At 45.5% G+C, this 50,811-nt stretch carries 37 protein-coding genes; 17 read left to right on the top strand and 20 right to left on the bottom strand.

Annotation, left to right across the window (positions count from 1 at the left end; translation table 11 throughout):
• Positions 1-272 precede the first annotated feature (272 nt).
• Entirely contained in the window at positions 273-578 is a 306-nt protein-coding gene (locus QZW47_RS27340; protein WP_293134553.1) for a hypothetical protein, read from the bottom strand.
• A 282-nt stretch (positions 579-860) separates the two neighbouring features.
• Positions 861-5,354 carry a response regulator gene (locus QZW47_RS27335; RefSeq protein ID WP_293134551.1) on the bottom strand — a complete coding sequence of 1,498 codons (4,494 nt, stop codon included), beginning with the start codon at positions 5,352-5,354 and terminating at the stop codon, positions 861-863.
• A 201-nt stretch (positions 5,355-5,555) separates the two neighbouring features.
• On the opposite strand from QZW47_RS27335, the gene QZW47_RS27330 reads away from it, so the two are divergent.
• Positions 5,556-5,780: a hypothetical protein gene (locus QZW47_RS27330; RefSeq protein ID WP_293134549.1), complete on the top strand. Its 225-nt coding sequence runs from the start codon at positions 5,556-5,558 to the stop codon at positions 5,778-5,780.
• Between the two features lie 1,183 nt (positions 5,781-6,963).
• Here the strand turns inward: QZW47_RS27330 and QZW47_RS27325 are convergent.
• Both QZW47_RS27325 and QZW47_RS27320 read right to left on the bottom strand, forming a co-directional pair.
• The gene (locus tag QZW47_RS27325; protein ID WP_293134548.1) at positions 6,964-10,062 is read right to left on the bottom strand and encodes an MFS transporter; all 3,099 of its coding nucleotides are present in this window, start codon (positions 10,060-10,062) and stop codon (positions 6,964-6,966) included.
• A gap of 275 nt (positions 10,063-10,337) precedes the next feature.
• The gene (locus QZW47_RS27320) at positions 10,338-10,622 is read right to left on the bottom strand and encodes a hypothetical protein (RefSeq protein ID WP_293134547.1); all 285 of its coding nucleotides are present in this window, start codon (positions 10,620-10,622) and stop codon (positions 10,338-10,340) included.
• 33 nt (positions 10,623-10,655) lie between these two features.
• Between QZW47_RS27320 and QZW47_RS27315 the strand changes: the two genes are divergently transcribed.
• The gene (locus QZW47_RS27315) at positions 10,656-12,065 is read left to right on the top strand and encodes a 2-polyprenyl-6-methoxyphenol hydroxylase-like oxidoreductase (RefSeq protein WP_293134546.1); all 1,410 of its coding nucleotides are present in this window, start codon (positions 10,656-10,658) and stop codon (positions 12,063-12,065) included.
• Positions 12,066-12,426: 361 nt separating this feature from the next.
• Here QZW47_RS27315 and QZW47_RS27310 read toward each other — a convergent pair whose 3' ends face one another.
• Together QZW47_RS27310 and QZW47_RS27305 are read right to left on the bottom strand one after the other, a co-directional pair.
• Positions 12,427-13,281: a glycerol acyltransferase gene (locus QZW47_RS27310; RefSeq protein WP_293134545.1), complete on the bottom strand. Its 855-nt coding sequence runs from the start codon at positions 13,279-13,281 to the stop codon at positions 12,427-12,429.
• A gap of 273 nt (positions 13,282-13,554) precedes the next feature.
• Complete coding sequence (locus QZW47_RS27305; protein WP_293134544.1) at positions 13,555-14,907, bottom strand: NB-ARC domain-containing protein; 1,353 nt, start codon at positions 14,905-14,907, stop codon at positions 13,555-13,557.
• Between the two features lie 208 nt (positions 14,908-15,115).
• Here QZW47_RS27305 and QZW47_RS27300 point away from each other — a divergent pair, with 208 nt between their 5' ends.
• The 6 genes from QZW47_RS27300 to QZW47_RS27275 all read left to right on the top strand — a co-directional run bounded on the left by QZW47_RS27300 (position 15,116) and on the right by QZW47_RS27275 (position 19,624).
• A complete protein-coding gene (locus QZW47_RS27300; protein ID WP_293134543.1) occupies positions 15,116-15,343 on the top strand; it encodes a hypothetical protein in 228 nt (75 codons plus the stop codon).
• 109 nt (positions 15,344-15,452) lie between these two features.
• On the top strand, positions 15,453-16,148 hold the full coding sequence (locus tag QZW47_RS27295; RefSeq protein WP_293134542.1) for a hypothetical protein: 696 nt from the start codon (positions 15,453-15,455) through the stop codon (positions 16,146-16,148).
• The gene (locus QZW47_RS27290; RefSeq protein ID WP_293134541.1) at positions 16,132-17,007 is read left to right on the top strand and encodes a DUF692 family multinuclear iron-containing protein; all 876 of its coding nucleotides are present in this window, start codon (positions 16,132-16,134) and stop codon (positions 17,005-17,007) included. Before QZW47_RS27295 ends, QZW47_RS27290 begins: the two co-directional genes overlap by 17 nt.
• Before the next feature lie 25 nt (positions 17,008-17,032).
• The gene (locus QZW47_RS27285) at positions 17,033-18,010 is read left to right on the top strand and encodes a hypothetical protein (RefSeq protein ID WP_293134540.1); all 978 of its coding nucleotides are present in this window, start codon (positions 17,033-17,035) and stop codon (positions 18,008-18,010) included.
• Positions 18,011-18,025: 15 nt separating this feature from the next.
• A complete protein-coding gene (locus QZW47_RS27280; protein WP_293134539.1) occupies positions 18,026-18,796 on the top strand; it encodes a hypothetical protein in 771 nt (256 codons plus the stop codon).
• Positions 18,797-18,820: 24 nt separating this feature from the next.
• Positions 18,821-19,624: a DUF692 family multinuclear iron-containing protein gene (locus tag QZW47_RS27275; RefSeq protein WP_293134538.1), complete on the top strand. Its 804-nt coding sequence runs from the start codon at positions 18,821-18,823 to the stop codon at positions 19,622-19,624.
• 29 nt (positions 19,625-19,653) lie between these two features.
• On the opposite strand, the gene QZW47_RS27270 is transcribed toward QZW47_RS27275, so the two are convergent.
• Positions 19,654-20,700 carry a hypothetical protein gene (locus tag QZW47_RS27270; RefSeq protein WP_293134537.1) on the bottom strand — a complete coding sequence of 349 codons (1,047 nt, stop codon included), beginning with the start codon at positions 20,698-20,700 and terminating at the stop codon, positions 19,654-19,656.
• A 100-nt stretch (positions 20,701-20,800) separates the two neighbouring features.
• Between QZW47_RS27270 and QZW47_RS27265 the strand changes: the two genes are divergently transcribed.
• Positions 20,801-21,778, top strand: a complete 978-nt coding sequence (locus QZW47_RS27265) for a hypothetical protein (protein ID WP_293134536.1) — start codon at positions 20,801-20,803, stop codon at positions 21,776-21,778.
• 137 nt (positions 21,779-21,915) lie between these two features.
• Here QZW47_RS27265 and QZW47_RS27260 read toward each other — a convergent pair whose 3' ends face one another.
• Positions 21,916-22,065: a hypothetical protein gene (locus tag QZW47_RS27260; RefSeq protein WP_293134533.1), complete on the bottom strand. Its 150-nt coding sequence runs from the start codon at positions 22,063-22,065 to the stop codon at positions 21,916-21,918.
• Here QZW47_RS27260 and QZW47_RS27255 point away from each other — a divergent pair.
• From QZW47_RS27255 to QZW47_RS27240, 4 genes are all read left to right on the top strand, one after another.
• Positions 22,055-22,327, top strand: a complete 273-nt coding sequence (locus QZW47_RS27255) for a hypothetical protein (protein WP_293134530.1) — start codon at positions 22,055-22,057, stop codon at positions 22,325-22,327. The genes QZW47_RS27260 and QZW47_RS27255 overlap by 11 nt on opposite strands.
• Positions 22,324-22,683: a clan AA aspartic protease gene (locus QZW47_RS27250; RefSeq protein ID WP_293134527.1), complete on the top strand. Its 360-nt coding sequence runs from the start codon at positions 22,324-22,326 to the stop codon at positions 22,681-22,683. Before QZW47_RS27255 ends, QZW47_RS27250 begins: the two co-directional genes overlap by 4 nt.
• A 313-nt stretch (positions 22,684-22,996) precedes the next feature.
• Positions 22,997-23,221, top strand: coding sequence for a DUF433 domain-containing protein (locus tag QZW47_RS27245; protein WP_293134555.1), 225 nt, complete (start codon positions 22,997-22,999; stop codon positions 23,219-23,221).
• Positions 23,218-23,550: a DUF5615 family PIN-like protein gene (locus tag QZW47_RS27240; RefSeq protein ID WP_293134524.1), complete on the top strand. Its 333-nt coding sequence runs from the start codon at positions 23,218-23,220 to the stop codon at positions 23,548-23,550. The genes QZW47_RS27245 and QZW47_RS27240 overlap by 4 nt, the downstream gene beginning before the upstream one ends.
• A 218-nt stretch (positions 23,551-23,768) precedes the next feature.
• Here QZW47_RS27240 and QZW47_RS27235 read toward each other — a convergent pair whose 3' ends face one another.
• The 4 genes from QZW47_RS27235 to QZW47_RS27220 all read right to left on the bottom strand — a co-directional run bounded on the left by QZW47_RS27235 (position 23,769) and on the right by QZW47_RS27220 (position 29,691).
• A complete protein-coding gene (locus QZW47_RS27235) occupies positions 23,769-24,158 on the bottom strand; it encodes a PIN domain-containing protein (protein WP_293134521.1) in 390 nt (129 codons plus the stop codon).
• Positions 24,155-24,385, bottom strand: a complete 231-nt coding sequence (locus QZW47_RS27230; protein ID WP_293134518.1) for a type II toxin-antitoxin system Phd/YefM family antitoxin — start codon at positions 24,383-24,385, stop codon at positions 24,155-24,157. Before QZW47_RS27230 ends, QZW47_RS27235 begins: the two co-directional genes overlap by 4 nt.
• Positions 24,386-24,839: 454 nt before the next feature.
• Positions 24,840-28,355 (bottom strand): response regulator, encoded by a 3,516-nt coding sequence (locus QZW47_RS27225; RefSeq protein ID WP_293134515.1) that lies wholly within the window; start codon positions 28,353-28,355, stop codon positions 24,840-24,842.
• An 847-nt stretch (positions 28,356-29,202) separates the two neighbouring features.
• Positions 29,203-29,691, bottom strand: a complete 489-nt coding sequence (locus tag QZW47_RS27220) for a hypothetical protein (protein WP_293134512.1) — start codon at positions 29,689-29,691, stop codon at positions 29,203-29,205.
• 1,031 nt (positions 29,692-30,722) lie between these two features.
• On the opposite strand from QZW47_RS27220, the gene QZW47_RS27215 reads away from it, so the two are divergent.
• On the top strand, positions 30,723-31,346 hold the full coding sequence (locus QZW47_RS27215; RefSeq protein ID WP_293134509.1) for a GNAT family N-acetyltransferase: 624 nt from the start codon (positions 30,723-30,725) through the stop codon (positions 31,344-31,346).
• A gap of 537 nt (positions 31,347-31,883) precedes the next feature.
• Here QZW47_RS27215 and QZW47_RS27210 read toward each other — a convergent pair.
• From QZW47_RS27210 to QZW47_RS27175, 8 genes are all read right to left on the bottom strand, one after another.
• Positions 31,884-39,011 carry a DUF4347 domain-containing protein gene (locus QZW47_RS27210; protein WP_293134506.1) on the bottom strand — a complete coding sequence of 2,376 codons (7,128 nt, stop codon included), beginning with the start codon at positions 39,009-39,011 and terminating at the stop codon, positions 31,884-31,886.
• A gap of 842 nt (positions 39,012-39,853) precedes the next feature.
• A complete protein-coding gene (locus QZW47_RS27205; RefSeq protein WP_293134503.1) occupies positions 39,854-41,950 on the bottom strand; it encodes a prolyl oligopeptidase family serine peptidase in 2,097 nt (698 codons plus the stop codon).
• 347 nt (positions 41,951-42,297) lie between these two features.
• Positions 42,298-42,891 (bottom strand): recombination mediator RecR, encoded by a 594-nt coding sequence (gene recR / locus QZW47_RS27200; RefSeq protein ID WP_293134500.1) that lies wholly within the window; start codon positions 42,889-42,891, stop codon positions 42,298-42,300.
• A 435-nt stretch (positions 42,892-43,326) separates the two neighbouring features.
• A complete protein-coding gene (locus tag QZW47_RS27195) occupies positions 43,327-43,695 on the bottom strand; it encodes a translation initiation factor (RefSeq protein WP_293134497.1) in 369 nt (122 codons plus the stop codon).
• Positions 43,696-43,802: 107 nt separating this feature from the next.
• Positions 43,803-44,633 carry a M48 family metallopeptidase gene (locus tag QZW47_RS27190; protein ID WP_293134494.1) on the bottom strand — a complete coding sequence of 277 codons (831 nt, stop codon included), beginning with the start codon at positions 44,631-44,633 and terminating at the stop codon, positions 43,803-43,805.
• A 78-nt stretch (positions 44,634-44,711) separates the two neighbouring features.
• The gene (locus QZW47_RS27185) at positions 44,712-45,407 is read right to left on the bottom strand and encodes a TIGR00266 family protein (RefSeq protein ID WP_293134491.1); all 696 of its coding nucleotides are present in this window, start codon (positions 45,405-45,407) and stop codon (positions 44,712-44,714) included.
• A gap of 274 nt (positions 45,408-45,681) precedes the next feature.
• Entirely contained in the window at positions 45,682-46,362 is a 681-nt protein-coding gene (locus QZW47_RS27180) for a TIGR00266 family protein (protein WP_293134488.1), read from the bottom strand.
• Positions 46,363-46,398: 36 nt separating this feature from the next.
• Positions 46,399-47,058 carry a TIGR00266 family protein gene (locus QZW47_RS27175; protein ID WP_293134486.1) on the bottom strand — a complete coding sequence of 220 codons (660 nt, stop codon included), beginning with the start codon at positions 47,056-47,058 and terminating at the stop codon, positions 46,399-46,401.
• 541 nt (positions 47,059-47,599) lie between these two features.
• On the opposite strand from QZW47_RS27175, the gene trpB reads away from it, so the two are divergent.
• From trpB to QZW47_RS27160, 3 genes are all read left to right on the top strand, one after another.
• Positions 47,600-48,838 carry a tryptophan synthase subunit beta gene (trpB, locus tag QZW47_RS27170; protein WP_293134483.1) on the top strand — a complete coding sequence of 413 codons (1,239 nt, stop codon included), beginning with the start codon at positions 47,600-47,602 and terminating at the stop codon, positions 48,836-48,838.
• 270 nt (positions 48,839-49,108) lie between these two features.
• Positions 49,109-49,618, top strand: coding sequence for a CAP domain-containing protein (locus tag QZW47_RS27165; protein WP_293134480.1), 510 nt, complete (start codon positions 49,109-49,111; stop codon positions 49,616-49,618).
• Positions 49,619-49,788: 170 nt separating this feature from the next.
• Entirely contained in the window at positions 49,789-50,427 is a 639-nt protein-coding gene (locus QZW47_RS27160) for a ribonuclease D (RefSeq protein WP_293134477.1), read from the top strand.
• The last annotated feature ends 384 nt before the right edge of the window (positions 50,428-50,811 follow it).

The raw sequence follows: 50,811 nt of genomic DNA, 5'->3' as shown, positions 1-50,811 counted from the left end.
GCTGCACTTACGGACTGGGACTTGGGACGACCCGCACCCAGATATGTATTTAGTTGTTATGGCAAAAAAAGAGCCATACTAGCCATCCTTGAATATTGCTACTCATTTCGACTAAACGAATCGCACTAAGTAAACCGTATTGTGGTATAAATTAGATCGTTTCCACTCGTCGAACAACCAACATTAAATTGGTTTCTAGTGAGAATTTTAGTCCTCAGAATCATCAGAATAAAGTTATTGTATGATGCGTCACCAGCTATTTGATGATTCGCTCAACTCAACTCATCAATCAAATAGCTCGCTTTATCTCCCTTGATGAGTAATCCCACTTCGAGATAGGGGGAATTCTTGAGCTCAATAATAACCCCTTGATCGGTTTCCTCGATCGCTACACCTACAACTGTATCTGTCGTCGAAATATGTATATAAGCGATATCCCTTACCCAATATGTCGTATACGAGAAGGTAACATCTGGATAGGATAACCCAACAACTTTCCATTCTTCTGATAAAATCTCATTGGGAGGATTATCAATGGAAAATGCTTGCCCGATCGTTAGCCATTCAGTAATGTCCATAATCTTGTGTAGTCGTTGGGTTTGTTTACAAGAGTTCTTGAAAGGTGCTGGTGCGTCGCTATAAAATTGTTGATTTTGATGCAGAGATTTTTCGCAGAGCGACACACCCTACGGCTACTATTTCTTAAATATAGCCGAGTCTCAAAAAGGTGAGGTACTATCCGGCAAACGGGCAAACGGGCATAGGGCATAGGGCATAGGGCATAGAGCATACCTCACTTTTTTGAGAACCACTATAGTTTATTTTTAACTTTATTTGCTTGCTCAATAGGTTTTTTTTTATTAACAATCAACAGACTCCCTTTCTATTTTCAAGGCCGTTTCGACTCTTTGATACTCGGCCTCAACCTGTTTTAATAGCTCTCCGGCTGGATCAGGTAAAGCCTGGTTAGCCTCTGTTCCGATGCGGCCCATGATTTCGAGTTGCTCGCACAGCTTAAACAAGCGAAAAGCACCGAGGGTACCGCTAATCGATTTCAAAGAGTGAGCATCTCGCCGCAAAGCCAGCGGATCGGCGTTGCACAAAGCCACAGAGATGCCTCCTAGGAGTTCTGGTGCTGTTTCGAGGTAAATGTCGATCGCCTCCTCTAAAGCTTCTATATCCCGCAGTCCTTCTATAATCTTGGCACTGAGACAATCACGACTTTCTGACAAAGCCCGATCGAGATTATTTGATTCACTCGCATTGACGGCTGGGGGCCAATAGGGAATTGTCAGTTGTGCATTTCCCGCCACAGCCCCATTCGATCGCACTTCTAAGACACTCGTTCCTCGTATCTGTTCGCCCTGGGAACTCAAACAAAAAATTGGCTGGCTGCGATCGAACTCCCCGCGCGATCGAGATTGAGATGCGCTCAAAGCTCGCACCAACTCATTAATCTCGATCGGCTTGCTCAAATAGTCGTCCATCCCCGCAGCCATGCACTCTTCCCTATCGCCCCGCATCGCATTTGCCGTCATCGCCACAATCCAAGGCCTCGTCCATTTGAGATTTGGGATTTGAGATTTGGGATTGTTAGATTGCTCATCACTAAATTCTGGATTTTCGATTTTATATTTTCTATTATTAGATTGCTCGTCAGTTATTGAAACTTCTGATTCTCCCGTGGGATTTTCTAAGTTCAAATCTACTAAAAATGCCTCGCGGATGATCCGGGTAGCTTCCAAACCGTCCATGTACGGCATTTGCACGTCCATCAGCACGACATCGTAAGGCTGGCGGTGCAAAGCTTCTAGCACTTCTATACCGTTTCCTGCCACATCCGCGCGATACCCCATCCGCTGCAAAATTTGCAAAGCGACTTTTTGATTCACCAAATGATCGTCAGCCAACAGAATCCGCAGGGGCAAGTTCTCTGCCAGTACGGGTATGCTTTGCAGTAAAGGCGCGCTGGTGTGCTGCACTCTAATTTCAGTAGTCTGTTGCCCAAAAATATTGATTAAAACATTGTAAAGCTGAGATTGTTTGAGCGGCTTGTTTAAGAAAGCGGCAAAATCCACCTCAATCGCAGGAGCGTTAATTTCTTGTCTGCCGATCGAAGTTAGCATGACTAACGGCAACTTTTGGCACTCTGGAAACCGGCGAATTTCCGCTGCTAAAGCCAACCCGTCCATAGACGGCATTTGCATATCCAAAACTGCCAAGTCAAACACCTCTTTAGCAGCGAGCCACTCTAGGGCCAAACGAGCCGAAGCTGAAGCCCTAGGCACCATTCCCCAAGACTGAGCTTGGAGAGTCAAAATTTGGCGGTTGGTAGCATTGTCATCAACAATTAAGACTCGCTTACCAGCTAATTCAGGTTGAGAATTGCTCAAGTTAACTGGCAATAAACTGCTACAGCCAGAAACGATCGTGCTGAAATAAAAAGTAGATCCTGGGAATTTGGGCTTTTGGTCGATCGGCTTGCTGCTGAGTAGAGATTTGCCAGAGCCATATTTTTCGGTTATTTCGTAAGATTCTCCCCATCCCCAATCAAAAACGGCCGCTTTAAAATCTGCCGGAGGATTGCCCGCAAGACAACCCATACTTTCAACCCACATCCTGCCGCCCATCATTTCTGTCAAATGCTTGCTAATTGCCAAACCCAATCCGGTACCGCCGTAGTGACGGCTGGTTGAAGAATCAACCTGGCTGAAAGATTTAAACAGCCGATCCATGCGATCGCACGGAATCCCGATCCCAGTATCTTTCACCGCAAATTGTATTTCGTATGCTTGGTTAGTTCCTAATGGTTCGCCATTGATTGCTGGCGCTTCTTGAGCGTTGAGCATCGACACTGTAAGCTTTTTGGCAGTCACTGCCACAACCACTTCTCCAGCTTCAGTAAATTTCACAGCATTGCTGAGCAAGTTGATTAAAATTTGCCTCAAGCGGGCGCTGTCGCCGAGGGCAGTTGGTGGTACGGAGCGATCGATCAAGTAACCCAGTTCCAGTTTTTTTTGTGCGGCTTTGGCAGCTACCAAGTCGAGAGATTCCTCTATGCAAGTGCGGATGTCAAACGGATGTTCCTCCAAGTCCAATTTACCCGACTCTATTTTCGAGAAATCTAGAATATCGTTGATCAGCGTCAGCAAGGCATCGCCGCTGCTGCGGATAGTTTCTACAAAATCGCGCTGTTCGCGACTTAAACTGGTATCCAGCATCAAGCCTGTCATGCCGATCACTCCATTCATCGGAGTGCGAATTTCGTGGCTCATGGTGGCTAAAAATTCGCTTTTGGCTTTAGTAGCCGCCAGTGCTTCGTCGCGAGCTTTTGCCAAATCTACGCCTGTTTGCTGGTGATCGAGTTCGCTGCCCACCCATTGAGCCATCAGTTTCACCAACTCTCTATCTACAGCTCGAAACGGTTCTGTCAGAGGAGTCGGAGAAAAGAAGCACAGAGTGCCGTAAACTTCACCCGCGACAGTGACCGGAATGCCCATGTAAGCTTCGATTTTGAAGGCAGGATCTGGAGTGTTGAAGCACAAACCCGCAAACCTCGCCGACTCAAAGTACATCGGTTCTTTTGCCATTGCTGTAGCTACGCAGAAGGTTTTTTCTAAATCGTAGATTTGATTTTGGACGATCGACCCATCGGGACATTCAACAGCCATGATTTGATATTTGTCGCCTTGAATGCGCGACAAAACTCCCGCCGACAGCTTTAACTGGCGGCATCCCAGGATCAGCAGTTCCTGGAGGCGCAAATCAAAGGTAGAGAGGCGGCCCTGCGGATCTGTACGGGGAGTTGAAGTCACTTGGTACAAAGCTTTAATCGCCGCTTCACTTTCTCGCAGTTCTTGTTCTGTTTGCTTGCGCAGGCTGATGTCGCGGGAAACGCCGATAATTTCTTGCACCGAGCCGGTTTCGGGATCGCGGATCGTGCGGCTGGTGGTTTCAAACCAAGTATATTTGCCGTCTTTGCGGCGGATGCGGTAGGTGAGGGTGTAAGTAACTGGCAGCGCCAAGACTTTCGAGTGAGCTTTGGCTACGGTTTCTAAATCGTCGGGGTGAAAATAATCGTTGGGGACGCTGCCGATGAGTTCTGAAGGTTCGTATCCCAGCAAAGCGAAGCTGGCGGGCGATACGTAGAGAAATATGCCTTCGTGGTTGTGTCTGGTGATCATGTCGGTTGAGTTTTCTGCCATCAACCGATAGCGTTTTTCGCTCTTTTTACGTTCGACTTGAGAATTGCCCAATGCTTCTAGCATTTGGTTGATGTCGTCGGCCAAGCTTGCGAGTTCATCGGCTCCGGATATCTTAACCCGCAAGTCTGCGTCGCCGTTGGCTGCGATGTTGCTGACGCTGGTGCTCAAGTCCGCCAATCTCGCCAAGACTAAATTTTCTAGTAACAGCAGGGCGATCGCGCTAAATACTAAACCTACTGCCAAGATCGAGAAAGTAAACAGTTCTAGCGTAGCTTGACCTTGGCGAGAGATTACTCGGTCTACTTCTACTCGCAGCAGCAGAGCTAGCTTCCCCCGGATGTCGCGAATCAGGGCGTATCCTGCGACTACGCTGTCGCTGAGCGGCTCGACTAAAATTTCTACTGATTTGAGGTTGGAAATTTTGAGTTTGAGATTGTCCACATCCTGGCTGGAGGAAGCCACCGCCCTAGCGCCGTAACCCGAGTAGTTTGTGGCTCCGACTTTAAAATCTAAACTTGGCAATCTAAAATCCACTGACAGGTGAGTCAGTTCCGAAAGCAAACCGATTTCGCTGTTGTCGAGGTAGCGCGCTAGGATCAGCGTCCCCCGCGGCGGGCCTTGGGCGTTGCTGTTGACGATCGGCTTGGAGGCGATCAGCAGCGTGGCTTCTGGCAGGATCAGGACGCCTGTTTTGGCGGGGAGCCCATCGCCCTGCTGTGTCGATGACTCTCGCAGCGCCTCGCTCAAGTGCTGTTGTAAGCTTTCGGAAATCGGGATTTCCCTCTGGGATTTCAGGTCGAAACTTTTGTGGAAAATGGTCTTGCCGCTGGAGTCCAGCAGCACCATTAAGTTTAGTCTCAAGGAAACAAAGGTCGAATCGACGAAATTTGACTTGACAAAATCCTCAGTTCGTGTATTCACAAAAGAGTAAGTATCGTCCCACTGAGCGTAGTCTTGGGCGCTGGTGTCTAAATTTGACAAGTCGTCATCTAGGGCGTCCAAAGCCCGCGCGACATCCTGGCGGACGTACTGTGCCTCCAGGTTGTTAAAGTCGTGCAGCAAAATCGTTGATGCAGTGGCATAGAGAACCAGAATCAGGCTGATCAGGGCTGCACCGATAATTAATAGTGTTTTTTTTCGGAGTTGCATGGCATCGCCCCCCTTACAGTGCTACTAGGTAACTAGCCAGGGGAGGTTTGAGACGTAGGTTGTTTAGCATTGGCGATCGCAGGGCCTGCGTGTTTTGACGCTGAGTGGGCGGACTGGGAAAAGCCCTTGGTGTTTCCAAAGGTATCGGGTATGTTACCCCCCACAGCCAGTGTAGTATTTTCACACCTTTAGTTCCCTATTATGCACAAACGATCGGCTGCGAGTGATGACCCGACGATCGGCATTTTCTCAGATTCGGGCGATCGAACTCAAAAAAAGTTGGCGTTTGATACTCGCGCAGCAGAGCGCGGCGGTTGGCGCCACAGGCGTGCTGGGTTGAGAACCATAATTATTACTCTAGTCAACAAATATTGGGTTGAGATGGCAAAGGCGCCCCGTCGAGTTGCGCCTACAAAAACCTTCTGAGTAGAATAGATTTTTTGGGGAGCATCTCAGTTTTGCTTTACGGTTCGTAGTGAGGACTTTAGTCCGCATTTAGTCAGGACTGAAGTCCTCACTACAAACCTATTTGACGGTTCGTAGTGAGGACTTTAGTCCGCATTTAGTCAGGACTGAAGTCCTCACTACGAACCTATTTGACGGTTCGTAGTGAGGACTTTAGTCCGCATTTAGTCAGGACTGAAGTCCTCACTACGAACCTATTTGACGGTTCGTAGTGAGGACTTTAGTCCGCATTTAGTCAGGACTGAAGTCCTCACTACGAACCTATTTGACGGTTCGTAGTGAGGACTTTAGTCCGCATTTAGTCAGGACTGAAGTCCTCACTACAAACCTATTTGACGGTTCGTAGTGAGGACTTTAGTCCGCATTTAGTCAGGACTGAAGTCCTCACTACAAACCTATTTGACGGTTCGTAGTGAGGACTTTAGTCCGCATTTAGTCAGGACTGAAGTCCTCACTACAAACCTATTTGACGGTTCGTAGTGAGGACTTTAGTCCGCATTTAGTCAGGACTGAAGTCCTCACTACAAACCTATTTGACGGTTCGTAGTGAGGACTTTAGTCCGCATTTAGTCAGGACTGAAGTCCTCACTACAAACCTATTTGACGGTTCGTAGTGAGGACTTTAGTCCGCATTTAGTCAGGACTGAAGTCCTCACTACAAACCTATTTGACGGTTCGTAGTGAGGACTTTAGTCCGCATTTAGTCAGGACTGAAGTCCTCACTACAAACCTATTTGACGGTTCGTAGTGAGGACTTTAGTCCGCATTTAGTCAGGACTGAAGTCCTCACTACAAACCTATTTGACGGTTCGTAGTGAGGACTTTAGTCCGCATTTAGTCAGGACTGAAGTCCTCACTACAAACCTATTTGACGGTTCGTAGTGAGGACTTTAGTCCGCATTTAGTCAGGACTGAAGTCCTCACTACAAACCTATTTGACGGTTCGTAGTGAGGACTTTAGTCCGCATTTAGTCAGGACTGAAGTCCTCACTACGAACCTATTTGACAATGGTGAATCGAGGCAAAACGCTCTAACCAAACATACCTCACAGCTTTTGAAAATGCTGATAAAAATAGTGCCTGATGTGAGTAGGAAATCACATCAGGCACTATTATAAATTGTATCTCGCAAATCGACTCTTGTTTAGCGGATGACGGCTAAAGCACCAGCGCCCGCAGCCGCAACGGCCGAGGAAAGAGCGGTAAAAAATAGCCACCAAGAGGCAACTTCCGCTGCTTTCCGAGTTTCTTCAGCTTGTTTTTCAGCTTGCAATTTGATGCTTTCGAGGCGAAGCTGCGCTTCTTGCTGCAAGCGTTCTGCTCTTTGCAAGACTGTGTTTCTGCTTTTTTCGATTTGGTCAATTAAGCGGTTGGCATCGGCTTCGGAAATGTCCTCGCGGGAACTAATTAGGGCTACTAAAGTATCGCGGTTGAAATGACCGAGGCGATCGCGCAAAGCATCAAATCCGGCTTGCGGATCGTCAAATAACTTCCGCACGTCCCGCGTAATGCCTTCGTAATTGAGCTCCGGGCGATCGAGCGAATTGAGGTAATCCCGAATTTTTCCGAGAATCCCGTCAATTACCGACTGAATGCCCTCCTGAATTTTCTGAATTTGCAGTGCGAATTGGTCGCGCACCGACAAAATTTGATCGACAATGCGAGCAGCTTCTGCTTCGGAAATATCCGGCCGCTGAGACAGCAGAGAAATCATCGTCGCTCGATCGATGTGCGACAGCCGCTCGCCCAAGCTGTAAGCGCCGACTTTTGGGTCGTGCAGCAGCAGTTGCAAGTCGCGCTTGATGGCTTCGGGGTTTAATTCTTCCTTGCCCGTATTACGCAAATAATCCTCTAAGATGCTCTGAAAATCCTGGACTTGGGTTTGCACCCGCTTCGCCAAACGGCGCGGCGCTTTCACGATCGAGCCCAGAGTTTCTTGCACTTGGTCGATAATTTGATTGACTTGTTCCTCAGTCAAATCTTCCCTCTGAGAAAGCAGCTTGACCAAAGTATCGCGATCGACCTGAGAGAGGCGGCCGCGCAGCGCTAAAGCCCCTTCTTTGGGATTTTCCATCAATTTGGTCAAATCCCGCTTAATCCCTTCAGGATTGAGTTCTGACTTGCCGGTATTTCGCAGGTAATCTGCCAGGGCGGTGGTAGTTTGGTCGTACTGATCCTTAGCTTTTTCTGCCAGCTTTTGCGGTGCTTCCAGCGCGCTGTGCCAAGTTTCTTCGGCGCTGTCAAGAAGCTGATTTACTTGGTCTTCGCTGAGGTCTTTGCGCTGAGATAGCAATTTTACCAAAGTTTCGCGATCGAACCGAGAAGCTCTAGCTTTTAGAGCCCACATTCCTGCTTCCGGGTTTTCCAGCAGCGTTTTAAAATCGCGCTTCAGGCCTTCGGGATTGAGTTCTTCTTTACCCGTAGACTTCAAGTATTCTTGTACTTTTTGCCACTGATTATCTAGTCGGACTTGCGCTGCTTCTTGCAGACCTTTAGTATCTGCTAAAACGACATCTCGCGTCCGTTCCAACTCTTTAACAATCTCTTCTACTTCCTGGAAGCCGAAGCCTTCGCGGCCTCTGAGGATTTGCACGAAACTGTCGCGGGTAAAAGGAGTAAGCCGATCGCGCAACTGTTCGTAATTTGCATCAGAATCCTCTAGGATTTTTTTGAAATCGCTCCCGATACCTGATGAAGTAAATTCTGCTTTCGGCGTCAGCTTCAAATAAGTTTCCACGCGCCACTGCAAATCGCGAGCTTTTTCTTGCTCCTCTGCAAAAATAGCAGTTTGTAAAACTCGCTGTCTAATTCCTTCTAATTCCTGGGAAATTTCTTTAATTTTGTCTTGGGTAAAAACGCCTCGACTTGCCAATATTTCGGCAAAACTCGACTGTTTGAGTTTTTCTAATTCGCGGCGCACAGTTCCCGGATCTGCTGTTGGATCGTAGAGCACGTCACGAAATTCGCGCTCGATCGCGGTAGGATTCATCTGCCACGAATAAGTGTTGAGCAAGTAGTTTTCGACATCAGCACGAATTGGGCTGTAAGTTTCGGGTTCGCCTTTGACTTGAGAGGTAATTTTATCAGCTTGCTGGCTAACTTTGTCTTTAGCTGTTTTAAGCTGACCCATTACTTTTTGAACATCAAAGTCAGAAATATCCGTGCGACCTAATACTACTCCCATTAAAGCATTGACGGCCATTGATGTTGCTTGGGACATCATTGTGGGGCTTTGTCCAGAATTTTGACCGCCCAGATTGCCGAGAACTTTTTCAACCCTACTTGTCAGTGTATCTGAGAGCAAATCTCCTGATTTTGCAGATTTAAGATAATCTATCAATTGGGCGATGCCGTCTGATTTCTGATCCGTTTTTCCTACTTGTTTCCAAGCATCTTGGAGTTGGTCTACAATCCGGTTGACATCGCGCTTGGACAAGTCCGATCGCGAACTGACTAAATCTACCAGAGTTTGGCGATCGAGATTCGGCAAATTTTCGCCCGCAATGCTTTTGAGTTGCGGATCGTTAAGCAGCTTTTCAAACTCGCTACGCATCGCTTTGATGTCTAATTCTGGCGGTTTGAGGGCTTGGATGTAGTCTTCGACGTTTTCCCGCAAGCTGGTGGGGTCGATCGCGCTACCGAGTTCGTGCCCCACTGCGGCTGCTGCTGCTTTGGCTGTAGCGACTACTTGATTGCTGGCTGCTTTGGCGCCGAGGGCTGCGGCTGCGGTGCCGAAAATAGCTTGAACGCCGGATGTCGCGGTGTTAACGACGGAACCGATCAGGGAACCGACGGTGGTAGAGCTCACCCAGACGAGAAGTGAGAAATAGGTGGCCCAAACGACTAAACCGACGATCGCACCTAAACTCGGACTGCTAATCAAGCTCAGCTTAACTGCTAGCAAGCAAGCGAAGAAAAGGGCGACGGTGACGGTGATTAGCGTCCAAGTCCCGACTTTGCGGCCGATGTGGCGCACGGGGGCGCCGTCGCTATCCGAGTGGTGTCCGTCGTCGTGGGATTGTCCGATGTAGGAAAGGCCCGCGGCTACTGATAAATTTGTCAGCAAGAGTTGGAAAGCGCAGGCTAGAACAACTCCAGCGATGAGGGCGATAAAAAATTGTGGCCCGGAATAGAGAAGTGCTGCGTCTTCTACTCTGCTTGTAGTAGTCTGTTCTACAGGCACTTGGGCCAGCCAGAATCCGATGTTATACAGTTGTGGATTTATTGGCAAATTTTGATACATAGTATATTCCTCGTTAAAAGGTGGGTGCGCATAGTTGAGTGAGTTGGCGCGATCGGCTAATGTATAGTTTCGGCTCTCTGCCCTCAATGCCAAGCATCACCTGATTAACGATCTAAAGCATCCCCCTACAGTCGGAAGTATATAAATATGTCTGTGGCAGGCTATCACTTTAGGAATATTTGTGCTAACACAATTTTGTTTAAGTTCCACATATCTCGATCCCCCTAAATCCACCTTAAGAAGGGGGACTTTGATGGAATCTTGTCCACTCCTTATTAAGGGAAGTCGTAGGGTGCGTCGCCATCAAAAATCTCTAAATAAATATCGAAAATCTCATAGCGACGCACCTGTGAAATTACTCGTAGATGGCAAACAAGTGCAACACTTATTTGGCTGCAAAACTTCCTAATCATGGTATTATCTATTAGTGAGTCGTAGGGTGCATCGCCATCAAAAATCCCTAAATAAATATCGACAATCTCATAGCGACGCACCTGTGTAGTTACTCGTAGATGGCAAACAAATGCAACACTTGTTTGGTCGCAAAACTTTGTAATCATGGTATTATTTATTAGCATTCAAAGGATAGGATAATGCAGCCAAAAACTCATGCAATTATTATGGGCGGTAGTTTAGCAGGACTGTTGAGCGCTAGAGTATTAGCAAAACATTTCGATCGCGTAAGTATTGTTGAACGAGATTTTTTTCCCGAAAAACCCACGCCTCGCCCCGGTATTCCTCAATCGCGCCACCTTCACATCCTGTTGAATCGGGGCAAAATCATCCTAGAACAGTTGTTTCCCGGCTTGGAAAACGAACTGATAGCTGCTGGTGCTCCGAGGTTAGCTCCGAAGTCGATCGGGTGGTTTAGTCCTACCGGTTGGGCTACACATTTTACCCCGGATGTCAATGATTTAATTATGTTCAGTCGGGATTTACTCGATCGCCAAATTCGTCGCCGTTTGACTGAAAATACGAACGTGCATTTCCTGGAGGGAGGTACAGTAACGGGGTTGCTGGCGAAGGGTTCGGGCGCAGAGGTTGCTGGCGTATCGGTGCGTTTTCGCGATCGCCACAATCCAGCTAATATAAATGAACAGAATTTGAATGCAGATTTGGTAGTCGATGCTAGCGGCAAAGTTTCTCAAACACCTAAATGGTTGAAAAAACTCGGCTATGAACCTCCGCAAGAAACCCTGATCAATGCTTTTGTCGGCTATGCCACGCGCATCTATGAATGCAGCGGTAAATTGTCAGATACAGCGCCAGTATTTGTGTCAACAGCACCGCCATTTCGCACCCGCGGCGGTGCGCTTTTCCCGATCGAAGGCAATCGCTGGCTGGTAAGTCTCGGCGGGGGCGATCGCGATTATCCGCCCGCAGACGAAGCAGGTTTTCTAGAATTTGCCCGCAGTCTGCCAACTCCGATGATTTATGATGCGATTAAAGATGCAAAGGCGATCGCACCAGTGTATAGTTATCGAGGTACAGAAAACCGTTTGCGCCACTACGAACGCCTCCCGCGCTATCCTGAAAATTTAGTAATTGTCGGTCATGCAGTTTGCGCTTTCAACCCAGTTTACGGCCAGGGAATGACGGTTGCTGGATTGGATGCTCAGATGCTGGATGAGTGCCTAAAAAAACAGTGGCAGCGGTATCCAGCAGGCAATTTAACAGGCTTTGGGCGAGATTTTCAACAAAAACTTGCAAAATTACATACTATTCCTTGGACGTTTGCGATCAGTCAGGATTCGCGCTATCGGGGAAGTGAAGGTGCGAAACCCAACCTCGCCACGCGGCTGACAATTGATTATATGGATCTGGTGATAAAAGCGTTGACTACAGATGCGAAAGTTTGTCAAGCTTTTTTGGAAGTTCTGCACATGATTGAGTCGCCGGCGGTACTTTTGCATCCGAAAATTGCGTTAAAGGCGATCGCACAATTTACAAGTAGGGAAACGGCATTGCCGTCTCCGGCGCAGATTTCGGCGAATGACAGATAATTTGTATACATTAAAGGCGATCGCACAATTTACAAGTAGGGAAACAGGATTGCCCTCTCCGGCGCAGATTTCGACGAATGAAAGATAATTTGTAGGAATTTAAAATGCAGTAATAGTTTGTTGAATTTGAGTCTTGGACGCGCTGGGTGGCCAGAAACCGGGTTTTTTACGAAAATCTTTCGTTGTAGTCCGCAGATCGGGTAAAAAACCCGGTTTCTTTGGGCTGACGTGTCCAGGACTGGGTATAAATTATGATAGCAATTGCCAATTTTTTTTGTATTCACGATTTTAGCACTTAAATATTAGGCTTTCAGGACTGAAATCCTTACTACGAACCTTTTTCTGTAGGGTTATTCAATTTTTAATTAGCAATCAAATCATCTAATTGTGCTTGCATTTGATTGGTAACTAAATCGAAACAAGCATCGACATAATCGCGATCGCCCGCCGCCTCTTTACCGTACCTCTCAAATACGATCGGTTCGCACACGCGAGTCCGAATTTGCACGGGAAAAGGCAAGTTCGGTAAAGGCCCGATACTCAGTCCCCAAGGCAATCCCAAATATACTGGAAACACCACCGGATCGATGCCAAATAACCACGGCATCCCCAATTCATGCAATTGTTTTGCTTGTTCGTACAAATCAGCCAAAACTATCAAAGTATCGTGGGCACCGTGGGATATAATTGGGACGATCGGCACTTCTTCTCGCAATGCTAATTTAATAAATCCTTTGCGTCCAGCAAAGTAGATTTTATTGCGTAAGTGATAGGGGCGAAAAGTATCTTCTGCGCCGCCCGGATACACGAGAACCGGGGCATTTTTTCGGAAAGCTGCGATCGCCATTTTGGGATTTGCTTTGAGCGCGCCGCACTGCACCGCCATCCCAGCAATATCAGGAGAAACTTGCCAAACCGTCGGGTGCATCAATCCGTAGGCCAAGCGTTCCGTCCCGTACCTGTGGAACCATTCGTATAGGAACATAAACATATCAGGAGCGGCGATTCCTCCGTTGTGAGAGCCGACAACGAGCATTTTTCCGCTCGCGGGGACGTGGTGCCAGCCGTCGCTTTGGACGCGAAAATAGTGGCGGTACAGCCATTCCCACAGCGGCAGCATTAGTTTGATGAAGTCGGGATTGCGATCGTCCAAAGATAGTCCGTCAAAGCGATAGGTTTGGCTGTTGTGGCTGGGGTTGGATGCGGAATGTTTCATGAATTGGTGCTTAAGTGCGATCGATCGTAAAACAAAGTAATCTTAGTATTATAAGTCAGTCCTGAACGGATGAATGCCCAAGAAAGTAGTTTTTTTACCCGACTTGTGGACTAAAACCCAGAATTTTCGTCTTAGAATGTTGCGTAATCGCAATAAGTCAGGTTCGTAGTGTGGACTTTAGTCCGCAGCCAACCAAGCGGACTAAAGTCCACACTACGAACGAACCGTTTTTGTTATGGTAATCGACCCGAGATAATATAAATCATGCTTGAATTAAAACCCTTTGATATATTCCCTCAACACAGGTAGCAAAGTATAAAAACTTCCTGTTTGGTCAATAAAGCAACGCCGCGATAAAGATTGTAGCGCATTGAGTAAATCGGGCGATCGCAAAGTGCCATATTCTAGTAATTTTGTCAGGTTGACTGGTGCGCTTTCCCGACAAAACAAAGAGAGGACTTGTTTTTCGATTTCCGATAAGCGGCTAAACTGCTGCTGCAAAATATCTTTCAAATCTTCCGGCAACAATATAGTATCATCTGGTAATAACTCTGTGACGCATCCGCCCAACTCTTGGATCATAGTCGCGACACTTTTTAACCAGAGGGGATTACCTTGGTAGCGGTGAATGAGTGCTGAGTAGTTGTCGATATCTGCTAATCCATAATCTCTGAGGATTTCCCGTCCGGCGGCGATGTCTAAACCTTTGAGTTGTAAAGTGTTAATGTGTGTATTTGGGTTTTTAACTTGAGTAACTTCTCTGGGTTGTTCCCAACCGATAAGCAGGAAGCAACTTTGATGGGAGATTTTTTGTATTTTTTTGAATAAAGAGCGATATTCTTCGTATTCAGGTTGATATTTTCCTGCTAATTCGCCGCTGCTGAACAGGTTGTGTATGTCATCTAAGACTATTAAGCAGCGATATTTTTGTAAATATTTAATTAAGGATAATGCTTTCTGGTTATTTGTGGGTGAATCTGGCTTTTCCGACTGCGAGAAAAACTGGATTAAGTTAGCTTCAAATTCCGGGAGGGTGGGGGATGTGTCGAAGTTGCACCAAATGACGTATTCAAACTCGTGTTTGATTTGTTGGACGAGTTGCACTGCTAAGGTGGTTTTGCCGATACCGCTAATGCCGGTGATGGTTATGAGGCTGCTGTTTTGTTGTAGAATCGAGGTTGTGAGGGTTTTGAGTTCGGGAGTGCGATCGAAGAAAGCCCCTAATTCTGGCATCTCGCTTAAGTCGTGATGGGATGTTTCTTGATTTGGTGGGTTTGAGTTTGGTATGTTTGGCGGGTGTTTGGTTTCTCCACAATAATTAACTAAGCCTATTTGTGCAGAGTCTTGTGCATAATGTGAAACTATCGAGACTTGGAATCTTTGCATTGCCGATCGTAAATTTGATTTACTGACATCTTCTCCTAATTCTTCTGAAAGTATCTGCCATAATTGCGAAGCAGCATTTCTAATACGACTTTCAGAACAGTCAAAATCTTTGGCTATTTGCTTATATGTCTCATGTTGTAGAGTTCCCCGTAGTACCGCTTCTTGTAAATCGTCAAGGTGCTGACCAGTTTTATCGAAGAATATGCGATCGACGATGTTTAACATTTCTTTGAGATTCATCTGGTCAAGAGGATGGAAAATTTTTGTGTATTATAGCACGTTTTTATATATTTAAGTATATTTTGAGATATTTTAGTACATAACTAGATTGAAATAGAGTGAAAGCCGCAGAAAATTGTTGATGAAATAAGATATTTTGTGGGTAGACAAAGCTTTAATTTCTAAATATGATATAAATACAACCACTTCATAAAACAAGAGTTTTCGTATGAAAAATATGGAAGGCTTAGACATACAGAATTCCTTTACGGAAGACACTAACCATTCTCGCGATAGTGTAAGTACCCAAGCCCTGTTGGATCTTCTTTCTACCGAACCACCAAAAACTATCAATGTGATCGAAATGATTACCAAGAGTGGTGGACATATTTGCTCAGGCATTCAGGGACCTTCTCCTGAGCTAATTGATAGAATAGTTGACTTGTCTGATATTTGAACAAGTCTTGATCGAAATGACAGTAGTGGGGATGTTCGGATACATAGATTTGCTTAATTAGAATCAGAAAGTTTCACATCCCCTACTTTGTGATAAATGTGTTAAAAATATGCTTTCAGTTGATTCTGCGACACAGGTGATAGCAACATCTACCTACTACATTGATGAGCTAGGTAGTAGTGACGAATCATTCTTAGAGTTTATAAATCGCAAATTACCAGATTTGATGGAGAGTGAAAAGCAGTTATTTGGTCATATTGACAAGAAAACATTGATTTTTGATGCTGCATTTAGAACTAAAACGAATGTTGAATATCAGATATTAGTTCAACGGGATTATATCTTATTTTCAAGATATGCAGTAATTAGAGCCTTTGGAAATGAAACGCAAACATATTGTAACTTGAGTGCTTTCTCTGCACGAGATACGTTCCCAGATTTCAATAAGTACATAAATTTTGTCCGGGGAGAAGATCCGATACTTGATATTGGTATTAGTTGTCAATCCCTAATTAGGTGGATACTTAAGTGCCTACGTCACGTATCTTTAAGTGAATTAGAAAGGCAAATAATATGCTATGAAATAAAACAACTAGCAGATTATTGTGACCTTCATATACCAGAAGATAAACTGTTTGATATTCTTAATATTGCTCATCTAGATATCACCAATCAATCTTCTTATGCACAATTATTAGAGAACCTATGTGACTTTGGGTTCTTGATATGGAAAAGCTACTTTAGGATTAAGTCAAACTGTTTTTATCAACACGCGGAGAATGATGGCTATGAATCATCAGATTGAAAGTAAGCCAATTTTAGGGGTGGGAATTGCTTTTATACCCAATTTTATCAAACTCCTAAAATCACAAAATCAATTTAATAATGATATTCTGCCAAGACATATCGACTTTTTTGAAATTTCATCACTCGATGAAAAAGAACTAGAAGAAGAGGAAATTCTCCAGTGGTTTCCGCTTCTTAACAAAAAGAATATTACTGCACATATTTTCGGTTTTAGAGTAGGCACTAAATTAGGCCCCAGCGATGAGTTTATCTCGAAAGTCAACAAAGCGGTTTCAATAATACAACCCACTTTTATATCGGAAGATTTATCTCAGTTTCGAGTCGCGCCAACTGCTATCGATACATCACCTCTTCTTCTGACTGATGAAACTAAGAAATACTGCGTTGATGCTCTGATCAAAATAAATGAAGCAGTTGAAGTACCTTTTCTTTTAGAAAATCCACCAATATCCTTTATGATTGGTGAACAAGATTTCCTCACTTGGTTCTCAGATTGCCTTGAGTTATCTAATTCATACTGCTTACTCGATATTGGACATTTGTTGTCATGGGAAAGTATAGTTGGTGAATCAGTAATCAGTCGATTGAAAGACTTTCCACTTGACAAGGTTGTTCAGATACATTTAGCTCAAGGTATGGTTGACTATACTTCAAAATATTACGCTGATTTGCATGGAGAGCCTTATAGTGAAAGACTTTACGAAATACTCCTGTATCTTTTAGAAAAATGCCCTAACCTGAAGGCTGTTACTCTAGAACACTTTAATCTTTTCACTGCACTTTCTACAGGGCTTAATGATTTACAAAGAGTAAGAGAGATTACAAAAAACTTTCTCGAATCAAAAACTGCTGTATAAATTATGTTGAAATTAGGTTCTATTTATGCCCAGTATTGATACTTACCTCTCAAATAAAGTTTCTAACCCAGAGAAAATAAACTCCCTGCTCAAGTACAAACTACAACTCAATTTCTATGGATTTTTACTAGACTTAAATTTCACTCATCTGGAAGACGTTACTCATTATAAATACTATTTTAATTATTTTATCAATAAATTTACATCTGTCAAGAGCCGACTAGAAACTAACTGGATAGCTGACTCTGGTCGTCAAGCATTTAGTAAAATATTAGAAGCTCCTCAGTATTTCAAAGAAATTCAAGTAATTCATAACAATACTACCTTCTTATATGACAGATTCAGTTATAAATCATCCCAACCTTCTCTGATTCCTCCATTGCATCTTAGCCCTTTTTGCAATCATCATATTGGTTTTCATGGTGCTGCCGTAGCATACGATCAAAAATCAATACTAATATTTGGTAAAAATAATTCGGGTAAATCAACATATTCGATCAACTTAATTTTTAATGGCTTTAAGCTTCTATCTGATGACACGATAATATATGATGCTTGGAATAACCAATTGCTAGCATTTCCGAGACCTATTGGTTTACGAGAAGGTACTATTGAAGCACATCCAAATATAAAAAAAAATATTTTACCTAATAAAAAATTTATCAGATATCAATCTGTTGATTATACACACTTAATGATTTCTCCAGAAGAATTATTTCCTGGCTGCATTATTGATTGTGCTGAACCAAATGTTGCCATCTTTTTAAATCATATTTCAGGCAAGCAAGAAGTTACAATTGATAAAATTGATAAATCTTCACTGGATAAGTTGTTAAGGATTTTTTCTTACTATTCCGAACTTAACCCCAAAGAATACAGTGAAAATCTTCAAGCTTTATTAGAAAAGTTGGTTAAAGTCTACATTATATCATATGATATTAGATTAACTGATATGCAGTATTTGATTGAAGTTGCACACAAATTCTTAAAACATAGCATATAACCTACCTAGCTTACTATGATACCAATCAAACATGAATTATTAGTAGAACTCATATCTAATCCTCTGTTGAGAGAGGAAAATTTTATCTCTTCTACTTTGTCAGATATATCTAGTGATGATGTACTGAGTTTTCGCAAAGTTTTACAATTTAATGAACAAGAGCTTCTTATTAATCCATTCATACATACAAAAAAATATATTTCTTATGATGAAATAGAAAAGATATCTAAAATTTACTTCGGAAAATGCGGATTGCATAGAGAGATGTATACAAAAAAAGTTAAAACCTATGGTTTAATCCTTTTTAAGTATTTATTACAGTCTCGAAAACCTTTGTGGTTACGAGATATAGCGAAGTATGAGTTTATATTGTTTTCACAACTGTGGATTACCGGCTATAATAATGATAACCTTCTCAATAGACAGCATATTTCAAATCACTATTTAGTGAATAATCTCTGTAGATTAGGAGAATTTTCTTTTGATATTGAAGCTTATATGGACAATCCAGAAACAACTGAATTTTTATTTAAACAGAAGACTAATAAATACTTAGTATTCATTGGAAATCATGAAACACCCTCTGTTAGCACTAAGTCTATAGACACAATTACTTACTCCCTGATTAGGTTTTGTAGACAGCCTAGATCTATACTGGAAATCAATAACTTTTTAAGAAATCAACTTTCATTAAATGAAAAGGAGAGTACGAAGATATCTCATAGCCTAACTAGCTTGCTTGAAAGCTGGAATATTCTAAATTTATTTACAACTAGCGCAGGTTAAATAGTCACCTAAAGAGGCAAATATATGAAGTTTGGTATTGGATGGCGAGAAGAAGTCTTAACGGAGATTAATCAGCAAGTTGAGAATATTGATGTAATAGAGATAATGGCAGATCAATATATGTTTGATCTCCGAAAGAAAGTTGAGATATTGAAGAAGTTCTTACCCAAAAAAGATATTATTTTTCACTGCGTAAGCCTTTCCATCGGTTCCTCTGAGATTGAGTTAGACTATTTATATGAACTGAAAAGATTAGTGGATATTTTCGATCCTCTAATTATAAGCGATCACATAGGGATTACCCGATATAAATCTTATGACACTGGCATTGCTTGTCCGGTATCATACAACTCCAAGACTCTAAAAATTTTTGAGGCAAATATCAGGAAATTCCAGAAAATCATAGGAAAACCTCTTCTTTTAGAAAATATTAGCTGTCCTTTAAAAATGTTAGATGAAGAATTTTCTGAAGCAGAATTTATAGCGAAGTTATATCAAGTAACAGGTGTAAATATTCTACTTGATGTAACCAACTTATATATAAATTCCAAGAATCATAACTTTGACTATCGTGAATGGTTAGAGAAAATTCCAATTTCGTCGGTTCGCCAGCTTCACTTAGCAGGAGGAAATGAGGTTGAGGGTAAGCTCTGGGATAGCCATTGTTGTGCAGTTGCTAAAGATAATTGGAGTGTCTATGAGATGGCAATTAATCTTTTTAGTCAGATCGAGTTTGTGATTGTAGAGCGTGACAACAGGTATGAAACTTTTTACGAATCAATAAATGATGTTTTTACTGCTAGAGATATTTTGTTAAAGCAAAGGTAATTTGCATAAGTAAATAATTAAGGTTGTCCTTAGCTGTTCGGCAGATTTTCCGTAAAATATTTGTCTAACATTAATGCTCCATCTGATAAATTAGAATAGGTCAGTGTCGAGCATTGTGTTGTTTCATAAAGTGATAGCAAATCTTGAAAAAACTCATTTCTATCAAGTCCACATTCAGTCCGACATTGCCAAGTTTCTAACATAAAATCTTTCACATCTGATGCCTTTAAATTAGTCGTATTTTCACTTTTTTTACATATGGCAATGAATGAAGGTGAGGCAGACTCAGAAACGGTGGAGGAAAAAAAGCTAGAGAAATGATTTAAGTAAATTAAACCTGTATTGGGCGACTCTACCTGAATAGTCTTGGGATGTTTGACAATTGCTTTACCTAAATCACCTAACTCTGGAATATTATAATAACGAAAAGCACATAGAGTGCTGTATGGTTTCACTTTTCTAGTTTGGCGATCTATCACTATTAATCCATCACTCAAAAAGGAATAGCCCATCTTCAAAAGAATAGCTGTTAATGTAGTTTTTCCTTGCCACCAGCCTCCTACAATCAGACATACTTTACCTTTATTACTAATCAGAGCATTGCCCTCAATTACTAATAATTTATTCCTCAAAGGCTCTATATTAAATGGCGGGATAACCATCTCATCTGTAGGCCATTTATCATATTTTTGAAGCCTAGTAAGTTTATTATTCATTCTGCGATAAACAGTCTTAACAAGATTGTCATGACAGTAATTAGCTATCGTCCAAGTTAGCTCTTCAAGTTGCTTCTGCTCTTCTCTAGTTTGATATAAATTTCTTTCTATTGAAAAGAAAAACTCTATATAATCTTCTCCGGCTCTTGGAGCAATACAAAACATTTCAAAAATAAACTCAAATTCTGAGTGCATTGCTCTTGACTGTGATCTGACACAGACATAGCATCCATAAAAATCGAGGTATAGCTTGTATGAGCAGATATTTTCAAGAACTTCTATGAATTCTTGGTCGTAAATATCTTCTTCTGGTTCACGGTACATAGTACCTGAAGCATATTGAGCTAAGAGCTTACCCATAGGACAACTTAAGTTACTTTGTGTTAACCTTATAAGTCTAGCATAAAAGGTAGTGCATGAAATAACTCACGACCCCACGACCGTTTTATGCTAAATTCTCATGACCCCTATTCCGTCAGATAAAGAATTGATGAATAAGATTCCTTTGATCGACTACAGCAATCATCCTGCCTATGGAAAACTGTTTGGTCAACCATCACGACATAACCAATATTTAGCTCTTAATAAATTTTTACCCAGCTTTTTACGATGTTTAAAAAATAATTTACATAATTTCAAATATAGTTCATTAACAATTGATTGCTATCCTACAAATATACCTACACAATTAGAGCAATTTATACAGAATGGAATAATTGTTAAAAAAATATCTCATTTACAAAAATCAAGACTTACTAATTTATTGAAGTATTGGATATTTATACTCAAGTGCAAACGAGCAAAGATACCTGCCGATAAACGCACTTTCATTGATAATATGTTATGTATTTATGAAGATTTATTATACAATGAATGTCTTGAAATCCTTAATAATCATGCTATAATTAAAATAGCAAGTATTTACATAGGATATTCAATCACTCTAAAAAAGATATCTCTTCATATTTATGATGAAAGTGATAATTTTATTTATCAAGCTTTTGAAAACATGGATGCTCCTGCCACAACAGACCTGCATATAGATTGGAGTTACCATCGAATGGTTAAGTGTCTTATTTATCTAAATGATGTTGATGAAAATAATGGGCAGTTCAAATACGTTATAGGGAGTAATAATTATCAACTGGGATTATGGGAAAAAAGTATACGTTATGCCAATAGTTTTTGCGGTTTAAGCAAATGCTCTATTTCAGAACGTGAGTTGTTTTGGGCATTGCCAAAATTCTTTCAAAAAAAAGCAGAATTTGGCAATGACTTGCTCGATACATCTCTAGAATCAGCAGCACTTCTAGGCAGGGAGTGTCATTTCACTTCTGAGGATGGGGATCTCCTTTTTTTTGATAATGAAGGAATTCATCGAGGTGGAGATGTGCGTAAAGGAGAAAGGCAAGTCCTGCAACTTTATCTCTGGCATTAATATTTTTGCAGCCAATGCCAAAAATAATAACTTATTGCTTTAGTCCAAAGACCTTGTAGGTTGGATTTCCTTGCGCCAACCCAACCTCTTTTTCCACTGACAATTTTATCCATTTCCACCATTTCAAAGGGCGCTGATTACACACAATGGCGTGAAGCGTAGCTATCCCGTAGGGCGATCGCCCTTTGTTTGTTCTCACGAGCGATCGCCCTAGCAGACAAAAGGGCGATCGCCCTCTGCGCTACAATATCAGTGTAGCGATCGGGAGGCAAGACTATGCAAACCATCCTTTTAAGTCGCGCAGAAGTGGCACGGCGCGCAAGACAATTGTACGAAAACAGCATCCGCCAACAAGTCGAGATAGACGAAAACATCGGGAAGATGGTCATCATCGACTTTGAATCAGGAGACTACGAAGTAGATGAAACTGGGTTAAAAGCAGCCCGCAACCTGGGAGTAAAACATCCCAATGCTCGTCTATTCGGCATCCGTATTGGATACAATGTAGCTGTGTCATTCGGTGGAGTTATGGAGCGTGTATACAAATGATTTCGGGTATTGTGACTGATAGACACGCCACCGTCACTTTGACATTTATACTCCCGAATGGCTCAACTTTACCGATCGAATTTGTCATCGATACAGGATTCACAGGAGACCTTTGCTTGCCTCCAGAAGCCGTTTCATTATTAAGGCTACCTTTCATATTCGATTTTCCAGCAAATTTGGCAGACAACAGCGAGGTTTTACTGCCAGTCCATGAAGCCGTTGTCATCTGGGATGGGGAAGAACGGGAAGTTCGTTTGATTGCTACAGGAAGGCGACCATTGCTAGGAACTGGTATGTTAGACGATCGAGAACTTGTGATTCAGTTCACCGAAGGCGGGAAGCGTAACAATCGATGATTTGTAATACGTAGGCGATCGCCCTTTCCTACATATTCCATTAACCCTCGTATCACCCCAACCTCTCTTTCCACTGACAATCCGAGCCATTTCCACCATTTCAAAGGGCGACGATCGCACAGAGGGCGTGAATCGTAGGTATCCCGCAGGAATCTCGTCCTTTCTTTGTTCTCATGAGCGATCGCCGCAGCAAACAAAAGGGCGATCGCCTTTTTCTGCCTCAATCATCTGTGTCGAACAATCTTGACGATGATAGCGGAGATTCGGAAAAATACGATCTATGATAGATTTAAGCAATTATTCTAAAAAATCTATGGAATACAATCAAATCATCACCATTGAACCTGGAAAACGCAGCGGTAAGCCCTGTATTCGGGGAATGCGAATTACTGTGTACGATATCCTAGAGTATTTGGCTGGTGGTATGACAGAGGCAGAAGTTCTAGAAGATTTTTCGGAACTCACTTCCCAAGACATCAAAGCTTGCCTTGCCTTTGCCGCTGACCGTGAGAAAAAACTATTTGTGGCATCTTTGTGAGACTACTACTCGATGAAAACTTGTCAGACGGAATTGTTCGCAGGATTATCGATTTGTATCCCGATTCCGCTCATGTCAAAACATTGGCACTTACGAATACTGATGATTCAATTATTTGGGAATATGCTCATGCGAATAATTTTGTGATTGTTTCCAAGGATTCTGATTTTCATCAACGGAGTTTGCTGTACGGGCATCCACCCAAATTTATCTACCTTCGCATTGGTAACAGTCCAACGTCCAAGATTGTTCAGATATTAAGAGATAATTTTGACATTATAATTCAATTTTGGAATAGCGAAGTAGAAAGTATCTTGGTATTGGCTTAATGCGTTGGGGAAGCCCCAGAAAGTATATTCCCTTAACCCTCGTGTCACCCAACCTCTCTTTCCACTGACAATCCGATCCATTTCCACCATTTCAAAGGGTGACGATCGCACAGAGGGCGTTAAGCGTAGCTATCCCGCAGGGATCTCGCCCTTTGTTCTCATGAGCGATCGCCCTAGCAGACAAAAGGGATCTCGCGCACAGAAATATAGAATATTGCCTAACTGAGTGTTTGTAGCGCTGAATTGCCTGTAAGGTTAGCATCAACTGTAGCTAATATTAAGCCATAATGAATAGCTGTGGCGGCAATAAATCGGTCTCCGGGGTCTTGATGTGGTAGTGCAATCTCGCGACTTAAAATTGCAATCGCGTGATTCATAGGGGCTTCGCGGGTTTCCAAGGTTTTTAAAGCTAAGTTAACCCATGTAACCGGATCGGGCTGCAAGGATATCCGTCCTTTTTCTGCAAGAATGAGCGTCTCCCAAATGCTAATTGGACTCAGCCAAAGTTCTGTATTAGGATCGGCGATCGCTGTTTGAAGTTGGAGCGATAGGCGTTCGTCGCCCAGCAAATACCAAAGCCAAATGTGGGTATCGAGTAAAAGTTTCATTCTAAAACCTCCCACAGTTCGGCGACAGGAGGAATTAAATCTCCTAATATTTCACCGCTCCCTTTCATTGTGCCAAAAGTGGGGCGTGGGGTTTGGGTAGTGGCAGGATAGATAATCACTAATGGTTTCCCTTCATGGATGATGGTGAGAGGAGTTTTGGTACGTTCGACCTCTATAAATAGAGTTTGGAGAGTTTGGGGTAATTCAGTCGTGGTAATTTGCATCATTTTTCGACCCTAAATAGTTTGTGATAGTTGATATCCGAGTCCAGTCGCTCCGCAAGCGTTCTTTTAAAGCATTTCAATTTCTCATAATCCTCCTAATAACTGTATTATACAAGTTAGCTAGTTTGTCAATACTTTATCCTATGGCTCGATCGTCCGGGTGTAGGGTAAGGCAACCGTTGGCATCGCCCTTTCCAACATATTCCATTCACCCTCGTGTCACCCAACCTCTCTTTCCACTGACAATCCAATCCATTTTCACCATTTCAAACTGCGATGATTGCACACAGGGGCGTGAAGTGTAGCTATCCCCTAGGGAATCGCCCCAGCAAACAAAAGGGCGAGATCCCCTGACACCAAATACCAAACACTGCAATGAGTCTACGAGGTGCGATCGCCCTGACTGTTTTTTCCCACAATCACTCAACACACCAAACCAAATTAAAACCGTAGGAATCTAATCACAATTAAGCATAAAAGTCAATACTGTTTCATCAATTCCCTTGAGTTGCAGCGACTTATATTTAACAATTCGATCCTCCTCAACATAATCTGCAACCGCCGCCGAAACGAGTACAGAGTTTGGTTCCGCCACCTCTTGCAAACGGGCGGCAATATTCACGCTCGGCCCGATCGCAGTATAATCAGATCGATCGGGGCCGCCAAACATACCCACCACCGCAGTACCCTGATGAATACCGCAGCGAAACCGCACCGGAGGCACCCCATTTTCCCCCACAATTCCCTGCTCCAACCAGCGCTGGTTAAGCTGCTTCAGGGCTCGCAGCATTTCGCCAGCAGCAGCTATAGCACGGCGTACTTGCTCGTTAGGCGTTAGTTCCTCCGGCGCGCCAAAGAGAGCCATTACCGCATCTCCGACAAACTTGTCTACCGTACCGCCGCTGTCAAAAATAGCCTTAGTCATTGCCGCCAAATATTCATTCAAAAGCTCAGCTACCCGGCGCGAGCGCAGCGTATTTGCCATTTGAGTAAAACCGACAATATCGCTAAATAAAATAGTAATCAATCGCGGTTCCGGCCGCAAATCCAGAGCCAAATCTCCAGTCGCAGCGGCCTTCACCATCGACGGCGGTAAAAATCGGCGCAGCACCGACTCAGTTAAATAACTGTTCAACTGCTGCACTCGCCGCTCGTTTTGTTTAAGGGCGATTAAATTCCGCACTTCTGCCAACAATTCGCGATCGTTAAAAGGCTTAGATAAATAAGCATCAGCACCCCGTTCTACCCCTTCAATCCGAGTATCTGCGTCCGCTTTAGCAGTTAGCAAAATTGCCGGAGTTCCCCGCAATTCTTCGTCCTGTCGAATCATCCGAATCAAATCCAAACCCGAGATTACAGGCATCATTAAATCGGTGAGAATTAGATCGGGACGGCGGTTTTTTGCTACGGCAAATCCTTCTTGTCCGTTGCGAGCCAGCAAAACTGCAAAGCCGGACGCTCGCAGAATTTCTGACACATAAAAGCGCAAATCTGGATTGTCGTCAACCACCAAAACCGTACCCGCTACTGTTTCTGAATTTATCGGTTCTAGAGCCTCAAAATTATTATTTTCTGCTTCATCTTCAGACAAATCTGCCTCCACATCTGCCAGTTCCACCGCTGCTTTTGATGCGTGAAACTCGGCGGGGATTTCTAGTACCCGCTCTGGGGGTAAGTGAGTCGAACCGAAGTGCAGCCAAACGGTAAAAGTAGTACCTTCGCCGTAAACTGAATCGACGGAAATTTGACCGCCGTGGAGTTCGACTAATTCTTTGACAAGTGCCAAACCTAAACCGCTGCCTTCGTAGGAACGGCTAGCAGAACCTTCGGCTTGGTGAAAGCGCTCGAACAAATAGGGAATTTGTTCGGTGCGAATGCCGATGCCGGTGTCTTTTACTTGTAACAAGCAGTGAGCGCCCGCTGGTTCAACTGTTAGGGTGATTGTTCCGCTTTCAGGGGTAAATTTGACAGCATTTGATAGCAGGTTGTAAATAACTTTGTCAAATCTTTCAATATCCAAATAAAGTAAAGGACATTCTTGGAGTTGGGTGATTAATTGCAGTCCTTTTTTGTCGCAGTAGGCACGGAACGACTCTGCCGTAGAGTAACAGAAACCGACTAAATCGCAGGGGCGAAAACTCGGCTGCATCCGTCCCGCATCGAGGCGCTGCAAGTCCAGCAGTTGATTTACTAAGCGCAGCAAGCGGCGGGAATTTCGCAAGGCGATTACTGCTTGTTCGTAGGGTAAGTCTTCTTTGCGGCCGCAAGCTGATTCTAGAGGGCCGATGGTTAGGGTGAGAGGTGTGCGGAATTCGTGGGAGATATTTTGGAAAAATTCGGTTTTGAGCCGATCGGCTTCCAAGAGCCGTTCTGCCTGCTGTCTGGTAGTCTGGTAGAGGCGGGACTGCTGCACCGCCAGAGCCGCTTGAGTTGCCACTATTTGAGCCAAGTCAATGTCTGAGACGTTCCAGCGGCGGGTGCTGCGATTTTGGCGCAGGGAAATGCTACCGATGATTTTGCCTTCGGAGAGTAGCGGAACGACTAAAAGAGCGCGGGCTGGCGATCGAACTTGCAGTTCTGTAACATTTAAATCGGGGCGTTCGCTGAGGTCTTCAACCGCCACCGCCTCTTTTGATACCATAACTTGCAGCAACACCGGATTGCCGCGAATCGGCACCAAAGACTGCGGCAGGGAAGGATGGGCAAAAACCCAGCCGCGAGCGTTAGTAGCAGCACTCTGAGCAGCAGTTTCTGAGCCTGGAGGGTTCGCAACTACCTGTGGATTGTTAAACTCCTGTTTGACAGCCACCGTATCCCTATTGGCGTCGTAGAGTCCTACGCACTGGACGTATTCATCATCTTCTGTCCACAGAGAAAGGGCGCAGCCGTCAACTTGCAAAGCTTGGCCGAGTTGTTGAGTAATCGCTGCAAAAATATTTTGGGGGTCGAGGCTCGATCGAATTGCCGTAGTAATAGTATTGACTAAGGCCTCGCGCTTTGCCAGCGCCCGCACCTGTTCGTAAGCCCTGGCTTGAGAAAGCGCCAAAGCCGCTTGGTCGGCCACGGTAATTACTAACTGTACCTCGTGGTCTTCCCATTCGCGCGATCGATCGAACTGGTGCAGCGCTAAGACTGCCATCAGTTCCATTTGGTAAAACAGCGGTACGATTAAGCTCGATCGAATATTCGCAGTTTGGTAAGCCTGACGCCGCTGATTGTCCCAGTTTAAAACTCGATCGTCAGTTTGGGCATCTTGAATCACCTCCACATCCAGAGTTTCCCAAACCAAATCCGGCAGCACATCCGCTGAAAGTCCACCGCTAGAAGCATCCCGTCTGGCTTCAGCATCGCCCCGCAACGCTTTAGTTTCCGCCTTCTGGTAAACAAACCACTCATCCGCCACCCGGCCGTCTTGGAACGGCCGCAGCAGACAGCAACTCACCTCAAACATCTGTCCAACGGTTTCCACAATTCTTTGCAGCATTTGCTGGTAATTAGGAGCCGATCGAATAGTATTGGTAACGGCATAAAGCAGCGATTCTTGTGAGAGAGCCCTCCGCAATTCATTCGTGCGGGCCTTCAGGACATTGTGAGTATCAACAGCTTGACTGACAAGAGCCCTAAGTTCTTCAGCATCCCAAGGCTTGGTAACGAACTTGAATACTTTGCCAGCATTAATAGCTTCAACTAAATCTTCAACATCCGTATAGCCAGTTAAAATAATGCGAATCACATCCGGGTATTGAGCAGCAGTCAGGCTGAGAAACTCCGTACCGCTCATTTTTGGCATTCGCTGGTCAGAGATAATCACCGCAACTTCTCCCTCTTTTGCTAAAATTTCGAGGGCGGCGGGGCCTGATTCGGCTCGGAGCACTTTATAGTCTCGATGGAAGGTGCGGTAAAGCAAGTCGAGGTTATCCGGTTCGTCATCGACAACCAGAATTTTTAGCTTAGGATTTTCTTGGGAATTCATGCACCGTTCTCCTGTGCCCCGGGGCAGTTCGATTTAATAAGTCCGATCAAAGGAAGAATTCGCCGGTTTCAATTGCACAAGTCATACCATTTGCGATTTGGGATGACTGACGCTCCCAGGGGTTGGAGTTGCCTTGTGGTTGCTTTTTTTGAAACTGGTATCACAATAATTTGTGAATCTAAATTTGTTGTGAGTAGGCCCATACCAGCATCAAAATTAATTTTTAATCTCGGGGTTTTTAAGTCCGAATTGTTTTTTTTCACAGCAGTCTGTCGTGCACCCCAATTTTATTATTTAATGATATTCATATCTGGTCGTTTTGCGGGAAGTGTCCTATACCCCTCACTGTTGCTAGGATAGCAAACAGGAATCAGGTAATTTTTACACCATTGTACATATCTCACAATACATATAAATAACCGTCCTAATTGTGATTTGACTGGCGTTTATTTATGTGCTATTGTCCCTACTCTCCCTATTTTATTTGGTATGTATTAAGATGCCCGCAGCATGAAACAATAGACAACCAACATCTTCGGGCCTGTTGGTGCTGCCAAGGAGACAGCAATTTTAACATTCCGCCCGCAGATGCGGCCCGCGAGCCTGCACCTGTGTCCCCGATCAGTCTTGGGGGGTGGCTGACAGACTGCACGGGCGAAGATGTGCCAGTGACTCAATTGCTGTACCATTTCTAGTTAGACTGGCACTTTTTGGGCTACTTTCACCATTTCTTGTGCCTCGTGCAGGGCAACGACCAGCCAATTAGTGTGCAGAAACCCCGCAAGCTTGAGCATCCATCTGTTAATCTTAGCTAGGGATGTACTCTGTGGAAACCAGCCAGTCGATTTTAGATTTGAGACTGAAGCCTTCGATCGCGCAATTGCGTTTGCTTGTGTTGCCCGATCGCCAGCCGAAGGGCGTAGCCCGCTCGCGCCACAGAAGGGTCGAAGCGTCGAACATGGGAGATTTGAGAGTTACTGGCAGCGCAGTGAATCTGGGAACCGGAACATCCGCGTTGTCCGAAACAGAAGGCTTTAAAATTTTGACCTCTCCACGAGAGTCCTGTGCGGGCTGGTATGGGTTTTTGGGCGGGGTCAATTAGCTCGATCGAGGTTTTGAAGCTCTCAGTTGCGCGCAGCACAATCTCGATCCAAAGCGGAAAAATCCCCGCGAGATATTTCCAGACATCCAAATTGAAGTTGCACGGTTGGGAGAGTACACTGACGATGGCAATAGCTTGCAGCCGATGCGATCGTCGGCGACGGGCGATCGCCCAGAAATGGTTAAATACTTGGTAGTCCGGTGCTGGCGCGCCTCCGGCGTACCTCCGATGCACCCCCGGCGGATCTCAGTCTGGCCTATGGTTGAGTTTTTCAATTACCGCTTGAGGGATTAATTCAATTCGATCGACTATTTGCGCCAGCAAATAGCGCTAGGGTTTGAATATCCCCTAAAAACTCTCACGCTGGCCGAGTTAGCCTGTAAAGACTTTCTCTACGTTACAGGTTTAGATAGACATAGCCAGTCTGTCCTCTGCGGAAGTGAACTCGACTCTTGAGAATCAAGTCATCAAGCTTTCACCGATCGACTTGAGTAAGATGGAGTAGGTTTCACAGAGCATAATCTGACGTTAACACCTTTTTGAGTGTTTTTAATATCTTTCCGAATACCCACAAATCTCTAACCTGAGGAGCGGTCTGAATTGCAGCAATTTCAGTTTAAAATGTTAAAATATCCCCCCATTTTAAATACTCCTTAATTACCCTGAAATATGCTTTTACCATAAAAAGTTGGTTGAAAGCCTTTCCGTTTGATGGACAAATTAACAGAAGACTATTCATTACTCCAATCCTCTTCCTTCCACGTAAAGGTCGCCGGGGTTCCGTCAACTGTCAAATGTCATGCACGTCAACTTTCAGTCGCCCGGATTCCGTCAACAGTCAGACAGGTCATCTGTCAACTGTCAAGCATCAACTGTCAACCCAAAGGAGCCTAAAATATGTTGTTAATAAGTTTCGCTATTAAATCGGAGATAGTAACAGATTGAATTAGATATAGCAATTGAAGCGAAAGATGAGATACGCTTGGGTAATTGGTAATCACCTAAAAGCTTGGCTCGTTGGGCATTTGGTGTCATGCCAATTATTGATTACCAATTACCCACGCTCAATTAACAGACATACCTCATGTTTTTGAGACTAGACTATATGACAATTCAGTTCAGTTGTAAAAAGCAACGGTATTCAAGCTTTCAACCATGATTTTATAGGTAATTTCCCATCTAATTTATTTATATAAAATCTAAAATACTACAAGATGGGCAGCTTATAAACCAGCATCAATAAATTAATATAGTGGCCTGGAATTGTGAATCATTCCTTTTTTTCCTCACCGTCTCACCAACAACAAACTCCCGGAATTTCCAGATTTTCCATTCGGGCGGCAGCGTCGAACGACTTAGCACAGCTAGCCGATATTTTGGCTATGAGCTTTCACTCCCGGGAGGGGTTTGTAGAATGGATTTATCCGGTGTTGCGCTTGGGCATTTACGAAGATTTAAAAAATAGACTGCGTTCCAAGGCAGAACATTACATTTGTCTAGTTGGTGAGCTAGTTTCGCGGGACGAAGGAACGCAGAATTATCGATCGCGCCGAACTCAGTGCATAGCGGGAACAGTAGAAATGGCACTGCGTTCTCGCTTCCCTTGGCAAATCCCAAGTTCTGACTATCCTTATTTGTCGAATTTAGCAGTTCACCCCGATTACAGGCGACAAGGAGTTGCTCAACAGTTGCTCAGCAACTGCGAGGATACAGCCAAAGAATGGGGATTTTCCGAGATTTACCTCCACGTTTTGGAAAATAATCACGGGGCGCGACAGTTGTACTATCAAGCTGGCTATCGCTTGCAACAGGTGGATTGGAATTGGACTTGTTGGCTGTTTGGTCAGCCGCGGCGGCTGTTTTTACGCAAGCAGATATCCTTCTCTTAAGGTTGCACTTATAGCAGGGCGATCGAAATATGAGGCACCCGACCAGAAGGCATAATTGGCAATGGGTAATATCGCGTGCGATCGATTAAACGTACTAAGATTTGTTCGTAGTGTGGACTTCAGTCCGCTCTATAGCTGCGGACTCAAGTCCGCACTACCAACCTTATTAAGATTTGTTTGTAGTGCGGACTTCAGTCCGCCGATTAAACGTACTAAGATTTGTTCGTAGTGCGGACTTCAGTCCGCTCTCCCGCGGACTGAAGTCCGCACTACGAACCTTTTTTGTTGTGGTAATCGACCGAACATGATATCAGGGGCAAAGAAAGCAATTATATTTTTTCCTTTTACCGTTTTTCCCAGTTATCAACTCTGCCCGATATTTCGCTGGAATTCCTAAAGGAATTTGGCAACTTTGTTCGTTGAAGTAAGAGTGAAAAGTTAAGGTAAAAGCCAGAATTTACGAGGGTGAGGAACGCCACAGAAGTTTTGATATCTGTGGCGTTTTGTGATGAAAACAGGGGACTTTTGCTGCCTATTCTAACCCTCTACGCGCAATAAATTGGACGAGAGGAAATCCGAGGAAGCGATCGCCCCGTTCACCCCAACCAGATTACCTAAAACCCGATTAGTTCCTGTGACTTGCAGCAACGTACCGTTAGGAGTAGCGCTAAACTGCAACTGCTGGAAACTCAGACCGCCGGTCAAAACAAACTTATCGACGCCTACCTCGAAGTTAATCACAGTATCGGTGCCACCGTCAGCACTCAACACAAATTGATCGCTGCCAAGGCCTCCGATTAAAGTATCGTCGCCCAAGCCGCCAAACAGCCAATCGTCGCCAGCACCGCCATTGAGCAAGTCGCTATCCTTACCGCCAATCAGGGTATCGCTGCCAGCATCTCCGTTGATAGTATCTTGCCCTTCGTTGCCGTAGAGCAAGTCATCGCCGTCACCACCGTCCATGCAGTCTTGCTGGCCGTTGGCACGCACCGAGACACCTCGGTTATCGGAGCGATCGCCGTAGATGGTATCGTTGCCATCATTACCGCAGAGGTCATCGTTGCCGTCACCGCCGTAAATCACGTCGTTGCCGAGATCTCCGTGTATGAGGTCGTTACCTTTGCCGCCGTAAATATTGTCGTCGTCTTTACCGCCAGCGATCGTATCGTCACCTTCGTCGCCGTAGAGTACGTCTGCACCGGTGTTACCAAAGAGCCAGTCCTTACCGTTGACATCTTTACCTCGACCTCGGGCGCCACCGTACATGGTGTCATCACCGCTATCGCCGACAAGGGTATCTGAGCCGAGTTCGCCCCAAATCAGGTCATTATCTTTGCCACCCCAAACGCAATCGCTGCCTTTACCTGCTTGGACAGTATCATTGCCGTTGCCACCGCCGATAATGTCGTTGCCGGTACCGCCAAAGATTAAGTCTTCTTCGCCACCACCGTTAGCTGAGTTGGAACCGCCGCTGTCGCCGAGCAGAGTATCGGCTCCTTCGCCGCCGTAGAGGGTATCTGAGCCTAATTGACCGTAGATCAGGTCATTGCCTTTACCCCCGTAAGCGCGATCGTTATCTTTGCCTGCAACCAGGGTATCGTCGCCTTCTTGGCCGCTGAGGAAGTCGTTGCCGAACCCTCCGTAAAGCAAGTCGCGTCCTTGGAAATCGACGCTCCTTTTACTGTTGGTGCCGCCAAACAAGGAGTCGTCGCCGGTGCCACCAATCAAGGTATCGGAGCCGAGTTCGCCCCAAATGAGGTCATTTTCTTTGCCTCCTAAGGCAATATCGTTACCTTTGCCGGCATAGATGGTATCGTTGCCCTCGTTGCCGTTAATTAAATCTCCACCGTCGCCTCCGAAGATCAAATCGCCATCGTCAGCAGCCGTGCTGGAGTTATCGCGGCCGTTGTCTCCCAAAATCGTATCGGCACCTTCATCTCCAAATAGGGTGTCAGAGCCTAAGTCGCCAGCAATCCAGTCGTTCTGTTTGCCGGCATGGACGATATCGTTGCCCTCGCCAGCGTACACAATATCGGTGTCTGTGTCGGCAAAAATCCTGTCATTGCCTTCGTTGCCGTAAATTTCGTCGGCACCGTCTTTACCTAAAATCGTGTCGTTTCCTTCAAAACCGACGATTTTTCGGTTGCCTTTGGTGTCGTTGATGAACTCATCGCCGTCGGTGCCTTTGGTGGTTTGTCCCTCTCCAAGTTGCGAAATCGGCCGGACAAATCCCACTGCGGGCGGTTGCTGCGGCGGTGCAAAGTTAATGCCCGGTTTGCCAGAAATGGGGGGGCAGTCACACTCGGTATCTGGTTCGGCGATCGGATTTGAGATGACCGGTGGTACGGGCGTGGGTGTGGGCGCTGGTGTGGGTGTTGGTGCTGGTGTTGGTGTTGGGGCAACGGGGAGGGCGATCGCAGCAACTGTAGCAGTAGCGGGACTCGTGGCGCCGCCGTTGTCGGTGGCACTGTAGTTGAAATTGGCTCCGCTAAAGGTACCTGTGGCTTGGAAAAATAGTTGCCCGATTTGTGCCGGAGTTAAAACTTGACCGGCTGTCACCGCTACACCGCCGTTGGCTGGATCTCCTAAATACAGGACTCCTTGCTCTGCTAGGGGCAGGGTGTTGATGGTGTAAGAGGCGATCGACCCGTCGGGGTCACTGCCTCCCAATCCGGGCACTCGCGTGCTGCCGTTGGGTGCCAGGCCGAAGTTAGCATTGTTCGCCAACGGCGGTAGGTTGGGAGTCGGGCGAATCGCCGCAACTGTAGCGGTAGCGGGACTGATAGCGCCGCTGTTGTCGGTGGCGCTGTAGCTGAAATTGGCTCCACTAAATTCGCCGGAGGAGCGGAAAAATAGTTGCCCTATCTGTGCGGGTGTCAGAACTTGACCCGGTGTCACTGCCACTCCGCCGTTGGCTGGATCTCCTAAATACAGGACTCCTTGGTTGGCCGGTGGCACGGTGTTGATGGTGTAAGAGGCGATCGACCCATCGGGGTCGCTGCCTCCCAATCCCGGAACCCGCGTGCTGCTGTTGGGTGGAACTATGAAGTTCGCATTGTTGGTAACTGGGGGTTGGTTGGCGGGAGTTGGCGCCGGAGTTAGAGGTGTGGCAGAAAGGTTAGCGGTAGCAACCGGACTGGTGCCGCCGCCGTTGTCGGTAGCGCTGTAGGTGAAATTGGCTCCGCTAAAGGTGCCTGTGGCTTGGAAATATAGTTGCCCGATTTGTTCGGGAGTCAGAACTTGGCCTGGTGTCACCGCCACTCCGCCGTTAGCCGGATCTCCTAAATAGAGGACTCCTTGGTTGGCTGGGGGCAGGGTGTTGATGGTGTAAGAGGCGATCGACCCGTCGGGGTCGCTTCCTCCCAATCCCGGAATTAGGACGCTCGCGTTGGGTGCAAGGCTAGAGTTAGCATTTGTGGCTAATGGCAGTTGGTTGGGAGTCGGAGTTGGCGCTGGAATCGGTGTGGGAGTTGGCGCTGGAATCGGTGTGGGAGTTGGCGCTGGAATCGGTGTGGGAGTTGGCGCTGGAATCGGTGTGGGAGTTGGCGCTGGAATCGGCAACGGAATAGCTGCCACAGTAGCAGTAGCCGGACTGGTGGCGCCGAGGTTGTCGGTGGCACTGTAGTTGAAATTGGCTCCGGTAAAGGTGCCTGTGGCTTGGAAATATAGTTGCCCCAGTTGTGCCGGAGTTAAAACTTGACCGGGTGTCACCGCGACTCCGCCGTTGGCGGGATCTCCTAAATACAGGACTCCTTGGTTGGCCGGTGGCAGGGTGGTGATGGCGTAAGAGGCGATCGACCCGTCGGGGTCGGTTCCTCCCAATCCTGTAATTAATTTGCTGCTGTTAGGCGGAGTGCTGAAGTTAACATTAGTCGGTACTGGCGGTAGGTTCGGCGTCGGAGGAATGACCGCAACTGTAGCAGTGGCGGGACTGGTTGCGCCGTTGTTGTCGGTGGCACTGTAGTTGAAATTGGCTCCGGTAAAGGTGCCTGTCGCTTGGAAAAATAGTTGCCCCAGTTGTGCCGGAGTTAAAACTTGACCGGGCGTCACCGCGACTCCGCCGTTGGCGGGATCTCCTAAATACAGGACTCCTTGGTTGGCCGGTGGCAGGGTGGTGATGGCGTAAGAGGCGATCGACCCGTCGGGGTCGGTTCCTCCCAATCCCGGAACCCGGGCGCTGGTGTTCGGTGGAATGCTGAAGTTAGTATTTGTGGCAACTGGCGGTTGGTTGGGAGCTGGTGTGGGAGTTGGAGCCGGTGTCAGAGCAGTGGTGACAGTAGCACCCGGAGCGCTGCCGTTGTTGTTAGCTGGAGCGGGGTCTGGGGTAGCTGAGCTGCTGCTGGCGGTGTTGCTGACGCTGGCGCCCGATACCGGTGCGATGAAGGTGATTGTGTTAGCAACGGTGGCTGTGTTAGCCAAACTGGCAACGGGTGGGAAGGTGACAATACCTGTCGTGGCATTGTAGGTACCGCCGTTGGAAACCACTACTCCTGTTAAGCCGGGAATGATGCTGTCGGTGACTGTGACGTTCGTCGCTGGGCTCGGGCCGTTATTGACTGTGGAAATTGTGTAAGTAACTGTCGTACCCGGAAGGGCAGAAGTAGACCCGGTTTTGGTGGTAACGAGGTCTGCTGCTGGTAGCGATGTCACCACCGTGGTGACTTTGGCGCCCGGAGCGCTGCCGTTGTTGTTGGCTGGAGTGGGGTCGGGAGTAGCTGATGTACTGCTGGCTGTATTTGTGACGCCGGATGCGGGTGGGACGAAGCTGACTGTGTTGGCGACGGTGGCGGAGTTTGCCAAACTGGCAACGGGTGGGAAGGTGACAATACCTGTGGTGGCATTGTAGGTACCGCCGTTGGAAACCACTACTCCTGTTAAGCCGGGAATAATGCTGTCGGTGACTGTGACGTTAGTCGCTGGGCTCGGGCCGTTATTGACTGTGGAAATTGTGTAAGTAACATTCGCACCCGGAAGGGCAGAAGTAGTCCCGGTTTTGGTGGTAACGAGGTCTGCCGTTGGTGTGAGAGCTGTGGTGACAGTAGCACCCGGAGCGCTGCCGTTGTTGTTAGCTGGAGTGGGGTCTGGGGTGGCTGAGCTGCTGCTGGCGGTGTTGCTGACGCTGGCGCCCGATAGCGGTGCGATGAAGCTGACGGTGTTGGCGACGGTGGCGGAGTTCGCCAAACTGGCAACGGGTGGGAAGGTGACAATACCCGTGGTGGCATTGTAGGTACCGCCGTTGGAAACGACTACTCCTGTTAAGCCGGGAATAATGCTGTCGGTGACTGTGACGTTAGTCGCTGGGCTCGGGCCGTTATTGACTGTGGAAATTGTGTAAGTAACATTCGCACCCGGAAGGGCAGAAGTAGACCCGGTTTTGGTGGTAACGAGGTCTGCCGTTGGTGTGAGAGCGGTGGTGACAGTAGCACCCGGAGCGCTGCCGTTGTTGTTGGCTGGAGCGGGGTCTGGGGTGGCTGAGCTGCTGCTGGCGGTGTTGCTGACGCTGGTGCCCGATAGCGGTGCGAGGAAGCTGACTGTGTAGGCGATCGCACTTGCTGCGCCGCTGGGCAAACTGGCAACGGGTGGGAAGGTGACAATACCTGTGGTGGCATTGTAGGTACCGCCGTTGGAAACCACTACTCCTGTTAAGCCGGGAATGATAGTATCAGTAACTGTGACGTTCGTCGCTGGATCTGGCCCGTTGTTGACTGTGGAAATTGTGTAAGTAACATTCGCACCCGAGCTCGCGCTCGCAGTCCCGGTTTTAGTGGTAGCAATGTCGGCACTAGGAAGAGTAGCAACAATTGTGGTTGGGGATTGAGAGATGACTGCCGAACCGTTGTTATTAGTAGGGGTGGGATCGAATACGCTGGAGTTGCTAAAGGCGGTGTTGGTGATCGTAGTGCCGGCTGTTCCGGTGACTGTTGCAACGATCGTGCGGACTGCGCTAGCACCGTTAGCCAGAGTCGGAATCGCCGGCCAGATGACACTCCCTGTTGTAGGGTTGTATGTCCCGCCGTTAGATGCGCTGACGAAAGTTAAGTTGGCCGGCAGTTGATCTTGAATCAGAACATCTGAGGCAGTGTTGGACACAATATTAACCCCAGTAGGATCTACTCCGAGAGCAGGCCCGACATTGCTGGCAGTAATTGTATAGGTAATATTGCTGCCTGAAACTGCTAACGGGGGGCCACTTTTAGCAACCGAAATATCAGCTTGGGTTACAGGAGTGTTGATACTTTCAACAGCGAGATTAGCAATTTCGTGAATGTTTGTCGAGCCCCCTGTGGAGCTAGCGAAACCAAATTTAAAAGTAGGCGGTATTGCTCCGTTTACCGTGACCAAATTTGGTATGGTGATCAATGTTTCGCCCGGCCCGAATACGCCGTCGCCGTTAGTGTCGATCGCCACTGTCAGAGCATTGGTACCGGGCAGTAATGTAATTTGAACTTTTTTTGTAGCTTGGGCGCGAGTGGTGGCGGTAGGAGTATCTACGCCACCGGGAACGGTAGCAGTCTGTAAAAAGTTATATGGTATGGGTGCGACTTCCCTACCTCTGATTGTGATTGAATCAAGTATCCGTCCTGGGCCGCCGTTACGCCCTTCATTGGGATCGGAAAAATTACCGTATTCGTCTAACCCGATACCTAAATAACCTCCTGCAATCCCTGGTACGGGAATAGCATTATTTGTGTTGGGAGCATAGCCCAGAGAACCCCCGAAGCCTCCTGCTGCTGTTGGCGTAGTTGTTCCATCAATTAAGAAAAAACTAACCCCATCGGCACCATTGCCACCGTAAGCAGCTAAATCAAAGGTAACTTTGAGCCCGTCAACGGCCGAGATGGGGTTGTTGTAGATGACAAAAGATGATTGGTTGCCTCCGGCTGATGTTAATCTCAAAGAGCCGCTACCTGCCGGATCGTTTGTTCCTAAATTGGGAATAATGTTGTTGAGATTGGGTGCACCTGCTGTTAATCCCGGATTGTTTGCAATGGCGTTGGCTCCATAAATCCAAGGCCCTAGTGCTGTTAAATTTTGAAAGGTTTCGGAAACTAATGTTGACAGGACAGATGTGTAAGCTTCTAGAACTTCTTTTTTAAAGGCCAGATCCGCATTGATTCGTCCTGTGGCAATTTCTAATTTCCAGTCGCCACCTAGTGCTGCACTTCCAGTCAAATTTTTGGAAGCGGCAATATGTGATCCCGTTAATTTACTAAGTTTTTCTATGAATTTAAGCCCTGATTCACCTGCGGCTACGTTACAGCCGTAAATCAGAATGTTGCCTTCGGAGCCGAGGGCTTTTCGCCACTGCTGCAACTGGCTGCTGTAGGTTTCTAGGTTGTCGCTATTCAGTTCTGTGGAACCGATTTCTAATGCTGCTTCTCGGCCGTGAGAAACTATGTGCAGGCTGTTGATGCTATGGCGCTGACCTAAAATTTGGGTGATTTGGGCGATCGCATCTTTGGTTGGATTGAGTACAAATACTTCCGTCCCTGGTTTGATACCACCGATCAATTGCCCGTAGTTTTCGACTCGGGAGTCAATAAATACTAGATTTTTTTTCGATGCACTTTCTGGATAAGAGCTTTCTAGTTGCGGAATAAATAAGTTGCTTTCAGGGGCAATCTGAGTAGGTTTGGGTGTTTGTACGGTTGGCAAATTAGACATAGTGGGGATCGTTTTCATAAGTCGCTGATTTAATTGTCAGTTCTAACCTACCCCCTTTTGAAAAATTCGATAAACATCAAAATATAAATTTTCAATGAATTCTTTTTTAAAGAATAATTAAATACTTACGTGTTTTGTTAAATGTTGACTTTTAGAAAATACTTCGACAGGTAATGGTGTATCCACGCGCTAGTTTTTATCAGTAACGAATGACCACAACTCTTTAACCGCCGGGCATTTCGTGGCTTGGAATGCGCCCTTCAATTTTGTTTTTTTCAGGATTGGCTAGACGAGAAATGCGAGATTTAGAGTTACGTTACTTACGTATTTGCGAACAAAAAAGCAGCAGATATGCTAATATGCCGATACTCAGTACAGTGACAAGTGTGATTTTTTTGAAAATTATCCCCGTAAATTCACTGAAAAAATCTGTTACACAGCTTGGGAATAATTTTCACTTTATATTCGATATACTACTTTTGACAGTTGACACCCACCGTTAGCTTCCTCAGGATGCAGCGAATCGATATCAAAAATATCCGCTCACGACCAATAAAAATACATTAATTAACATAATTTAATATTAATTAAGATTAATGGTAGTTGACAAATTGGCACTATTTCTGCTATGGGTTTCGGCTATCCGCGGAGAAAACTCGTGAACCATTGCTATATTTAAGTATGGAACACCAGATGATCGCAAAAAAATGTCTCCAGCACTACAGTTAGCTAGAAGGTGCGTACCAGCAGGTTAGGTGCTTGGTGGTGTGGCACACCTATCCGAGGGAATACGCACTATCCACAGTGGGTATTCCCTCGGATGCAACCCCAATCTGTCCTGGTTAAAGGTTAATATCGAGTTCGCTCACTAAAAAAGCCCATTCATCTGCTAATTCTTCAATAATTTTCGCAGTGGGTTTTCCCGCACCGTGTCCCGCTTTTGTTTCAATGCGAATTAACACGGGCTTTTCTCCCGCATGGGCTGCTTGCAAAGCCGATGCAAACTTGAAACTGTGGGCGGGAACAACTCTATCGTCGCGATCGGCAGTTGTAATCATTGTCGCCGGGTAAGCAGTTCCCGCTTTCAGATTGTGCAGCGGAGAATAGCCGTAAATTGTAGGAAATTCTGCGGCATTTTCCGCCGAACCATATTCCGAAGTCCAGGCCCAACCAATGGTAAATTTGTGGAAGCGCAACATATCCAAAACGCCGACAGCCGGCAACGCTGCGCCGAACAATTCCGGCCGCTGAGTCATGCAAGCCCCCACCAATAAACCGCCATTGCTACCACCTGCGATCGCCAATTTAGCCGGTTTGGTATACTTATTTTCGATCAACCATTCCGCAGCGCTGATAAAATCGTCAAACACATTTTGCTTCTTCAACTTAGTGCCAGCTTGGTGCCACGATTCCCCGTACTCGCCACCTCCCCGCAAACAGGCTGTGACATAAACTCCGCCCATCTCCAACCAAACAACCCTGCTAACAGAAAAACTCGGAGTTAGCGAGATACTAAAACCACCGTATCCGTAAAGGTATGTGGGATTATTGCCATCCAGTTTCAAACCTTTCTTGTGGGTAATAAACATCGGTACTTGCGTACCATCTTTGCTGGGGTAAAATACTTGTTTTGTCTCGTAATCCTCGGGATTAAACTCGACATTCGGCTGCCGATAAATTGAACTTTCATCCGTCACCATATTGTAGCGGTAGATGGTGTTCGGCGCAGTGAAACTGGTGTAAGCATAAAAGGTATCCGTATCGTGACGCTTGCCGCCGAATCCTCCCGCCGAACCAATTCCCGGTAACGCGACTTCTCGCACGAATGAGCCATCTAAGTTGAAGATTTTAATCTGGGTGTAGGCGTCTTTCAGGTAGGAAGCAACAAATTGATTGTTGAGAAGACCAATACCTCCAAGGGTTTCGGTGGCTTCGGGAATGATTTCGGTGAATTTCCCTTGACTGTCACCGCCAGCGAGGGATGACGGAGGAGGGTTGTTAATGTCGATCGCAATTACGCGGCCCAGCGGAGCATTCAAATCTGTTTGAAACCAAAAAAGCGAGCCATCATTGTCGATGAAACTGTACTCCGACTCGAATTCGTTAATTAGTTCGACAACGCTTGATTCCGGTGCAGTTAAATCCTTGTAGAAAATCAAGTTTTTCGTTTCAGTTCCCTGCCAAACTGATACAATTAAATAGCGACCATCCTCGGTGACGCCGCCGCTAAATCCCCACTCTTTTTCGTCAGGACGCTCGTAGATTAATACGTCTTCAGACTGAGGCGTACCGATTTGGTGGTAAAAGAGCTTTTGGTAATAGTTAACGTCTTCGTGTTTGGTTTTTTCGTTAGGTTCGTCGTAGCGACTGTAAAAAAAACCTTTGCCGTCGTGAGTCCAGGATGCTCCTGAGAATTTCAGCCATTTTAAATGGTCTGATAAATCTGCGCCGGTTTCCACATCGCGCACCTTCCATTCCTGCCAATCGGAACCAGAAGTTGACAAACCATAGGCCATAAGCTTGCCATCTTCGCTGATAGCTATGCCACCCAGAGCAACGGTTCCGTCTTCTGAGAGTGTGTTGGGATCAATTAATACTTGTGGTTCGCCGTCGAGGGATGGTAAAGTATAGAGTACAGATTGATTTTGCAGACCGTCATTCTTGTAGTAAAAATAGCGATCGCCCTGTTTAAAAGGTATGCCATACTTCTCATAATCCCAGAGTTGAGTCAGCCGCTGCTTGATTTTTTCCCGCGCCGGAATTTCGCTGAGGTAGCCGAAAGTGACTGAATTTTGAGCTTCCACCCAGGCTTGAGTTTCCTCAGATTCGGGGTCTTCCAGCCACCTGTAGGGGTCTGATACCGTAACGCCGTGGTAGTCGTCTGTTTGCTCGGTTTTGTGGGTTGTCGGGTAGCTTAAAGGGCGATCGAATTGGGTCATGATTTTTGCTTTTAGTAACTTTGTTAAGTTTAACCTTTTTTACAAGATTATCATTGTTCAGTAGACCTTTTACAAAAATAGCTAGGAACGGGCAAGATGCCCGTTCCACAATTTTTCTGTGTGTGGAACGGGCATCTTGCCCGTTCCTATTTTTTTTCTGTGGAACGGGCAAGATGCCCGTTCCTAAATGTGATTAAAGGACTTTTGCAAGAGAGATACTGTGCTAAGCAATCGCATATACTAAAGAAAGAGCAATTTAAATATCAACTATCAACTCATCCCCTTCTCCGATCTTCCTTCGTGTCCTTAGCGCCTTCGCGGTTCATTCCTCATCTCATTCAATTCACCTAATCCAATTCCCTCCTCCCTTCCAAAGCGCGAGCCAAAGTTACCTCATCAGCATATTCCAAATCTCCCCCCATCGGCAAACCAAAAGCTATTCGCGTCACTTTGGTAAAAGGTTTCAATAAATGACCGATGTAAAGAGTAGTAGTTTCACCTTCCACGCTAGGACTAATGGCAATAATTACCTCACCAATCTTTTGCTGGCTAACGCGGCGAACTAACGGTTGAATGTTCAATTGTTCCGGGCCAATTCCATCCATCGGCGAGATAACACCGCCAACAACATGATATTTACCTATGTATTCCCGCGTTTTTTCTAAAGCAATTACATCACGGGATTCTGACACTACACAAATCGTAGAACTGTCGCGGTTAGTGTTGCGACAAATGTCGCAAACAGGTTCAGCGGATAAGTGAAAGCATACCTTACAGAAACCGACTTGTTTTTTGGCATCAATCAAAGATTGAGCTAGGGCTTGCACATCTTCTTCGGGTCGTTTTAAAATATGTAAAGCGAGTCGTTGTGCAGTTTTCGGGCCGACTCCTGGTAAGCGCTGCAATTGTTCGATTAAACGGGCTAATGGTCTAGTGTACATAAATGAAGGAAGAAGGAAGAAGGAAGACGGAAGAAGGAAGAATAAAGAAGTTGTTGGTTCGTAGTACGGACTGAAGTCCGTTCTTCGTTACTCATTAATTGAAGGAAGAAGTTATTGGTTCGTAGTGCGGACTTCAGTCCGTTCTTCGTTACTCCTTAATTGAAGGAAGAAGTTATTGGTTCGTAGTGCGGACTTCAGTCCGTTCTTGATTCAAAAGACTAAAGTCTTTACTACGAACCTAAGAAGGACTAAAGTCCTTACTACGAACCTGGAGAGGACTAAAGTCCTTACTACGAACCTGGGAAGGACTAAAGTCCTTACTACGAACCTGGAGAGGACTAAAGTCCTTACTACGAACCTGGGAAGGACTTTAGTCCTTACTACGAACCTGGGAAGGACTAAAGTCCTTACTACGAACCTTATTTTGAAGTTAATTTATCCACCGCTAATTTTAGCTTTGTATCCTAATTTTTTGAGAATTTCGGCAATCTTTTGTTTGTGTTCGCCTTGAATTTCGATTTCATTTTCCTTGACTGTGCCACCTGTGCCGCATTGGGCTTTTAGCTGCTTGGCTAAGTCTGCTAAAGTTTCAGGTTTTTCTTGAAAGCCGCTGATGACTGTAACGGTTTTGCCGCCGCGTCCTTTTCGGGATGCTTCTACTTTAATATTTTGTTGATTTGGGGGAGCTTCCGGCGTTCCTCGTTCGAGGGCGGCTGAGTTTTCGTAGTTACCAAACTCGGAGTAAACTATGCGTTTGCCGTCGGTTGTTTTGTTGTCTGATTTTTTTGGTTTGGATGCTGCCATGTGTTATAATGGTTGAAGATTTTTTAGGGTATTTCTAGTTTTAGTGAATTGAGTAAAGTTGCGATCGCCCGCTGAGACTCTGATATTATACCTAGTGTATTAACGACTCAAGGATTTAGCGAATTATTAAGCCTTTGATTATCCATCGCCTTAAGTGTTGCGGGTAAAGGCGATCGCTCTTGCATCAGATAGCGACGTTGGGCGATCGTTCGTGTTAACGTGATACTGCGATCGCCAGGTGCCGGATGAGTCGCTAACAAAGCAATATCTAAGTGAGGTTGTTTCGCCAATCGCTGGAAAAAGTCTGTGGCGCCTGCCGCGTGTCCGTAATGGGAAACGAGGAGTTGTAAGCCAAATTCATCGGCTTGGGCTTCCTGATTGCGAGAAAATTGGGCTTTGCTTAAATTGGAAGCGATCGCAGCAGCAAGATTCGCCAGCCCACCTGTATCGCCTGCAAACACAGATACCACAAATTGTAATGCCAATCCTCGCCCAATTCCGCGCAAATGATCGCGATGGGCGAAATGACCCAACTCATGACCTAAGATCATCATTAACTCGTTTTCCGATTCTAATTGCTGTATTAAACCCCGATAAACAATAATTGTATCTCCGGGTAAGGCTAGCGCGTTTATGGTATCATCGGGAATGTACAGTAGTCGATAGTTGCGATCGATATTTTTTTCTTTTGGTAATTTAGTTTCCAGGCGATCGAGAAGTTGATTGACGGTATCTTGTGCCGGAGAAGATTCTGCAAGACGTTCGTAAGCTGGGATAACTAACGCCCCCAACCGCTGTTCGAGTTCGGGCGGAATTAATAAAATCAGCCCATCTAGCAGTTTGATGGTTCCCCAAAGCAATAAACATCCTAATCCTAGGAAAATCCCCAATATGATTAGCAGTTGTCTGTTACTTGTAGGTGGATTGCGATCGGTCATAATATTTTTAAATTATTATATTATCATGGATGCGTTGCGATACTTAACGCATCCTACAAGTTCTAGACCGGCATCAAACTAATTGTTTTTTGTCGGGCGGAAGGGATTTAAAAAGTTGATCAGAGGAAACAGGTTGCGAGACTGTATCCACAGTTTCCCCTCTCCACTGAAACGACAAACCAAGCCCTCTCCACCTAAAATTCCCGTCCTCAAGTTTTTCCAGGATAGCCCGCCCATGACTTCAACATTATAATTCAGTGTATCCTCAAAGGCGACGATATAACCGGTATCTACGATGTAACTTCCATTCACCGGAATTTCCAGGATTGCGCCATAGGAATTAAACCAAATATCGCCTTGTCCAGTTGCTTTCAGAAAAAACAGAGATTCGCCACTAAAGAAGCCTTTTAATCCCTGAAATTTAGTATCAATGTCTACAGTAGAACTCGATGCCACAAACGCAGAAGATTGCATCATCAAACTATTTCCATTGAGGTGATAATGTTGAATATCACCGGGAACTCCAGGGGAAACGTAAAGTGTTCCAGAACGTTCGGGCGCACTAAATTCGGTGATAAACAAGGACTCGCCTGCTAACATTCGCGTGAGGCCTTTCATTAAGCCTCCTTTGACTTTTGATTTCAGGGTGATGTGACTATCCATTGCTGCCATACCAGAAGATTCTACCAACACTGTTTGGTTGGCAGGAATTTTGAGTTTTAGTTGGGCATAGGATGGAGAATGCTCGATTGTATATGAGATATTGCTAGGCATATAAGTTGATAGTTGATAGTTGATAGTTGACAGTTGATAGTTGACAGTTGACAGTTGATAGTTGACAGTTGATACGGGAAATAGGTAATTAATTAACTTTATCGATCGGGTGTATCTCACTTTGGAAAATATGTTTGTAGGGGCGAAGCATGACCGCAGTCAATATGGGATTATAACTAATAACTTATATGCGGTCATGCTTCGCCCTCTTCAAAAGTGAGATGCACCCTTATCGATCTCCCTTGTTTCCCCGTCTCCTCATCTTTCTCTCTTGCTACCTGGGAGGTAAACGACCGCCGACAACTTGACCGAATGCTGGAGCATTGTGGGTTTGACAAAAAAGGCGACCGTTGCCTTTAAACCGACAAACTAAACCCTCTCCACCGAGAAATGTACTCACCCAACTACTTCCTGGAGGTTTAGTAATTTCAAAAGTTAAAGTTTTCTCAAAAGCGACAATATGACCTGTATCAACAATGTATTCTCCTTTGACGGGAACTTCGTAAATTGCGCCGAAGGAACTCAAAAGTAAGTCTCCTTGACCGCTGATATCCAGCCAGAAGATACTTTCTCCAGAAAAAAGTGATTTGAAGCCTTGAAAACCCAAGTCTATATTGACATCAGATGTGCTGGCTAAGTAGGAACCTGCTTGTACGACTAAGCCACTCTTCCCCATTTGATAGTGCAGCATATCACCTAACATTTTGGGTGCTAAAAATAGTGTATTTTCCGGTGTTGGCGATCGAAATACACTTAAAAATAGCGACTCTCCACCAATCATGCGTTTGAGTCCGCCGAGAATACCGCCACCTTTGCCTTGGCGCAATGTCGTACTTGCTTGTAGATTGCCACTCATTGCCACCATTGCACCTGCTTCGGCAACGATTTCTTCCCCTGCATTTAGAGTGATACGGGCGATTGTGCTGTCGGGTTGTTGTAAAAGTTCAATTTTCATATTCGGTAGTAGGTAATGGGTATATTCGCTGGCAACTCAAACTTTACTTGATAAAAATTGAACTAAACCGTCGATACTTCTGGATTGCAAGTAAATCGTTCCTTTGCCCGTGACTTTATTAACAAACCCTTCCCCAGATGTGATGGAGCCTAATAATCCGCCTGCCATTTTTACTGACATTTTCATTCCCGACTCATAAGCTACTAAATGCCCTGTATCGACAATAAAATCACCATTAATTTGCTTGCGAGTCAAACCACCATAGGCACCAAAAAATACTGTTCCCTGTCCGCTGGCTTGCAATTTAAATAAGCCTTCTCCCGAAAACCAACTTGACAATCCAGCCCAGCGCACGCCTAATTTGATATCGGGGGTACTGGCAATATAAGCACCTGGTTGAAAGCACAGGTTATTTTCGTAGACTTGAGCTTCGGCAATATCTCCGATTGTCGATTGAGAAAGAACGACTTGGAGAGACTGCCGTGTTGGATTTGTAAATCGATTTACGAACAGCGATTCACCTCCAAAAAACTTTTTTAATAGGCCTGACAAAAAACCTCCATTAAATTCTGTTTTCATGGTGAGTGCTGCATCCATTGCTATCATCGCTCCTGATTCAGCAATAATGCTTTCTCCAGGTTCGAGGGTAAGAAAAATTGTGGCAAAGGAAGGTTTATAACGAATGTCGATATTCACGATTTTGGTTTCCTGTTTTGTAAGAATAACTGAAACAAGTGAGATCTGCTAATGGTTCCTCAATCTAATGTACAATTCTGCGGTTAATAATGACCGAAATATCAAGGCAAGTAAAAATGTTCTGGCGGCAGGGCAAGCCTAAGTCAGCCTGTGCAGTGAACCTAAGACAGCCATGCCACAGGATTCTCGTAGGATAGTTGCGAAAGGGTGCATCTCACTTTTGAAGAGGGCGAAGCATGACCGCATATAAGTTATTAGTTATAATCCCATATTGACGGAGGTCATGCTTCGCCCCTACAAACATATTTGCCTTCATTGAGATGCACCCGTTGCGAAAATCCAGCAATGGACAGAAGCAGAAACCTTTCCGGGCGATGTTTAGGCATCCCGCGGTACGGCTGGGAATGATGTCAAAATGAAATTTGTTCGATCGCCTCAAGTCCCCAAGCAATTTGGTACGATCGACTCAGCGTGCGATCGATACGCCCGCCTCTAGCTTACCTGCGAATCTAAAAATCTAAAATCTAAAATCTAAAATCCTATGACTGTCACCCCCCTGCGTCTCACCACCGAAACCACCGCCCAACGCCCCGACTCCCTCGGCAGATTCGGCAAATTCGGCGGCAAATACGTCCCTGAAACCCTGATGCCGGCTTTGTTTGAACTCGAAGCCGCTTTTCACAAATACCGAAAAGATCCGGAATTTCAACAGCAACTCCAAGGATTACTCAAAGATTATGTCGGCCGCCCCAGCCCTTTGTATTTTGCCGAACGCCTTACCGAACACTACGCTAAACCCGATGGTACCGGCGCGCAAATTTACCTCAAACGCGAAGATTTAAACCACACTGGAGCTCACAAAATTAACAACGCTTTAGCTCAAGCATTGTTAGCAAAACGCATGGGGAAACAGCGCGTAATTGCTGAAACTGGTGCAGGTCAGCACGGCGTTGCGACTGCAACAGTTTGCGCTCGTTTCGGCATACAGTGCGTTGTCTACATGGGCGTTCACGACATGGAAAGACAGGCTTTAAATGTGTTTAGAATGCGCTTGATGGGAGCGGAAGTACGCGGGGTTTCGGCGGGTACGGGAACTCTCAAAGATGCGACTTCGGAAGCGATTCGCGATTGGGTGACAAATGTTGAGACAACTCATTATATTCTCGGTTCCGTAGCGGGGCCGCATCCTTACCCGATGATGGTGCGCGATTTCCATGCAATTATTGGTGTAGAAACCCGCGCTCAATGTCAGGAAAAGTGGGGCGGTTTGCCGGATATTTTATTAGCTTGTGTCGGTGGCGGTTCTAATGCAATGGGTCTTTTCCACGAGTTTGTTGGGGAAGAATCTGTCAGATTGATTGGTGTTGAAGCGGCGGGCGAAGGTGTGGAAACTGATAAACACGCTGCTACTTTGACTATGGGAACTGTCGGTGTTCTGCACGGTGCAATGAGTTATCTATTGCAAGATGATGAGGGTCAAGTAATTGAGCCGCATTCGATTAGTGCTGGTTTGGATTATCCTGGTGTCGGGCCGGAACACAGTTATTTGAAGGATGCGGGCCGGGCTGAATATTATAGTGTTACCGATCAGCAAGCTTTGGATGCTTTTCAGCGTCTTTCGCAGTTGGAGGGGATTATTCCGGCTTTGGAAACTGCTCACGCGATCGCCTATTTGGAGACTCTGTGTCCTCAGCTAAGCGGCAGTCCGCGCATTGTCCTCAACTGTTCGGGACGCGGTGACAAAGACGTTCAGACTGTGGCGAAGGTTCTGAATATCTAGCGCGAGCGGAATTTTGGGCGATCGCCCTGTAGGAATGGTCAGACGGCGGTTGAAACCGCGTCTACACAAACAATGTCCGCCGGACGCCGACGGAAGAAAATAAATCAGACGGCGGTTGAAACCGCGTCTACACAAACAATGTCCGCCGGACGCCGACGGAAGAAAAAAACGTAATTTTCATCGGCTACTCTTCAACCCGCGGAGGCGGGTTTTGTCTGTGTCGCCGCGGTTTCCAACCGCCCGGTTTTCTTTATCTGGTGCTAATAGTTCATGTCCAAAGCTTTGATTTTAATGTCCTTGGGATTGTTGACAATCCTGCCTAATTGTGCAGAGTCCATTCTTGCGCGATCGCTCCCAGAAACTCCCATGAATACTAATATTGCTGCAACGAGTTCAATTGCTGACTTAGAAAAAGCTGTTAACCAACAGATCAATCAATATCGAGCCTCAAAAAAATTGCCACCGCTGAGTGTCGATCCGCGAATTAGTCAGATAGCAAGAATTCACAGCGAAAATATGGCTAGCGGCAAAGTTAAATTCAGTCACGATGGATTTGATGGCCGGGCGAAAGCAGTTACTGTTCCCTATCAAAGTTTCGCTGAAAATGTTGCTTACAACATGGGTTTCAGCGACCCGGTACGCAATGCTGTTGAGGGTTGGATTAAAAGTGATGGCCACCGCAAGAATATCGAGGGTCAGTTTAATTTGACAGGTATTGCAATTGCCAAAAATGCCAAAGGCGAGTATTATTTTACTCAGCTTTTTGTCAAAACTCGGTAATTAGAAGTCATTAGTCATTAGTCATTAGTCATTAGCAGTGCGTTGTTTGTGATTTGTGAGTTACTCCCAATGCCCAATGCCCAATGCCCCATTCCCAATGCCCCATTCCCAATGCCCCATTCCCAATGCCCAATGCCCAATGCCCAATGCCCCATTCCCAATTACCAATAATGCAATTTCCTGATTTTCAAGTGTGCGATCGCGATATTTCCGATGCTCTGTTATCTTATTATTTGACGGCTGAGGCGATCGCCGTTGATACGGAAACGATGGGTTTGCTACCGTGGCGCGATCGCTTGTGTTTGGTGCAGTTGTGCGATCCGCAAGGTAAAGTTGCGGCGGTGCGGATTGCTAAGGGCCAGACGGCGGCGCCGAATTTGAAAAAGCTGATGGAAGCAGAAAATATTGAGAAGGTATTTCACTTTGCGCGCTTCGATCTGGCAACAATGCGTTACAATTTGAGTATTGACATTGCACCTATTTTCTGCACAAAAATAGCGAGCAAGTTAGCGAGAACTTATACTAATAGACACGGGCTTAAAGAGTTAATCCAAGAGTTGGAAAAAGTAGAACTCAACAAGACTTCTCAGAGTTCGGATTGGGGAAATTCTGAGCATCTTTCCGATGACCAACTTAGCTACGCTGCTAACGATGTTCGCTATTTGCTGAGTGCTAAACAAAAGCTGACTGCTATGTTGCAGCGAGAGGAACGCTGGGAAGTTGCACAGCAATGTTTTCAGTGTTTGCCTGTGTTTGTAACTTTGGATTTGTTGCAGTACAAGGATGTTTTCGATCACGGCTCATCTTAGGTGCGATCGCACAACTGCACTCATATAGGTTCGTAGTGAGGACTTTAGTCCTTCTTCAGTTCGATGAGGAAGGACTCACATTCCGAACAATCGAACCTAAATTATTATAATTATAGGTTTGTAGTGAGGACTTTAGTCCTTCTTGAGATTTGGCTAAAGAAGGACTAAAGTCCTCACTACGAACCTAATTACTATTATTTATTTGACTGGGCTAGATTTGAGTGTAAGAAATTTCAAAACTTGCAAGTATTTATAATTAGGGCTTGCTGAAAAAGCCTAAAACCCTTACAGCAAGAGACGTTGGCTCGTTTTAATCCTCAAAAAGTGCAAGCAATGCAGCTAAAATGGGTCAAAACCCCTGCACACCATCACTTTCGTAATGTA

The sequence above is a fragment of the Microcoleus sp. bin38.metabat.b11b12b14.051 genome, assembly GCF_013299165.1.
In the GTDB taxonomy this organism is placed as follows: Bacteria; Cyanobacteriota; Cyanobacteriia; order Cyanobacteriales; family Microcoleaceae; genus Microcoleus.
Note: the sequence above shows the minus strand (reverse complement) of the source record. Positions and strands in the feature narration are given on the sequence as shown.

Coding starts and splice junctions, on each gene's coding strand:
- QZW47_RS27245 (WP_293134555.1), top strand. CDS start 22,997: ATGGAATACAATCAAATCATCACCATTGAACCTGGAAAACGCAGCGGT.
- QZW47_RS27205 (WP_293134503.1), bottom strand. CDS start 41,950: ATGACCCAATTCGATCGCCCTTTAAGCTACCCGACAACCCACAAAACC.
- QZW47_RS27335 (WP_293134551.1), bottom strand. CDS start 5,354: ATGCAACTCCGAAAAAAAACACTATTAATTATCGGTGCAGCCCTGATC.
- QZW47_RS27265 (WP_293134536.1), top strand. CDS start 20,801: ATGACCCCTATTCCGTCAGATAAAGAATTGATGAATAAGATTCCTTTG.
- QZW47_RS27305 (WP_293134544.1), bottom strand. CDS start 14,907: ATGAATCTCAAAGAAATGTTAAACATCGTCGATCGCATATTCTTCGAT.
- QZW47_RS27165 (WP_293134480.1), top strand. CDS start 49,109: ATGTCCAAAGCTTTGATTTTAATGTCCTTGGGATTGTTGACAATCCTG.
- QZW47_RS27285 (WP_293134540.1), top strand. CDS start 17,033: ATGCCCAGTATTGATACTTACCTCTCAAATAAAGTTTCTAACCCAGAG.
- QZW47_RS27270 (WP_293134537.1), bottom strand. CDS start 20,700: ATGGGTAAGCTCTTAGCTCAATATGCTTCAGGTACTATGTACCGTGAA.
- QZW47_RS27225 (WP_293134515.1), bottom strand. CDS start 28,355: ATGAATTCCCAAGAAAATCCTAAGCTAAAAATTCTGGTTGTCGATGAC.
- QZW47_RS27255 (WP_293134530.1), top strand. CDS start 22,055: ATGCAAACCATCCTTTTAAGTCGCGCAGAAGTGGCACGGCGCGCAAGA.
- QZW47_RS27320 (WP_293134547.1), bottom strand. CDS start 10,622: ATGATTACAAAGTTTTGCGACCAAACAAGTGTTGCATTTGTTTGCCAT.
- QZW47_RS27160 (WP_293134477.1), top strand. CDS start 49,789: ATGCAATTTCCTGATTTTCAAGTGTGCGATCGCGATATTTCCGATGCT.
- QZW47_RS27315 (WP_293134546.1), top strand. CDS start 10,656: ATGCAGCCAAAAACTCATGCAATTATTATGGGCGGTAGTTTAGCAGGA.
- QZW47_RS27260 (WP_293134533.1), bottom strand. CDS start 22,065: ATGGTTTGCATAGTCTTGCCTCCCGATCGCTACACTGATATTGTAGCG.
- QZW47_RS27190 (WP_293134494.1), bottom strand. CDS start 44,633: ATGACCGATCGCAATCCACCTACAAGTAACAGACAACTGCTAATCATA.
- QZW47_RS27275 (WP_293134538.1), top strand. CDS start 18,821: ATGAAGTTTGGTATTGGATGGCGAGAAGAAGTCTTAACGGAGATTAAT.
- QZW47_RS27235 (WP_293134521.1), bottom strand. CDS start 24,158: ATGAAACTTTTACTCGATACCCACATTTGGCTTTGGTATTTGCTGGGC.
- QZW47_RS27195 (WP_293134497.1), bottom strand. CDS start 43,695: ATGGCAGCATCCAAACCAAAAAAATCAGACAACAAAACAACCGACGGC.
- QZW47_RS27250 (WP_293134527.1), top strand. CDS start 22,324: ATGATTTCGGGTATTGTGACTGATAGACACGCCACCGTCACTTTGACA.
- QZW47_RS27290 (WP_293134541.1), top strand. CDS start 16,132: ATGAATCATCAGATTGAAAGTAAGCCAATTTTAGGGGTGGGAATTGCT.
- recR (WP_293134500.1), bottom strand. CDS start 42,891: ATGTACACTAGACCATTAGCCCGTTTAATCGAACAATTGCAGCGCTTA.
- QZW47_RS27280 (WP_293134539.1), top strand. CDS start 18,026: ATGATACCAATCAAACATGAATTATTAGTAGAACTCATATCTAATCCT.
- QZW47_RS27310 (WP_293134545.1), bottom strand. CDS start 13,281: ATGAAACATTCCGCATCCAACCCCAGCCACAACAGCCAAACCTATCGC.
- QZW47_RS27210 (WP_293134506.1), bottom strand. CDS start 39,011: ATGTCTAATTTGCCAACCGTACAAACACCCAAACCTACTCAGATTGCC.
- QZW47_RS27295 (WP_293134542.1), top strand. CDS start 15,453: ATGCTTTCAGTTGATTCTGCGACACAGGTGATAGCAACATCTACCTAC.
- QZW47_RS27185 (WP_293134491.1), bottom strand. CDS start 45,407: ATGCCTAGCAATATCTCATATACAATCGAGCATTCTCCATCCTATGCC.
- QZW47_RS27300 (WP_293134543.1), top strand. CDS start 15,116: ATGAAAAATATGGAAGGCTTAGACATACAGAATTCCTTTACGGAAGAC.
- QZW47_RS27325 (WP_293134548.1), bottom strand. CDS start 10,062: ATGTATCAAAATTTGCCAATAAATCCACAACTGTATAACATCGGATTC.
- trpB (WP_293134483.1), top strand. CDS start 47,600: ATGACTGTCACCCCCCTGCGTCTCACCACCGAAACCACCGCCCAACGC.
- QZW47_RS27340 (WP_293134553.1), bottom strand. CDS start 578: ATGGACATTACTGAATGGCTAACGATCGGGCAAGCATTTTCCATTGAT.
- QZW47_RS27330 (WP_293134549.1), top strand. CDS start 5,556: ATGCACAAACGATCGGCTGCGAGTGATGACCCGACGATCGGCATTTTC.
- QZW47_RS27230 (WP_293134518.1), bottom strand. CDS start 24,385: ATGATGCAAATTACCACGACTGAATTACCCCAAACTCTCCAAACTCTA.
- QZW47_RS27180 (WP_293134488.1), bottom strand. CDS start 46,362: ATGAAAATTGAACTTTTACAACAACCCGACAGCACAATCGCCCGTATC.